This window comes from Phytoactinopolyspora alkaliphila (assembly GCF_010550695.1).
Lineage (GTDB): Bacteria > Actinomycetota > Actinomycetes > Jiangellales > Jiangellaceae > Phytoactinopolyspora > Phytoactinopolyspora alkaliphila.
In genome coordinates, this window is sequence record NZ_JAAGOB010000008.1 from 170,410 (window position 1) to 228,080 (window position 57,671).

The window sequence follows — 57,671 nt, forward strand, 5'->3', positions numbered from 1 at the left end:
AGGTAGGTACGCACGGGGAGGTCGCCATGCCTCAGGCGTTCACGAGCACCGCCACGAGGAAAGGTACCGTGTGGATCGTCGAGTGTGATCAACATCCAGAAGTGCGCTCCCAAGTGCGGTTGTTGTCGTGGGCACGAGATGAACAACGCAGAGAGATCGCCGCGCGTCTCGGCGTGCCCGTCGCGACCGTCACCGTCGACGTGCGCCCGGTCCTACCCGATGACGTGATGGAGCAAATCGCCCGCGCGGAAGAACTGCGTGCTCAGGCTTCAAGTGCCAACCGTGCCGCCGCGGCTGAGCGCAGAGCTACGGCCCGCGCCCTCGCCGCCGAGAACCTTTCATTGCGTGACATCGGGACCATCCTCGGTGTCACGCACCAACGCGCGCACCAACTGCTACACACCTAATCCGCGCCACAAGCACCTCAAGAGCCGTCACGCGCCCACCCAACGGGTCAGTGCGTGGCGGCTCCAGGTCGTCACAACGCGATTCTCGAAGGAAGATCGTTAGTCTTGTCGGTCATGTTCGATCCTGGTGCGCACGTCTTCGTCGACGAAGGCAAATCCAAGGGCTACGTGCTCGCAGCCACCTCCACTCAACCCACCAGCCTCGCCGCCGCCCGCGCGGCGATGCGCCGGCTGCTCCTACCGGGCCAGGACCGTCTGCACTTCGCCAAGGAAAGCGACCCACGACGGCGTTCAATTCTCAGTGCCATGGCGGAACTCGATGTCAGCGTAATCCTGTACGTCAGCCCGGCGAAGTCGCACAAAGTCGGTCGCGAGCGATGCCTTCAGGCACTCCTCGATGACGTCCTCAAACACTAGGTCCACCGCCTCGTGCTTGAACAATACGACTCGCTGATGCGTCACGACCGCCAGCTCATCGCCGCCCGGGTCCGCGACGACGGAACGGCCACACCGCCGGACTACGTGCATCTGCGAAGCAAGAGCGAGCCTCTGATTTGGGTCAGCGACGCCGCAGCATGGTGCTGGCAACGTGGCGGCGAGTGGCGACGACGAACCAGACAGCTCATCGGCCAGATCAACAAGGTCTGACCCCGGAAAAGCGCGAACCCGGCTCGTCCACCGTCCGGAAGACTGCCGGGTCTACTTCAGGCAGCTACTGCCACCTGCACCACTCACCCTACCCGCGCTCCGCGCGACCGTCCACGCCTATGAATCGGCGCAGCCGAGGCCAAATCGGTCGAAGAAAATTGCCAGATTCGCCAGCGGGCTAACGCACGGGCTAATCAACGGGTGACCCCTACGCGGTTTCCTCCTACCTCAGTGATCGGCCCGAATCGGCCATGGCGAACAACGCCTCAGACCGGCTCGTCGTCGGCCACGCCACCCGGCACACCCGGGCAACACACAGCAACGGTTGGAGGAACACCGTGAAACGAACGTTGCCAACGCGAGCAAACCGCGAACCACGGAGCTGGTATTCCGTCGCCGAGGTAGCGCGCATGCTCGGCATGTCCCAGATGACCGTCTACAGGGCTATCGCGGAAGGATCTTTCCCCGCCGTCAAGATCCGCGGCCGGCTCATCGTTCCTGCGAAGGCGCTCGCCGCCATGGAAGACGCTGCCACCACCGCCCAAGGCGTCGTGGATTCGGCCGACTACGTGCCGCCCTCCACCGCGGGCGCCCCCTAACAACGACGGACACGGCGCGCGACCACTCATGAAGAGCGTCGGCGCGCGAACCCGAAACCCGAAACCCGAACGGAGCTCACATGACCGATTCCATTTCCGGGCGCCAGCTGCCCAACCGACGAAAGACATCGAGATGGTGGCTAGCCGAACACGCAGCAGATGGTGACCACGAAGCCGCTGCCGCCGCTATCATCTTGTGCGATCCTATCTTCGCTGGTGACTGGCGGCTCTGGGCACACGTCGACGACAACCGTGAAGAGATCGACTGGGATGGAATACTGGCCGACCGCACATGGTCGTCCGGCGAACACCTCCTGCTAGAACTGGGCCGCAACCTCTGGTCCGGAGGCCATCAGACCGCCGTCGACCTCACCAAGCTGGTTCGCCTCGGTGACCGCTTCTTCTCGGTCGCACTATCGGCGATCGAAGCGCGTCGCGGGTGCGGACCGCTCCCTCGAACCGAGGGGCAGCGCGCATCGGCCAGTCCACGATGATCAGCGACATACGCACGGACGACGGCCTTCGCGATGCGCTGGGCAGGCTTCCGGCCGAGGGCGGCTGGGACGGCCCGCTGGGACGTCGTATTGTCGCGACGCTCGCTGCGGCAGCGCGCCATTGGGTCCGCAGCCACACCTACGACGTCGTTGACCCCCATCGCCGCGAACATCTCACAGGGGTGGCATGGGAGTTTGTCGCCACCAACACGTCGGCCGTCATCGCAGCCCGCTCGCCCTGGGGCCTGCTGATCACCGCGATGCGGCACCACGCCGCCGCGGAAGCGCTCGCCGACGAGCTGTCCACATCGGCGCGGCACGCCAAGAATCTCCTCGAAGAGAAGGTACGCGCACGACTGCCTACTCCCCTGCACTCTGCAGTCCGCCCAGGCCTCGCCCACGAGACAACAGCCACACAACCAGCATCATCAAAGACCAACGATGATCCCGTCAGTCACGAGGTCCTCGCCCACCTCGAGCCGGATCCCACCGCCGACTGGGACAATGCCCTACGCGCCCTCTACGACGAACTCCTCGCCGCGGGCGCGCCGTCAGAGAAGACAGCTGCGGCCATCGAGAACGTCATCGACGCGTCCTGCTCGACCACGTCCCGCTCCCGAATGCATACCGCCGTGTACAGGTCGACGTCCATGCTTGACCTGACGCACGCCCAGAGGCGGGCGCTGACCGAGCTGCTCATCGGCACTCGCCGAGGCGGTCCCGAACAATCCACCTGGCTGGCAATCCGACGGTCGATCGCCTCGGGCGAGGAACCTGCAATGAGCACGGACGTGGTCGCCGCCACCCGCATCGCACGGTTCGCTTCGGCGAGTCAGCAAGATCCAGCGTCGGTCCGGCAGCTGGCGATGTCCGCCTAGGTACGCCGGCCGGCTCAGCACATCCAGTTGGCCCATTCAACGTCATCCATGCTCACGCCCCGAGGTCAGGGGGCGGGCGTGGCTGGCGTTGTCGGGGTCGCCTCGGCAGCGGAGCTAGTTCCGAGAGTCCTCCGCGCTCGTGGCCAACGAGCAGACAGACCTCGGCCGTCGTAAGCGTGTCCCGACGACGGCGGGACCACCGCTGGCTGATCACCGGCGGTGTCACACGGCACAGCCTGGTCACCACGAGTGACCGGGCCGGTGGTGCTGGGCGGGACGAAGGCGCAGCGGGTGAGTCCCGAGCGAAGCGAGGGGGAAGCCCTCATTCTGTCCTCTCCCACCTTCGGCCAAAGACGACGGGCCGCGTCGGGCAGACAGCGCCCTCCGAGATCAACCAACGCACGGTGTCACTCGACGCCACCTTGAGCGGAGCGTGCGCAGCCGACGACTCCCTACGGACAAGAACATCCCGGTCGAGCGGTGAAGGGAGCACGGTCATGACATTCCGTCCAGACCTGACCGCCAAGATCACCGTCGACGATGTCGGTGACGCCACAACGACCATCACCGGCAACGCATGCGACGACGAGCTGATTGTGGACCGAGCCGATGCATGGACCCGGATCATCGACATCGCCACCCAGACTGGACGCCCACTTCTCGTGCGAACGGTCGATGAACACGGTCGCTCCTACCGAGACGTCGTCACCCCCGCGATACCGGCCGACGACGAACGCACCACGTCGGAGGCGCCTCGGGAATCATCTGACCCGGCAGCCCCGCTGCCAGCCAGACACACGAGCCCCGAACCTGGGATGGCGGTCACGACCACCCTCGAATCGGGCTACCCCAGTCCACTCGCCGAGCACCGAGATGCGTTCCCGCAGCCCGATGCTGAAGACCACGGCCACACCGAACCAGACCTGCCCGTAACGCCTGCTGGCGACTGGTTCGAACCCGAGTCTCAACAATTCCGTGCGCCGATGTCGGCCGACGACGCCAAAGACGGTGCTGCCGGAGGCCACCGTCGTGACCTGTCCCACCGCCGACTGCTCGTCGCCGGTGCGGGCATGCTCCTGTGCGTCACACTCGCGGCCGCGATGCTCAGCCCTGGCCGCGGCGAAACGGTCGCCGTCACTAAAGAAGCAGCGGAACCACGCCCTGATGGCCAAGACGACGAGCCACCCGAGCCGCCGGCATGGCACGTCGTCCTCGCAGCCGGAACCAGGCCAACGATCACCCCGGCGGGTCTCGTGGCCGCCCACTCTCGCGCCGGACACATCCAGCTCATCGACCCCGACACGGGATCTGTCGAGTGGCGAGCCGACGCGGGCGATGACGCTTCCTCCCCGGTTGCCTTCTCATATGACAACAGGGACGCCGTTGCCTGGCAACGCCCCGGTCAGCTCGTCGTCGGCGGACCGGCAACCGACCCCAGCCCAGTGACATACCGACTCAACGATGGCGCCCGGATCAGCAACGCCGGAACCCAACTCCTCGTCACCGACCCCGGCCGGCCTGACCAGGTGCTGGTCGTGACCGAATCCGGGCTGACCAAGGTGACCATTCCCGACGACGCGACCGCCATGGCCGCGGTCGGCAACCACGTGGTGTCGTCCAACGGCCATCCGAAGCTCTGGCGCAGCCCGATCCACGGCGGCGAGACCGACGAAGTCCCGCTGCACGGCCCCGCCGAGATGACGCCGCACCGCTGGGCGGGCATGGCAGGCGACACCGTCACCGTGGTGTGGGCAGCACCCGGCTCCCAGAATCCGGACGGCGAGGTCATCGTGATGGCACACGACGCCGCAACGGGCCAGCCGCTTGCGTCGATCGGTGCTCGTTGGGGCGATGTCGCGGAGGCCGACCTGACTGCTGCGCCAGGTCCGCGTTCCGTCGCGTTAGGCCCAGCGGTGTTGCCGCTCACCGAGGGCCGCGAGCCACTGACCGCACCGGGAGTCAGGTGGGTGCGCTACGTCAACTCCCAGCTCTGGGGCGTGCGTCGAGGCGACGGCCGCGTCGTGCGTCTCGATAAAGCCGGCGTACTCCACGTCCTGCCCGATGGCGCTCGGATGCCCTACGGCATCACCGATGAAGGTGCATGCGTCGTCGTCGATGGCGACACCGTCTATGCGCTAAGCGCGGGGTCAGAGACGCCCGATTCACGAAGTAGCGGCAACGGCTCAAAAGAGCCCCCGCCCGACAGCTCGTCGATCCTTCCACGCCGGCTCCGACAACAAGCAGAGAGAACCGAGAGGTGACCGACCATGAAGAACACGCGATTCGTCTCCGGTCTTTGGGAGCACGTCAACGCCACCGACCGCAGCGGCGGCGGATACCTGACGACCTATGAAGTGGCCGCGAGGACCCGTGATGAGGCTTCACTCCCCCATGCCGCTCACAGCGACCGCCACATGGTGACGCGAGACGTGATGATGGCGATCGTCGAACGGCAGACTGACCTGCACAACGTCCCACGTCCCGTGGCGCAACGCGACAGCTTCCCGACGCCGGCAGGTGAGGCATTTCCCCTGCTGGATTATCTCAGCTGGGACGGCCACCGGGTTCGGGTGGAATTCCGGCACGTCATTGAGGTGGGCGACGACAAGCCGTCCACCGTTGCGACCGGGCACTTCCATCTCGCCCCGGACGCCGACGGGCTATACCACCTCAACCAGCTCGGATGGGACCTTCACCCTGTACCCAGGGATTCACGGATGCTCCGCCCGGTCAGCAGCACCCTGCATCCGGCGGTGGACGACATGGCTCGCCGCGCCGTTGATGCGGTCGAGAACGGGGATATCGGGTACGGCGCAGCCTCACGCGTCCTGCTCAGGGACATCACGGTGATGGCCCGACGACCACGACTCGATGCCCTCAGCTCGTTGCGGGTCTCGCACGGTCAAGAGAGCCCGTCGCGAGGGGTGACGCTGTGACTCCTAGCCTCATGCGTGCCCGAAGGCTCGCCATCACCCGCGCATGGACGGTGACGATCGTTGCGGCGTTGCTCGTCGCAGGCGCCACCGTCATGACGCTGATTTTCCACCCGGGCAGCGCTGACCACGACGACGTGGCGAGCCGCGACGTCGCCCAACAATCACCGCAGGTGCACACTGGCAGTCCGCACACGAAAGCTGACACTGAGCATCGCTCTGCTGTTGGCGCGGTCGCCCCGGCTCCGCCTGACGACGATCCTGCCGAACTGGGACGCTGGATCGCCGAGGTCGTCTACGGGATCGACTCCCGAAACCAGCGCGACTCCTACGTCGACGCCCTGCAGGCGGTCACGAGCAGCGCCTCCGGAACAGACGACACATCGCCGATCACGATTGCCGAACTGTTGCCAGAGCCGGACGTGTGGGAACGTATGGCCGAACACGAGCAGTGGTCTACCTTCGACGCCCGCGAACCGGTCGGCACCGAAACGGTGGACGCAGACGTCGCTCAGGGCGCCTTCGGTATTGCTACGAGCATCGTGCTGGTCACCGGCCGTCAGACCATTCACTACCTCGGCGACGACGGAACACCGCAGACTCACACCGTCCTTCCGGCGCTACAGATGCTCATCGGCTGCGCCGACGAGTTCGCTGGGTGCCGACTGTTGCACGTCGTCGATCAGCAACCCAGGTCGTAGACGCTGAGGAAACTCACGAAAGCATTCACTGCGGCCGTCGCCATCGGCCCGGCCACCCTTCTCTGCGCCTTCGCTCTCGGATTCACCATCATTCTTGTAGACGACGATGGTGGAACAGACGGCGACAACGACGGCCACATTTGCGTGGCCAGCAATTCGGATCCGCTCGACCCTGAGCAGCGACATATCGCCCGCACGATCATCACCGCAGGAGAAGCGGCCGGCGTACCGAGGCGAGGCTTCGTCGTCGCCCTCGCCACCGCCGCGGTTGAGTCCGGCGTCCGCAACCTCGATTACGGCGATCGCGATTCCCTCGGCGTCTTCCAACAACGCCCATCCGCAGGATGGGGAACACCCGAACAGATCACGGACGTCGCCTACTCCGCCAAGGCATTCTTCGGCGGTTCGACCGGGCCGAACTCTTACGGGTCGGGAAGCGAACCACCCGGCCTTCTCGACATTCCCGGCTGGGAAGACATACCCATCGGCGAGGCAGCACAAGCGGTACAGCGCAGCGCCTACCCCGACCGATACGCCGACTGGGAAGACCGCGCCCGCGCCTGGGTCACCGACCTCCTCGACGACGACGCCACATGCGAAGCGGCGCTCCCGATCAAATCCGGCCAGTACCGAGTCACAGACCGTTTCGGATGGCGCCAACACCCCATCACCGGCGAGTGGAAACTCCACGACGGCATCGACCTCGCCGCGCCAACCGGCACCACCGTGATGGCGATCGCACCAGGCAAGGTCACCTTCGTGGGCTTTCGTCCGTGGGCCGGACCTCACCTCGTCGAGATCGATCACGGCGACGGGCACGCCAGTGTCTACGGACACATGTCAGAAGCCGTCGTGAGCCCAGGCGACACCATCGATGCCGGGCAACAGATCGGCACAGTTGGCAACGAGGGCCTCTCCACCGGCCCACACCTACACCTCACGATCCGCGCCAACGGATCGCCGATCAACCCTGAGAAATGGCTAGCCAACCGCGGCCTCGGCTTCTGAGGCGCTCGAATTGTAGGTTCTCATCGAAGATGTCGTTTTTCATCGGAATGTCATCTGCAGATGCCCGGGCGGCAAGAGAGCATGGCCCTGCTGGTGCGGCGTTACCAACAGCAGCTAACGGCATTTGCGTCATCCCGCCCCACACTGGGCACAGCCCGGGGCCCGAAATCTTCCAGAGAAACAGAAGCAGTCCCTACGGCAATCGAGCGCCTCCAAGTCGACGCCGCCGAGTCCGCAGCGCTCCTCGACGCAGCATGCCGTGGCCCAGGGACATTGCCGGTGGCTCAGTCGAGCTCGCGTCCAGGCAGGCGCCCTGACCAGGCCCATAGGTTGATTCGGTGTAATTTCCGGCATCCCGACGGGCGCGCCCACCCAACGACATCACACAGCCGCGAAGTCTCGCGGCTCAGTTGGGCTTAGGTCAGGTTAGCAACGCCGCGATGACGAGAATGACCGCGATAAGGATCGGCACACCGATAAGTCCGAACAGGATCAGTGACCACCCGAGCGTGCTCCTGGCCTTTGCGACATCGGAGTCTTTCGGCGCTGCGATCACCGACCGGATTTCGTCGCGTAGGCTCTTGGGTTTCCGGATGTCTGCGAACTGATCATGGATGCGGGCGACGTCCTTCAAGGACTTAGCGGCAGCCAGCTGAGCGGCGTAGTCCGCCGCACGCTGGGGATCAGCATCGGGATTCAACTCAGGCGTGGTCATGCGTACCTCCGGATCGGACTCCCCACCCATGGTGGCGCGTCGACTACGTGACTCATAGAGACCAAGGTCCTCGCTCTGCACCTACAGGCCCTCGGCCATACTTCAGGTGGCGCTTGCGAGTACCACGTGCGTTTGTTCATTAAATCTCGGCCCGTCGCGCGTCGCACGGGTCGCCCCGGTCGCTACCTGGCTATCGTCATGTCATGTCGGATCGCACCGCCAGTGGCTATGCCATCTTCATTAACGGAGTGCAGAGCGCTGGCAAGTCAACTGTAGCCAAGCTGGTCGAGCGGCGAACGTTGACGTTTCGCATCGCCTCCGGCGACGAGTTGATCTTGACGGTGCCGGTTTATCAGCGAGTACTCCGGGCCGCTGAGATCTTCGGCCGTTTGCTTGCAACCGTCGATGAGCAGCGAGATACGCAACGGGCAAGATTCTATTCGTTCTGCTACGCCTAGCCGAGAGTGATCGAGTCCGGCGTGAACGATCGCGGAGTGACAGACGACTCCATCTGCTTTTCGAGAGGAGTGGCATAAGATTGTGGGGCAAGACGAGCTGCACGTTCTCGTCGTCGACTCCTCAGCGTTAAATCCCGCCGAGATTACCAGCCAGGTAATCCGTGCGGCCAAGTGCACCTGGGGGCGACATTGAGTTGTAATGCGGAAGAACAATGGGCGCCGAAAAGACATCCTAGTGCAATGTTTCGCCTTGATCGCCGGTCGGCCGAAAGCGCTGGCAGGTCGACCACTGACGTTCACGAGAATGCGGTGACAGTAGATGCATCGTAGCCGGGACCTCACAATAGTGCGTCAATCCGGCTCCAGATTGACGCACGCTCGACCTGTCACAGATGCGCCTTCGAGACGTAGGGAAGTGCCGGATTCGCGGCACGGGCAGGTCACCAGTACATAGCGATGAACTCAAGTTCTAGTACGGGCGTCTTCGCTTCAGGTGGTATGGTCGGACCCTCGTGCGTCGGCAAACTCACTAGCACTTGTGCGCTTCGCCAGGCCTCCTGTCGAAAGACCCCAACCTTGTCCTCGTCGCGTTCGAGGTGTTCGTGGTTGCTGTAGAACTCGTCTGTAACGTTATTTAAAGCCGCGAGCTTGCCTTCAAGAGTGCCGTCGTCGAGCAGCGAGGCTAACGTTTCCGGGGATATTCCAGTGGCTTTGACACTGTGATGATTGGCCAGGCTGAAATTGAGCTTGGTGCCGGCAACGACGAGAGCCGCCGCTGGCTCGACCGTTGGACGTGTCTCGTCGGTAACGGTCCTGAGCGCGTCGACAGCCGTGATGAGCCCGCTTGCGGCGGAAGGGATGACTCGCCTGAAGGTCTCGATCATCTTCACTGGCGTCCACCCGTCCTGGAGACCGGTTCGGCTAATTCGGCCTAGAACGTCGAACTCAGCTTCTGCGTGAAGGATGCGTCGTGTGTCCTTCCAGAACGAGCCGGTCTCTGCGACACCGACAACGCGAAGCGGTTCAGTGGTGGTTTGGCCGTCCCATATGGAGTTGAGTGCTGCGATGTCTGCGACCCACACGTCGCCGTCCGCGTCGGTCACAATCTCGTGAGTGGTGGAACGGCCCTCGATGGGAACAAGGTCCTCCATGAGCTCAGCGAGGAATTCGCCCGCGTCCATGGCGGTCTTAATCCCAGAGACGTCTCGGACCTGAAGTAGTTCCGGGTACTTGTTGGCCAAGCCAGTCACCAACCGCATAAAGGTTGTGATGTCGAATGTGTGATGTGCGCGGAGCGAAACCCGGAGCTCTGCGAGCGCTCCGCGGGTGAGGTTCGAAGCGCGGATCGCGTGCTGCGCCTCTTCGAGTTGCATTAGGGCGTCACCGAGGCTGTTTGCATCTTTGAACTTCGTGTCGAGAGCGTTTGCCGCTAGCAGAAATGTTGGGCGGTACATGCCATGGAGCCGTGCGAACTGGCTTTGGATGTTGAACTGTCGCTGGACCTGGAGCCCGTTGGATCGGCTCGAGTTCAACTCTCCGCTCATGTTTGCCTTCGCCACCAGCGGTGCACCGCCTTCGATCTGGGCCGAAAGGACTTCTCCCGCCGTTGAGTCCGCGGACTCTGACATCGTGACTGGAGGAGGCATGTCGGGCGCGGAGGTGAGGCTGTAGACGCTGACCTCGTCCAGGTAGACAAACTCTCGTAGCGAGCCGGCTGTGCCGATCACCGGCGTGGGAGGGGCCACGGTGTTCGTTGGCTTCTTCTTGAAGAACTTCACTAGATCCTCGCGATCTGAGTGCGCCGTGCCAGCACTTGTCGGGCGATGCGTTCGATCGCGACTTCGCAGTCGAGGTCAAGAATCTGTTTTCGACCCTCGCTGCGAGCGAACTGAAAGGCGCGGGTCCAGAGAGCTCGAAGGTCTGCGCTGCACCATGTCTCGGTCAGCGTCGCCAATCGGCGCACGTCGATGTCCTCGGCTAAGTCCTTCGGGCTAGTTGCCTGCAAGATTGCCTCGCGAGCGTCGATCGTGGGGAGCTCAAAGTCGATCCGTCGGTCGAATCGCCCCGACCTCAGCATTGTGGGATCTAGGGCGTCGGGTCGGTTGGTTGCGCCGACGATGAGAGCGCGTCCAGGCTTCTCGTCGAAACCGTCGAGGAGTGCGAGAAATTGTGTGATCAGCTTGTTTGACATTTCGTGCGCAGTCGAGGACCGGGCGCCGCCGAGGCTATCGATCTCATCGAAGAAGACGACCGCGCGGTCAAGGCTGTCCGCCTCATCCATCAACGCGCGAAGCATTTCCTCACTCTCGTTGACCCATTTGCTGGCAATCTCAGGGCCGCGCACATGAAAGTAGACTGCGTTCGCTTCGTTCGCCAGCGCACGCGCAAGCATGGTCTTTCCAGTTCCGGACTCGCCAGCAAGAAGGAGCCCACGGATGGGGAGCATGCCTTTCTCCTTCAGCGCTTCGGTGTTGTGCATCATTTCGATGATCTGTCGCAACTCGGCGATCTGGCCGTCGAGGCCTTCGATCCCGTCGAAAGTCTCCGTCACCTTGCTCGGGTCGACCCGGAAGCGAGAATGAACCGCTGTCGCCGCGGGAGGATCGTCGCGGTACCTCAATGGACGCTCGTCAAGTTCCTTTACGATTCCGGTTTCACTAAGTTCGACGGTCGACCATTCCTTCCAGTCGATGACGCCTTCGTGTGGGAGCCATAGGAGCGAGTGGTCGGTCTCTACGAGTGACCGTGTCTCCTCAACCCGTCGCACTACTCCAATGCCATTCTTCGGTGGCGGCAGCAGTCCGTCGGGCGCACGGACGAAAGTGCTGCCGGATACGAGAATGACCGCGCCTATCGCTACTTCCGGTCCTCCATCCCGGTGGAGCGGCCCGTAGCCTCCACCGGTGTAGCGGACCCAGTAGGTCTCCCCTGGTGCGGCCAACACCACAGTGGCGAGAGACCCAGTCTCCGAGCCCCTCGGGAACACCTCAATCGGAGCTTCGACAAATGAGCCGTCCTCCAACGAGACCAGCAGGATCGATCCGACCTCGACATCTGGACCGTCGTGTGGATCGAGGAAACCTGCATTGCCGTTGGCGTAGCGGACCCAGAGCAGATCGTCCTCGTTATCAACAAAAGCCACGGTTGCCAGTGCACCGGCTGTCGGCGACATCCCTCTGCCCCCTTTGCAGCCATCGGCACGTCCCAGTCATGGCTAGCCCCACCTCGGCGGACGGCTGGTGCGTAGCACTCGCCCACAGCCTAGTCGCTACCTCCGACAGCCGAGCGATGTCCGCCATGGACGCCGAGGGAAGGTGCGTCACACCGGCTCCCCTCTGTTGTCAACCCGCTCTTTTGAGGGACTTGTTGGCGGTGGCCTTACGGGGTCGCGCGGATGGTTGTAAGGTCGGTTTCGCGGGTCCGGGAAGTGGCTGATCCGAAGTGTCGATGTGCGGGGGTAGATCGACCGCGCTGGATATCAGAGTCGCCCCGCAGTGCCCTCCCGGGCCCGTGCCAGCCTCGGTCGCCGTCTGGTTCGCCTGCTGGTTCTCGGCGGCGTTGGCTGCGGCTCGGGCGTCGGCGAAAGTTGGCGGTAGACGGCATCGGAGATGCGTCGCTTCAGGCATCGCATGGCCTCCATCCGGGTCTTGCCTTCGGCGAGCTTGCGGCGGAAGTAGGTCCGGCCGGGAGTGTCGAGGCGGACCTGGGTGGCTGCGGCGATGTGCAGCATGTGGTTCATCTTCCGGTTCCCGGCCCGCGACAGCCGGTGCCTGACCTGTTCCCCGGAGGAGGCGTCAAGGGGCGCGGTGCCGGTCCAGGACGCAAACCGGTTCCGGTCGGCGAACCGGGCGACGTCGCCGACGTCGGCGAGGATCTTGGCTGCCACGATGGGCCCGACGCCGGGCAGGTCCATCAGCGTGGAACCTCGGGCGATGACCATCTCCTTGAGTTCCTTGGTCAGCGCCTTGATCTTCTTCTCCACCGCAACCAGCTCGGTCAGCTGTTCGGCGGCGAGCCGGCGGCGTGTCTTCCCGGCCAGATCCCGAGGGCGCACCGAAGCGAGGATTCCCTTGGCCTGCAGGGCGGTGATGTCCTTCTTCGCTTTCCCGGGAGTCAGCTCGGACAGCAGCCGCTGCAGCCGGTTGACAGTCTGGACCCGCTGCCGGGTGAGCTCTTCACGCCGGTCAGCGAGCATCCGCAGCGCCTCGAGCTCGACGCCGTAGGACAGCACCCGCAGCCCGCCGGTGCGGACCGCGACCACCGCGACCGCGTGTGCGTCGTGAGCGTCGGTCTTGCGGTTGTGGCCGGTGTCGAACAACCGCGCCCGGGCGGCCAGTTTCGCGGGCACGTCGACCACGTGCTCACCGTCTGCCAACAGCCGCTGCGCCAGCGGGCGACCGGCGCCGTTGCTGCCCTCGACCGCCCAGACCCGCTCCGGCCACGCCGCGACGTGCTTGAGCATCGCGGCATAGCCTGCGTTGTTTGTGCTGAAACGACCGGCTGTCAGCACCGTCTCGCGGTCGTTGACGGCCTCGATGGTCACCGACAGCTTGTGGGGATCGACCCCGATGAACACCTTCATCCAGCCACTCGCCTTCTCCTCGTGAACCGAAGGGAAACGCGAGGCGGGCACTGCTACTACGAGCTGGGCAGTCTCCTCTGGAGCCACGCCTCGGCACGGCGCCCAGCGGGAACGCAAACCGATAGAGGGCCACACCCACGCAACGGGGTGGGCAGCCGCAAAGAGAGCGTCCCGCCAAGCGCCTGGACCGAGCCTGGCCGGACGTCGATCCTGAGGCAATCGTCTAGTAACCGCGAACGACACAGGATGCGCTTGGATCTCGCGTGACAACTGAACGCATGCACATGACCTTGAGATGAGGAGATCCGCGTGATCGGACGGTGAATGGTTCATAGTCGAGTCCGTTAGGGACTGAGGGATGTTGTCCCGAAGGTTGGGCTGATCACCGTCTAAGCTGTGCGCTAGGTCTGCGTCGTAGCAGACGCGGGGTCTTGCTTCTCGGCATCTCATCGCCGCCGTGCCCGGCCCAGTTCGCGTGGAGGCGTCATTGTTTGGTCGCGATGAAGAGGTTCGTGCAATCACGGCCGCTCCTCAGCGAGTCACGCTGCTCGTCGGCGACTCCGGCTTCGGTAAGAGCATCGTCCCGGATGCTGCCCAGGACCTGCGCTCTGACGCGGTCGCGCCAGGACCTGTCCAGCTGCGGGATGCGCCCGCCTACGCCCACGGTACGACCGCGTTCTTCGAGCGCTACTTCGGACTTGCCAAGAGGGGCAGCGTGACATGAAATTTCAGGTGCTCGGAGTTGGCCAGTTCCCGAACCGGAACAGCCGTCGAGGGGTCTGCTATCTGACGTCTGACCGATGGAACGACTACAACTTCCAGACGCAGTTCTACTTGACGTACCTCGCGCCAGACGGCACGGAGCACGCGATCGGGAAGGTTAAGATCGGGGGACGTGGCTGGGAAGAGGAGCAGAAGAGTCCGGAGCTTCCAGCCAGCTTCGATGAACTCGGGGACGATCTCTTCTCCGTCGGCCAGGACGACGACTACTACACACGCTTAAACAAGCTCCCCGACAGCATCGGTCGGGTGATCCTGAGGGCGCTCAGGGACTTCGCCTTCGACAATACGATCTTCGACCAGGTACGCCAGGAAGAAGTCACCCGGGTCTCCCTTCTGCGTGAGCTGTCAGTAGCAGCCGTCAAAGGCCGGCTGAACCGACTCGCGCGCGGACAGGTGCTTCTTACGCCGTACTCCTTCACCTATCTGTGGCCCGCCGCCGATGGCGAGGGCGAAGACTCGCTCTCCTTCAAGGTGACGCCCTACAGCAAGCCGCCGACGAACATCAATGTCCTGATCGGGCGCAACGGTGCCGGCAAGACCCGCATCCTGCACGGCATGGCATCGGCCCTGGCCGGCCAGCAAGGCGGAGAGCACGTCGGACGATTCCTCGTCGGCGAGAACGAGGCCACCGCCAAAGACTTTGCGAACGTGGTCTCCGTGACATTCAGCGCCTTCGACCCATTCGATCCCCTGCCAGACGGGGTCACGAAGCGCAACGAGATCAAGTACTCCTACGTCGGCCTCCTACGCGCGCCGCAGCACAATGAGCGCCCATCCACCAAGAACGCCGACGAACTCGCCGAGGAGTTTGCCGACTCACTGCTGAAGCACTGTGCCACGGGGGCTCGTAGCCGCCGCTGGACACAGGCGGTCGAGACTCTCAGTGCCGATCCCAACTTCCACGACGCCAACCTCCCACAACTCCTCGATGACCCCGGCAGCGACAACGACAACATCCGCAGCACAAGGGCCTTCGGAGTCTTCCGTGAGCTCAGCTCCGGCCACAGCATCGTCCTCCTCACCATGACGAAGCTCGTCGAGAAGGTCGACGAGCGAACCTTGGTTCTCCTGGATGAGCCGGAGTCACACCTGCATCCACCACTGCTCTCCGCGTTCGTGCGCGCCTTGTCCGACCTGCTGATCGATCGCAACGGGGTCGCGGTGGTTGCCACCCACTCGCCGGTCGTCCTGCAAGAGGTACCGCGCACCTGCGTCTGGAGGATCGAGCGCTCAGGCAACGCCCGCGAGGTCTTCGCGCCCGCCGTGGAGACCTTTGGCGAGAACGTCGGCACACTCACACGGGAGATCTTCGGGCTGGAGGTGACGTCGACCGGCTTCTATGCGCTGCTCCAGACGGAGGCGCGGCACGCCGAGTCCTACGAGGACGCGGCTGCGGCCTTCGACCACCAGCTCGGGGGCGAGGCGTCCGCCGTCCTCCGCGCCTATGTTGCCCAGCGGGCACGCCGGCAAGGTGACCAGGTGTGAGGTACCTCGACGTTCCTGACGACGACGCGGTGGACGTCTACGAACTCTCGATCTCGAAGATCCAGGTACCACACACAAAGGACCGTTTCGCCAAAGCTACGGTTCAGCTCTGCGAAGACTCCGACCGCTACCTGAGAGCCGTGGCGGCGGGCGGCCTTGCCGCGGAGCCGGACTTCACGTTGACGGACGTGACTCAGGAAGAGATGTCGAGGCACTACAAGAACAGGTTCGCCCGAAAGGAAAGCCCCGGCCGCCGAGTGTACGACCAGATCAAGATCCGGGCTCGAGGCATGTGTCCGCTCTGCGGCCCGCGGACCGTGGGCACGCTCGACCACTACTGGCCCAAGAGCCCGCATACCAGCCTGGCTGTCCATCCCGCTAACCTCGTTCCCTGTTGCTGGGAGTGCAACAACAGGAAAGCTGACTTTCAGCCCTCGGACCGTGCTGGAGAACTGCTCCACCCGTATTTCGATAACCTCGGCAACGACCTTTGGCTCGAATGCGAGATCATAGACGTCAGCGGAAGTCCCGCATTCCTTTTCGCGCCCACGCGTCCTGCCTCATGGTCCGACGAGACCTTCTGGCGCGTGTGCCATCACTTCGAGTTCTTCGACCTGGGAGAGCTCTACGCCTCGCAGGCCGCCAACGAGTTCGAGAGCATCCGACACGAGTTGGCCGAGGTTCTCACCGAGGACGACGCGGCCGGCGTGCGGAAGCACCTCGAGCGAGCCACCCGTTCGCGAACCAATAGCGAGCCGAACGGATGGCAGGCCGCCATGTATCGCGCGATGGCTGCTTCAACCAAGTTTCACGCGGGTCCGTTTACGAAGTGACGTTCGCGGGCACCCGAGCCTGCGCCCTCTGGTTCGCGTAGCCACGAGACGGAAACCAGTCCGAGCAGACCGCAAGCGAGGCGTAGAACCGAGCCTCCCCCAGATTCGTCACGCCAACGCCGCAAGGGTTGATCATCTTCAGGGCCCATACCGGTTCTTCACAGTTAAGGGGGTAGGGAGGGCTGGCGCGTCGTTGCCGGGTAGGCGTCGAGGTCTTCCGACGATGAGAGTTCTCACACAGCCCATCTGGAAAACCTCGACGTGCCTGACGCTACCTTCACACGCCCTGACTTGACCATGTTCTCCATCCCGACGAACTCGGCCTTGAAGCCGTCGGGCAGCGACTCGAACCCGACCGCCCCGTGTTGGCCTGCCGGTTGTCGAGTCTGACGAGTGGTGCCGCCGCTGCGGCTGCGAAGGCATGCTGCGTGACACCGTGGTCCGTCGGTTGGCGCACGAGCCGCTGGGGTGGCGCCCGACGACGCTGGAGGTGGCCGTGCGTCGCTATCGATGTGCTGGCTGCGGGCATGTGTGGCGCCAGGACACCACCAAACCAAGGGAGCAGAGCCGCGGGCGAAGCTGTCACGCCGGGGTCTGCGTTGGACACTCGAGGCGATCGTGGTCCAGCACCTCACCGTCGCCCGTGCCGCTGAAGAGTTTGGGTCGCCTGGAACAGGCGCCAACGACGCCGTCCTCGCCGGGGGCCAGCGGGTCCTGATCAACGATCCCACCCGGTTCGACGGCGTCAAGGTCGTCGGTGTCGACGAACATGTGTGGCGTAACCCCGACGCGGCGACAAGTACGTCACCGTGTCCTCGATCTGACCGGCATCCGTGAGGGCACCGGCCCCGCGCGGCTGCTGGACATTCGATCATTCCTCAAACAAAAACTACCGGCAAGGTAAGACACATGACCAGCTTTCCAAAGCCGGACACGCCGACCGTGTGCGCAGAACGCCTACTCCCTGCCGAGCGACAGGGAACCCAGGCGAACTCGCGTGCCTGGGCGTCGGCGCGCAGGGAAGGGCAGCCATCTTGCACCTCATCCATCAGTTGATCACCGAGCTACCACAACGAGCCGACTCCGAACTGGTCGCGTTCAATCCGAATATCCGGCCCAACGACGACGCCATCCCCGGTATCCCGGCACTGCGAGATCTGCTCGGTGGCGTCCTGTCGTTCTGTCTCTTCGCCTCGATGGGTGCACTGATCGTCTCGTTGCTGATCTGGGGCTGGGGTCGAATGTCGAGTTCGCCGCAACGCATCGATTCTGGCAAATCAGCCACCGCGTGGTCTCTTGGCGCGTTCATCGGCTTCGGGATGATCAACACCATCACGTCGTGGGCATGGGGAGTCGGGCAGGGTATCCCGTTGCCAGGCGCGGGATGATCGCCGTGGACACAGACCCGGTCACTACGAGGTCGGCTTGCGACGGTCTCGTCGACCCGTTCTCTCGCTTCGTTTGTGGCCTGACAACCGGCGGCCTCGATCCTGAAGGCTGGTTGCAGGATCAGACCATGGGCAGACTTGCCCGTTCAATGGCCGAGGCCGCCGAAACGATGGTCCTCGCCATGTGGTCGCTGATCATGGAGACCACCGCGGTGGATCTCACGGCCGACTGGGTGCGGGGCAACATCTCGGTCGTCATGCTCGTCGCGCTACCCATCGTGATCGCCCTGTACATGATTCAACTGACAGCCGCAGCGATACGGCGAGAGCCCGGAGGACTGGTCCGGGCAGTGGTCGGCGTCGTGGGCAGCCTTGCGGCCAGCGCCATCGCTCTGTCCGTCACGCAGTCGGTGCTGATGCTCACCGACTGGGCATGCGATCTGATCATGCGTTGGCGCGTTGGTGTTGACGTTGGTGAGGCGATCGAGACTCTCACGCCGGCCATGCTCGTAGCTTCAGCGACAGGTCAGGGTGCCGCTTTGCCGTCGCTTCTGATCGTGATTTTCGCGTTCCTCTACATCGTGGGTTCCTTCTGTGTCTGGTTCGCGCTGATGGCGAGGAAGGTGCTGATCATCGTCGCCGCGGTATTCGCGCCGCTGGCATTCGCTGGCCTGACGAGTAGGTACACGGCGGGTTGGGCGTCGAAGTGGTTGAGCATCATGTTCGCGCTCGCGCTCTCGAAGCTGACCGTGGTGATGGTGTTCGCGATCTCGGCCAGTGCGATTCGCTCCGGCCTATCCGGCACGGCCGGATCAACCTTGCGGGCCATCGGGGAGTTGTCGATGGGCCTGATGCTGTTGGCTGTCGCGGCGATCGCTCCTTGGCTGACGTACAAGTTTCTCGACTTCGTCACCCCCAACGGACGCGACTGGGACGGCACTGTCGGTCGTAGTACAGCAGCGGCGCAGGTGGGAGCACACAGCGCCCGGACAGTGATGTTCCGCGGGCGGGCAGCGCTCGGCATGCCGAACAGTGCGCGCCCGGCTGCGTACAGCCCAGCACAGGCGCTCCGCCGAGGCAGTCCACAGGGCACACCGTAGGAGGCATGCGTGACATCGAATGATCGACCGACAACAGCCAAGCCCATAACGGCGCGTCTCGGCCGACGCTCGGAACGAGGTGCCATGTGGGGACTCTCCGGCGGCCAGCTTCTCGCGATCGGCGTCGCCGCGTCGGTATTCGGCCCATCGGCGATGACCGCCGGGACCCGCGGCCTGGTCGCGACCGCCCCGGTCTGGGGCACCGCGCTCCTGTTCGCGTTCTTGCGGCCGCATGGGAGGACGCTCGTGGCCTGGACGCCTATCGTCGCGAACTGGATACTGCGCAGAACCCGCGGCCAGAACGCGGCGCTGAGGCGTCCCGACCGTCCGAGGCCAGCCGGAACCCTGGCGCTGCCTGGCGAGGTTGGCGCCCTCAGGCTCTACCGGCACGGCCCGACGACGACGGCGATGATCCATGATCCGCACAGACGCACCCTCACAGCGGTGATGAGACTCCGTTATCCCGCCTTCTTGCTGCTCGGTCAGGACGACAGGAACCGCCGCGTCCAGGGTTGGGGGCAGGCATTGAGTGGAGCCTGTCGCACTGGACGCATCAGCCGCGTGCAAGTCCTCGAGCGCACAACAGCCGACGGCGGGGAGGCCGTGCATGCGTATTGGCGCGACGCCGGCAACAGTGACACCGGCTCCGCCTCGGCGTCGTACGAAGACCTCATCACGACGGCAGGTCCCGCCTCCGCGCGCCACGAAACCCTGCTGGCCCTAACGATGTCCATCAAGCATTCCGCGCGAGCGATCCGCACGGCGGGAGGCGGCCTCGCGGGCGCTGCAACCGTTCTGATCAAAGAGTTGTCGGCAGTGACCGCCAATCTGCGGTCAGCCGAGATCGGCGTCGATTCCTGGTTAGATGAGGCCGAGCTCGCGTTGTTGATCAACACCGCGTTCAATCCCGGACGGGGACCCGTCTGGGACCGTACCGGTCATGGCCGGGGACTTGCGGTTGCGGGACCGATGGCCGTGACAGCCGCGTGGGATCACCTCCGCTGCGATGAGACCTGGCATGCCGTGTTCTGGGTCCGGGAGTGGCCTCGTGAGGATGTCGACGCGACGTTCCTCTCACCGTTGATGCTCACCAACAGCGTGCAACGAAGCGTAAGCGTGATCTATCGTCCCCGGACCACCCGCGAGGCCATGAAGGATGTGCGGGTCGAGCAGACGGAGCAAGAGTCCGAACAGCGACGACGCGACAAGCACGACATCCGCACCACGGCGGCGCAACAGCGCGAGCGAGATGACGTCGACCGGCGCGAAAGAGAATTGGTTGCCGGGCACGCCGATCTGGCATTCACCGGACTGATCTCGGTGTCCGCTGGCACCAAGGAAGACCTCGACGCCGCCATCGAAGAGACCGAAGGCGCCTGTCACCAGTCGGGACTCGACACCGTCCTCCTATACGGCCAGCAGGACGCCGCGTTCTACGCTGCCGCGCTGCCACTCGGACGAGTCCTGATATGAGGCTGCATACTGCCCCCGTACTCACACCGGCGGGTGCGAGAAGACGGGAACGGCGCCAGGTGCGTAGAGCGGCACACGCCATGGCCCGTGAACGCCACGCGGCCGAGCGGGCCGAACGCCAAGCCGTCAGGGACATCGATCGCGCACTCTGGGACATCGAGCAGCTGCCACGATCTGGCGAGGCGGGTCCGGCCGCGGGTCGATCCTGGCTGCCGCTGCGGTTACAGCCGCATCGAGGGACCAGCGCGACGTTGAGCGTCGTCTATCCGTTCATCGCTGAGGGTGGGCTCGGGTCGCGTGGCATGTATATCGGGCAGGACCTGATGTCCGGCAGTGCGTTCTGCTATGACCCGTGGGAGCTCTACCGCGCCCGAGTGATCACCAACCCCAACGTTCTGCTGGCGGGGGTCATCGGCCAGGGGAAATCCACCCTCGCCAAGGCATTGGCCTGGCGGTCGCTCCCATTCGGTCGGCGCGTGTACATACCAGGAGACGTCAAGGGTGAATGGACACCGGTGGTCGAAGCAGCCGGCGGCACCGCGATCCGCCTCGGTCCCGGTATGCCCGCCAGGCTCAATCCGCTCGACGTGGGCGTGCGCCCCACCGGAATGAACGACGGCGAGTGGCGCTCGCTCGTCCAGTCACGCCGACGTCAGCTCCTCCGCGCGATCTCCGAGACCGTCGTCGGCGATCAGCTCGTGCCCACGGAGCACACCGCCCTTGCCACTGCCCTGAGCGTCACCGAGCGATCGACCATCACTCCCACTCTGCCGGCCGTCGTGAACCACCTGTTGCGTCCTTCCCCGTTGACTACCGATCTGCCTGCCGATGAGGTCGAAGTTCTACGCAACGACGGGCGACGCGTCGGCCATGCACTCCAGCGGATGATCAGCGGCGACCTTGGCGGTCTGTTCGACGGCGATTCCACGGTCCAGTTCGACCCTCACTTGCCGATGGTAAGCCTCGACATGTCCGCTCTTGGCGAGGACAACGAGAACCTTCCCATCATCATGACCTGCGCATCTTCCTGGCTCGAAGGCGCGCTCCAGGACCCAAGTGGGGGCAAGCGCTGGATCATCTACGACGAAGCCTGGCGGCTCATGTCGGTTCTCCCCCTGCTGCGCCGCATGCAGTCCCAATGGAAGCTGGCCCGCGCCTTCGGCATCGCGAACATGGCCGTCATCCACCGGCTCTCCGACCTCGACGCGATCGGAGACCAGGGTTCCGAGGCCCGCGCGCTGGCAGCCGGTCTGCTCGCGGACTGCTCGACACGAATCATGTATCGCCAGGAGTCGGATCAGCTCGTTCACTCGGCCGAGTTGCTCGGCCTGACCTCGACTCAACGAGATGTCCTGCCCGACCTCAACACCGGCGAGGGGCTGTGGCGCATCGGGGAACGTGCCTGGATCGTCGCTCACACCCGCAGTGACATCGAAGCCAGGTTGTTCGATACCGACACCCGAATGCTTGAGGTTATCTGACATGGCCGCGCCACAACGCTCCAAGAGCAGCGACAGCAACACCGCACTCATCATCATGCTCGCCGCCATCGCTGCGGCAGCAGCTGTCTGGGCAGGCGCCGCAATAGCGGCCGTGGTCAACGGCTACTCACCGCCGCGGTTCGGCGTCGAATCGATCCTCAGAATCGTGAGCAAGCCTGCCGACCCGGAGGCCGCGTGGGGCCAGGAGATGCCACCCGCTGCACTGTCATGGTCATCCACCGCCCTCGTCCTCGCCGCGACGGCCGGAGTCGGATACCTCGGATGGCGACTTCTCGGCCAACGCCAACGAGACGACGTGCGCCATCTACCGGGTACAGCCACCGCTGCACAGATTCGCCACGCGGCATCGGCGCGTGCGCTACTCAAGCGTGGACGTCATCTGCGGCCTTCGATTACTCATCCCCAGGCCGACGACGTCGGTCACAAGCTCGGACATGCCCGGGGTATCGCTGTGTACACATCGTGCGAAGACTCAACGGTCGTGCTCGGGCCTCCTCGCTCAGGCAAAGGACTGCACATCGTCGTCGGCAAGATCCTCGATGCAACAGGCGCGGTGATCACCACGTCGACCCGCCCGGACAACCTCACCATCACCCTGAAGGCCCGCGCACGCACGGGTCCGGTTGCGGTCTTCGACCCTCAGCAGCTCGCCGCCGGTGTGGAACGCGGGCTGAAGTGGTCACCTGTCCGTGGGTGCCAGCACGCTCAGACAGCGATGATTCGGGCCCGTGGCCTGGCGTCAAGCATGGGGATGAACAGCAACGGCGGTGTGGACGACGCCAATTACTGGCAAGGACAGACCGAAGCAGTTCTTCGCGGCCTGCTGCATGCGGCTGCCCTCGATGGACGCAATGCTCATGATCTTTATCGGTGGTCTCTTGACCCCGTGCGTGCGTCTGAGGCGGTCCGAGTCATGCACAACTCCAGCCGAGCCGCCCCGGGATGGGCAGACGCCCTGGACGCGATCGTGGCCATGGACGATCGCACGCGTAGCAACATTTGGAGCGGCGTCCGCCAGTCCCTCGCAGCGCTGGCCGACCCCAGAGTTCTCGACGCCGTCACACCACATGAGCGTGACCAGTTCGACCCTGAATCTTTCGTTAACGAACGCGGTAGCCTCTATCTGCTCGGCACCTCCACCGGGGCCGGCGCGGCCGCAAGCCTGGTCAATGCCTTCATCGAGGACATGCTCGAGACCGTCCGGCGAGTAGCCGCACGAAGCCCAGGTGCGCGGCTCGACCCGCCTCTCTCCCTCGTCCTTGATGAGATCGGCAACCTGTCGCCCCTGCCGAGTCTGCCTTCGCTCATGAGCGAAGGCGGCGGCAGCGGAATCAACACCACCGCCGTCCTACAGTCGCTCGCCCAAGCTCGCGGAGCATGGGGCGACCAACAAGCCGGCACCATCTGGGATGCGGCCATCGTGAAACTCGTCCTTGGTGGCGGCTCCAACGCGCGCGACCTTCAAGACCTCTCCGCCCTCATCGGAGAACGCGACGAGGAGACCATCTCGACCTCCCGTGGAAATGATGGCAGCCGATCCAGCTCCACCAACCTGCGCCGCATTCCCATCATGGACGGCGGACGCCTACGCACCCTGCCGTTCGGGACCGCAGTGCTCCTGCTGAGGTCCGCGCCACCGATCATCCTCGACATGCAGCAGTGGACGAGACGTCTCGACGCGGAACAGCTTCGCCGCGACCGGGCCGAACTAGAAGCAGCGATCGGAGCCTACGCGCGGCGGTAAGCCGAACCAGGCGCGACGTGCGCATCGACAGCCTCCCCTCCGGCAGAGCCAGCGCCTGCTGGCCGCGAACGCTGCTGGAGGTTCCATGACCAACTCGTTCCCCGTAGCACTCACGGGCCGTGTGGGTACAGACCCGAATTTCACCATCGCCGCAGACACCGAGCGAGTCACGTTCCGCCTGGCCGTTGATACCCGTCGCCCCACAGACACGGGGGCGTGGGAGACCGTCGACACCGTGTGGCACGACGTCGTCGCCTTCAGCCACATGGCCGAGCAGATTAACCGGCAAGTCCGAAAAGGCGACGCAGTACTGGTGCTCGGTGACCTCCGTTTCCACACGTACGAGACACGCGAAGGGCAGCGCCGAACGAGATCCGAGGTCGTCGCTCGAGCCGTCGGACCTGATCTACGACTGGAGACGGTCGCAGTGGACCGGCAAGGCCGGACCAGAAACCCCACCACGGCCATCACGGCACCGGTTCAGGCACCCCGGCAAGGTCCGATGCTGCCAACACCTCCGATACCTGACCGACGCGCGTCCGTGCGCCCCGCAGCCTCGGCCGTCCCAATAGCAAACCACAGCAACACACCGCCGAACCCCTCGATCTGACAGGTGGGCATGCCATGACAAACGACTTCGGTCTCGACAGCGACGTGGGCCTTGCCCCTGAACAAGTCGACGCCTTCGTCGAGGAACTCCTCGGCGAGGCCATCCCCCGGCCGATCGTGTGGTCCTCCCTCAGCTCCGAACAGGCTCAAACGATTCTCGAAGACCTCGCTGAGTGGGTGTGCTGGCTGACCAGCCGCTACCAGCTTGACGGCCGAGAGCTCCCGCCATGTTGGTGGCGACACGGCTCATTCGTTGAGGAACTCAGTGCGCTGCGCGGAGCCTGGTTGGTCTCCTACGACGAGAACCAGACCGCTGCGGCCATGGCGGACTGGCATCGCATCTTTCACGACACAAGACATCGTCTCCGCGAGTGGCTCTCCCGCGCCGGGTGCTCTACGTACGAACATCGCCGCGGTGATCAGCAACCCTGGGCGGGCGACCAGCTCGATGCCTGGTGGTCGGAGTTCCGCCGCGACGTCGAAGTCAAGATCCGGGACGTCGTGGACGGCACGCCTGGGGCAGCTGGACATGATTGACGGCAAGCTCGAGGCCGCCCTGGACTATGCGGCTGAGTCTGTTCCTGTCTTCCCGTGCATACCTGACGGGAAGCGGCCGCTCGTCCCGCACGGTTTCCACGATGCCACAACCGATCCCGGCGTGATTCGGTCTTGGTGGCAGCGTTGGCCCGAAGCGAATCTGGCGACGCCCACGGGGCACCCCGGATACGACGTCATAGACATCGACGTGCACCCGGACGGCGACGGCTACCTACACATGGCCGTGTTGCACAGCCGCGGCCTCCTCGACGGATGGATCCACACCGTGAAAACTCCCAGCGGAGGCCTCCATCTCTACTTCCCTGGCACTACCCAACGCTGCGGCAAGATCCCCACTGCTCACATCGACTTTCGCGCCGCAGGCGGCTATGTGCTCATGCCACCGTCAACCATCGCGCGCGCCGACGGACCTGGACGCTACGAGACGGTGCAGTCCAACACCGAGGTGGCCAAGCCCGTCGACTGGGCGAAGATACGTGCCCATCTGACACCACGACGCCCACCAGCCCGGAGATCGACGCAGCACGCCGCCACTCCGCCAGACGTCCTCATGCGGCGGCTCAGCGCGCGGGTCGCAGAAGCCAGAGAAGGCAACCGCAACGATCTGCTGTACTGGGCCACCTGCCGAATTGCCGAGCGCGGCATCACCGATCCGCTGCCTCTGCTCAACGCCGCGCAACAAGCGGGCCTCCCCAGGCGTGAAGCAGAGCTGACCATCGCCTCCGCGTACCGGAATGTCGCTGCGCTGGCCAGCCCGACCCGTGAACCGCTCAACGAGCGCGGCTTACCTCGAACCTCCGCCCAAAGGGCACCGCGGCCATGACTGATCGCTCTGCTTATCCACAAGTTTCCGTCGCGATCGTGAAATCGGCGCGGGGCCAGGAAAGAGTCATCGCATGAACGACATCCACATCTATGAGCAGCCCATTCCGCCGTACGTAGCTGAAGCATGCGAGTGGCTTTCGGCCGCAGAGCGCCACGCCGGCGACCCGACGAACGAGGATGACATCCGTGCGGGCCTCGCTGCTGGTGAAGCCCTGGACATTCTGACGGACGTCACACCGCCATATCCGGTGCCCCGCGAGATCCACCAGCCATGCCCGCTGGCCGACGCCACACAAGCGACGCTGACGGCACTCGAGAGAGCACTCGGCGATTCCACAGCCGGCGCCGGTGAACTGCTCCGCATCGCGAAGGCGGTCCGGGTTCTCAAACGGCACCGGCAGTGCACGGGCATGTGATGACGTGAGGTACGAGAACGACGTCTCCAGGCTCGCCAGGCGGCTTGCAGTCCTCTTGGCGGACCCGGCACCCGTAAGCCGTGACGAGGTGATCATCGTGGATGCCGCACGCCTGGCTGTCCGACGCTTGTGCCGGCACGTGCTTTCCACGCTTACACCACTTCCGCCAGCGCCAGGGCCGCCAACGGGCGATTTCGCGGTGAACCCAGTCGCAGATTTGCAACGCCTTCTCGCCCAGGACCCTGTTCCCTTCGGCCATGCGCAATCGGACTCAGGCTGGGTCGACTACCAGACGACGACAGCAGCGGGCCGCCGTTGGGATGAGGTGCGCCGAGACGCGACGCTTGCCGCGCTCGAATGGAGCATGATCCGGCCAGACGCCCTGCCAAAAGAACGACCAGCATGGCCAATCATCGCCGACATCGCGGCCATCGCCGAGGCTTCGGCATTGATAGACCACGACCTGACAGAAACCTGGGCGGCGGCGCCTGAGGGCGGCCGTGGATGGGACCGCGAGCTGGATGGTTGGATCAGACTGGCCGGCGAACACGCCCGTCGTCAGATGGCGATGGGCGGTGAGCCCACCACCAGACCGCTTTCCTCACTTCGAGACGACCGCCCTCGGCGGGTCAGGAGTCCTGGCGACATCCCCGAAGCCACGATTCGCATGAGCCACCTGCTTCGCCGCGCAACCCACCTTCGCCCCGAGGCGGTAAGAGCCGTTGCTCGCGCCCATTCGTCGAGCCTTCTGACTATCGCCACACACATGGAACACAGCAGCAGGGGCGAGCTCGCTGGCGTCGTGTCCGGCCTACGGGAAACAGCCGGCGCCCTCGAGCGAGTGGCGGCGCATGCACGGTCTCTCCGGTCCATCCACGCCAATGACATGCGGCCTCTGCACCAGGGCGGGCAGTTACGAGCGGTTTGGCGACGGTTGGAGACCCCTACATCAGCAGACATCTCCCAGAACGACAAGCGCGCCATGGCGAGGAGCGTCCGTCCCTCGATCACAGTCATCTTCGCGCTGGAGAAGCTCATCGAGAGACAGGTCCACAACGGACATTGGCTCCAGAGCGGCGTGGCCGAACGATCAATCTGGCGACCCACGAGTCCTTCGGTTTCGTTACGGGTGGTGGCGTCCGCCCGCGAGGCCGTCGAGCGGGCGAGTCAGTTGATGACCGGCTTGCCGCCGTCCGCCAACCAGTCCCAAGCGCGAACCCAGACCCCTCACCAGATCCTCGCTCCGCAGCTCTCACGCTCGAGCACTCCATGCCAGTCACTCAGCGCTCCGGGGCACGACCTGCGGTCGCGACCTGGGCGTTCGTGACAGCCTCCAGCTGCAGAGGTGCATTCGTCGTGCCCTTCATCCCGCTTGAGTACAACGCGTCGTTCAACGCCCTCTCCGCACGCCGCCGATGGACGCGATGTGTCCAGTCCAGGCCGATGTCTGGCGCTAACGCTCGCGCACCCGTGATGCCGTGATACTCCCGGTAGGCCGCGATCGTCATTGCGCAGCGCTCCCATGTCAGCCGCGTATCCGGTGTGCTTCGTAGCTGGCCAAGTTCAGAAAGCCACGACGCGTTCTTCGAGATCGCCGCATGGACGAGCATACGTGCCCGGATCTCGATCAAAGCCGCCCGCTCGTCCAGAGCCGTCCGCATGCCCGGGTCGGACACGTGCCGAGATCTGGCGAACAGCCCCACGATCAATGTAGACGCGCCCCCTGATCGGGTCTCCGCAGCGTGGTCGATGATCTGATCCAGTCGGTCACGCAACACCACAAGGGGATCTTCAGCCTTGAGCAATTCATCCGCGGCGGCGATCCGTGGCAAGAGGTCTCCAGGCTGTAGACCGCGCGCCTCCGCCGCGCGCATGGCCGCGACGAGCCCTGCGTAGGACGGCGACGCCGTAACGTCGTCACCCGAGGGAAGCTGACAGGTCGAGAGGATTCCTTCCCAGTGGTGGGCCTCGGCCTCGCGGGCGATGGTCTCGTACTCCGCTGCAAGCCGCGCGATGTTCGTCGCCCTGCTCCGCTCGTCGACGATTGTCTCCCGTGCGGATAGCTCCGCCCCGCTGCGCCGCATGATGTTGGTCAACGCTTCGCGGGCACCCAGGGACTCGTCGCTGGGGAACTCGTCGTCGCTGTCGGTCACGACGTAGGCGGTGTTCCTTGCCTTCCCGCGGGTCATCGACACGTACAACGCTTCGCGCGTGGCGCTGGCCTCGACGACAATCGCGTGGGCGGTGTCGACCGTGGAGCCTTGCGCGCGATGCGCCGTTGTCGCGTACGCGAGTTCAACGTCCTCTGCCACGTATGCGGTCGGCAGGGTGATAGCTGCTCCGCGTCCGTCTGCGCGGGCGACGGTGAGCGAACCGTCCTGGTGCCGAAGCCGGACGGTCCAGTGGTCGCCGTTCTTGACCCAGGACCGTGGACCAGCGGCCAAGTAGCGATCGTTTCGGCGGGTGACGATGCGATCCCCTACACCGGCGCTGGTCCCGTCATGCAGACCGGTTCCACCACGCTCGACGTCGCCGCTGGTGACAAGATCGGCGCGGGCACGCTCGTTGAGTTCGCGAACGGTAAGTCGATCCGCCGCGATCAGTACTGACCGAAGGCCTGCTCCTTCGTCAGCTCGCCACGCCTGGTAGGCAGCGTCGACCATGTCTTCGCTGGAACCGTCGTGAACCCGCCCTTGCTCAAGGTAGGTGTCGATGACGTCGACATCGCCGATCCGCAGGCGGACGCTCGCAGCACGTTCCCACTCTGCGGTGAACCGGCGTACGCCGGTGAGCTCCGGGGGCAGGTCGCGGTCTCGGACCAGCATCCCGAAGGCGCCTCCAGCGTCCACCGCGGACAGCTGCGCCCAGTCCCCCACAAGCAACAGCTTCGCCCCTGCTCGTTCCGCCTGTTCTCGCAGCGTGTCCAGAGCGAGCGTGCCGGCGAGCGACGCCTCGTCGACGATGATCAGCTGACCTGGCTTGAACAGCCACCGCGCATTCTCAGTACGTTGTCGGCTGGATTCGTAGAGCCATTTGGCTGTGTTCTCCGTGGTGATGCCCAAGCTTTCGCCGAGGATCTCAGCTGCGGCTGCGGACGGTGCCAGGCCGACGACGCTTCCAGATCCATGCTGTTCTTCCCACGCCGCGCGCAGTGCCGCGAGCGCAGTGGTCTTACCTGTACCTGCCGGGCCCACGAGCACGTCAATGCACCGCCCGCTGGTGGCGACTTGGGTGATAGCCGTCGCCTGGTCCTCGGCCAGCACGAATCCCTGCTCCGTCGGCTCCGAGACGAGCCGTTCAATCACATTCAGCTTGAGGCCAGGAGCCGTGCACTTGGCGGAGGCCGCCTGCAGGCGATCCTCTGCTGCGAGCACTGCTTCCGACGTGTACACGTCACCATGCGTGCGGCTGAACGCCGATGTCCCGTCAGAGCGGAGAAACGTCCGCGGCGTAGATGCCAGCGGTGGTGGCGTGATCCGTATCGACATGGCGGTCACCCGTCGGGTGATGGCTGCGATCAAGGCGTCCCGGTCGGCCGGCGACTTCATGCGGTATGGCATCGACGCTCGCGCCGCGGCGGCGCGGATGTTCCAGGTCCGCCAGGTTGATCTCTCCTCGCTCAGTTCGGTGAAGGCTGCGGCAGCCATCTCGTCAAGTTCCGGCGCGACGTCGTCCATGCGCAGTGAGCGCCTGCGTACGCGAGCCTTTCCCCACCGGGCCAGGGACGCCGCCCATCGCGGCGCTTCGACTTTCAAGATGTTCGCAGCACGAGTCCGCCACTCATGGGTCATCTCGGCCAGGGAGCGAAGCTCCTTCGCCGGGCGGGTCATGTAGGTGGCTTGCTGCCGCAGCCGGAGCACAGTGACGTCGTCGGGTTCGCGGCCGTGTGCGCGCCGCCATTCGGAGATGAGCTCGTCTTTGACTGGCTGGATATTGGCGCTGCGCTGAGAGAACATCCCGATCAATTCCGCGCTGACGCCGTCGATCTCCCACGACTGGTTCTTCGTCTTCCTAGGTTCTCCGCGTCGTTCCCACCCGACACCGATCCTCACGGTAAGTCGGTCGGCAATCAGCGTGTCGTACAGCTCGCTCATTGCGACCACACTCGGGAACAGCGACCCTCGCGAATCCAGCGTCCGCCAGCGCCCATCAGGTCCCTGGACGCGATTAGCGACGACGACATGAGTGTGAAGCTGAGGATCACCCGTCCGGGAGTCGTAATGGTCGAACGCGGCAGCGATCAGCCCACGCGTGTCTACCTGAGCGACTCCGTTCGTGCCGATACGGGTACGCGCAACATCGCGTTCCATCACCCGCAGGACCTCGTCGACCGCGTCATAGTGCGCCTGCGAGATCTGTTCCCGTAGTCCTTGATCCGCCAGCGCCCACAACACGGAAACGCTCTTCGGTGGCGAGAAGACGCAGTCGAAACCCGAGACCGGCCTATGCGTGGGACGGCCATGTTCCTCGACCTCTATCGCGGCTGCACGCGCCGCACGGGCAGCATCCGGCAACGACGACGGGAGCGCCTGGACCCTGGCGGCGACCCGTTCGCGCCAACCCTTCGGGCGGTTGAAACGACGTCCTAGAAGCTCACCCGATGCCGGGTCGGTCCCGTGTTTGAACAGCCTCTCCATCTGCTCCTCCGACACCTGCGAACCCGGCGTCAGACCGTCGCCTCCAGCAAGGCCGGCAAGCCCGGAGCCCATCCACCGCCCCGGCGGATGCCCAGACTCCGCGTAGTAGCGGGTCATCGGCGAGATAGCCCCCGTCATGCCCTCGCCGTCGACGATTCCGCGCAGCAAGTACGTGTAGCCGTCGCCGGCATGCAGTGCCTTGACTGACATCACGATTGGATTGGCTGCCTCGGTCGGACAGGGACGGCGCGAGAAGCGAGCGCACTGAATCGCACCGTTGGGCCCTCGCTTTCCACCGTGGTCAACGTCCTGTGACGCTTGATGGGAGCAGGCAACCGCGCACGTGACAGGCTCGAATGCAGCACCCGCTGAGTTGACGAGGTCCACGCGACACTTCAACGGAGCAGGACGGGCTCAGGGTGGCTGGACACAAGAACGAGGCGGCCGATTTGGAATAGTCCTCTGCGTCTGGCCCCCTGGTCTCAACGCCAGATGCCGGGCGCGCGTGGTCCAGATGATGCCTCGACCATCACCGAAAGTTAGATACTTCGTTGCAGAGTCTTGCTGTCCGTTATGACCTGTGGCAGCATGATCGTCACGTTTTGGGCGGCGGAGGGGATGACGTGGTGGGATCCAAGTTTGTCATGCGTGGAATATCGGCATTGGCGGCCGCTGGCATGCTCGTGGCGGGAATGTCGGTAGGACCTGCTGCTGAGGCGGGGATGGTCGATGCCGTCAACAAAGGTCAAGCTTCGAGCGCCGATCCAGCTCGGTCGATCGCTAGCATCGCCCAGCGGCCTTCGCCGCCTGATCTGGTTCCTGCCGGAGAACGCATTCCTGCGAACGGCTCTACGCCGGAGCTGGGCTATGAGACCGCGCCAGAAGGCGGTCGGAAGGAAGAATCGTTGTGGAATGAAACAGCGACAACGGCGGAACAGGTACCCACTCCTGTCATGGGCGAGTATGAATCTGCGCCGGTGTCTGGGTGCATCACCTGGGGTTGGCAACGATGGTCTTACGAACCGGGCCCTTCCATTGATAGCCAGGTCTTTCGACTTCATCGCGCAAGCGATGACGCGCAAATCTGGGAGGATTATGATCCTTACTCATCGCCGTTGTTAACGGCCGCAAGGCGGTACTTCACTAACTATACGTCTACTGATACCTGTTCGCCCGCTGGCAACGATGAGGGGCTCGTGCTAGAGGCTGGAGAATTGTACTACTTCGGTGTAGCGGCAATTATCGATGGCGTTGTTGGAGAATTCGCTTATGGCGAGCCTCATGAAGCGATCCTAATGCCCGTTCCCCACTTACCTATGGAGTCTACCCGTGGAAATTGCTACTGCGTGACGTCGACGGGTCGTACTGTGACGTTCAATATGTTGCGTGGGGATCCGGTGAACACGGCGACGGGGGCGTTGACGGAGTCTGCTGTTGATGCGCAGATCGCTGGCGTGGGTCAGGGGTTTTCGGCGAGTCGGACGTATAACTCGAACAACGAGACTGTCGGTGTGATGGGGAAGGGGTGGACGTTCCCGTATCTTGCGCATTTGGAAGCTGACAGCTCGTCGGTGACGTATGTGGCCGAGGACGGGCAGGAGGTCACCTATGAGCAGGACGGTGGCGGGTTCGAGGTCCCGGCCGGGCACACGAGTCGTCTTGCTGCGACCTCCAGTGGTTTCGAGTTGAGCACGAAGGAACACGAGAAGCTGAGCTTCGATGCCGATGGGCGGCTGGTGACTGCGGAGGATTCGTCCGGCCAAGGCGTCAGTCTGTCCTACTCCGGCGCACAGGTGGACACGGTCACTGATGCGACGGGCCGCGAGTTCGATATCGAGTTCAACAACGACGGGTTCATATCCTCGATTGAGCTTCCCGATGGGGATTCGGTGCAGTACACGTATGACGGTGATCTGCTCACCTCGGTGACGGATCTGCGTGGCGGCGTCACCGAGTACGAGTACAACTCCTCAGACCAGTTGATTTCGATCACCGACGCGCTCGGCAACACGATCATGCAATCCACCTACGACTCCGAAGGCCGCGTCGTGGAACAGATCGACGCCTCCGGTGGGGTGACAGAGTTCGACTACGCTAAATGGGGGCAGCGGCAGTTGACGATGATGACTGACCCGCTGGGTGGGGTGACCCGAGATGAGTACTTTAGGAATGTCCTCGTGGAGACGGAGACCCCACTTGGTGCGGTCACCACGTATGCCTACGACGAACGCTTGCGGATGGTGCGCGAGACCGACCCGCACGGGCGGGTGACGGAGCACTCGTACGACGACGATGACAACCGGACCCGGACCGAGTACGCGAACGGTGATGTCGAGGAGTTCACCTACTCGCCTGATGGTGAGCTGCTGACGCAGACATCGGCGGAGGGGCGTGTCACGGAGTACACCTACGACTCGAACCATCGGGTGGTCACGGAGACCGACGACGAGGGTGGCGTCACCACCTACACGTACAACTCGGATGGTCAGGTCGCGACCGTCACCTCTCCGGAGGGTCGCACCACCGAGTACGACTATGACGCTGACGGCAACCGGATCGAGGAGGCCAGCCCGGAAGGTCGCACGTCGACATTCGAGTATGACTCCCTTGGTCGCCCCGTCAGCGAGACGACGCCTCGGGGGAACGAGTCCGGTGCCGACCCGGCCGATTTCACCGGCACGTTCACCTATGACGACAGCGGCAATCTGGTCTCGTCGACGGATCCGGAAGGGCATGCGACTGAGTTCGACTATGACCTGGTCGGGCAGCAGACACACGTGACCGATCCGTTGCAGCGAGAGACGGTGAACACCTACGACGCGGCCGGGAATCTGGTGTCGGTGACCGAGCCTGGTGGTGCGGTCACGACCCACGAGTACGACCTGCTCGGCAACCGGACGTCGACGACGGATCCGGAGGGCGGTGAGACGACGTGGACGTATGACGCCGACGGCCGGATGGTTTCCATGACGACCCCGCGTGGCAACGAGGCCGGCGCTGACCCGGATGACCACACGTGGACGTATGAGTACGACGGTGTCGGGAATCTGGTGTCCGAGACCGACCCGCAGGGCCGCGAAACCACGTACGGGTATGACGAGCGCTACCGACAGATCAGCGTGACCGACCCGCTCGGGAACACCACCCTCACCGAGTACGACGGTGACAGCAACGTCGTCTCCACCACGGACCCGCTGGGCAACACCACCGAAACCGTGTACAACGGGTTGAACCTGCCGGTCGAGGTCACCGACCCGGCCGGTGAAACCACCACGATGAGCTACGACGACGACGGTCTGCTCATCTCCGAGACGACCCCGCTCGGGCACACCACCACGTACGGGTACGACGACGACGGCCTGAGAGTGTCCCGGACCACCCCGCGGGGCAACGAGTCCGGCGCGGACCCGGCGGATCACACCTGGCACTACGCCCATGACGCGGACGGCAACCTCGTCTCCACCACCGACCCGCTCGGGAACGAAACCACCACCACGTTCGATGCCCGCGGTCTGCCGGTGACGACAACGAACGGTGCAGGGGAGACCACCACCCTCACCTACGACGCGGCCGGACAGACCACCAGCGTGACCGGTCCCGACGGGAACGACACCACCTACACCTACACCCCGGCCGGTGATCTGGAAACCGTCACCGACCCCAACGACGGGGTCGAGGCGTACGGCTACGACGATGCGCGCCGGCCGGTCTCGGTGACCGACCCGCTCGGGCGCACCCGCTCCTACGGCTACGACCCGGACGGCAACCAGACCACCGAGATCACCGCCCGCGGCCCCGCCACCGGCGACACCGAACGGTGGACCATCACCACCAGCCACGACGAACGCGGCCTGCCCACCCAGGTCACCACCGGCTCGGCGGCGTCGTCGAAGAGCTTCACCTACGACGACAACGGCCAACTCACCAGCTTCACCGACGCTGCCGGCACCACCACCCTCACCTACAACGACGTCGGCCAAACGACCTCGGTGACCCGCGGAAGCGACGCCTACGCCTACACCTACGACACCCGCGGCCTCATCGACACCGTCACCTACCCCGACGGCTCGTCGTTCGAATACACCTACGACGCCAGCGGACGTCGGACCCAGGTCACTCTGCCGGGAGGACAGCGCGAGAACTACACCTACGACGCGAACGGCAACCTCACACGTACCAGCCACGACCCGATACCGGGGACGATCGGTTTGGGAAGCCACTACCAAACCAGGAGCTACGACCCCGTCGACAACATCGGCTCCATCGGTCAGGGACGCGGAAACCAGATCATGGCACCGATCCGGTACGAGCGAGACGAGCTCGGAAGGCCACTGACTAAAGCCACCGGTCTCAGCACGCCGTACAAAGCCGAGACGTACGCCTACGATGACGCGGGACAGCTCGAGCGAGTCTGCTACTTCACCGGCACCGCACCGCAGGCCTGCACCGACCAGTCCGATGCCTTCATCGCATACACGTATGACGACGTCGGCAACCGACTCGGCGAGGAACGTGTCGGCGTCGACAACCCCGGTACCACCACAAGCACCTACGACGCCGCCAATCAACTCGCCACGACAGGCGGGATGACCTTCACCCACGACGCTGACGGCAACCTCACCAGCGACGGCACGACCACCTGGATCTACGACGAGTTCAACCAGCTCATCGGCATCGACGACGGCACCAACGACATCGAGCTGACCTACGACGCGCTCGGCAACCGCGCCACCGTCACCGACGGCAGCAACACCCGGGCACTGAGCTGGGACATCAACAACCCGCTCCCGATGCTCACCAGCGTCGACGACGGCACTGACCAGGCCACGTATCGTTACGACCCCACCGGCGCACCTGTCTGGGCCAACTTCGGCGGCGACGACGCCGCCGTCTTCACCGACGACCTCGGCAGCGTCATGTCCGTCTACAACAGAATCACCACGTCACGCTGGTGGGCCAGCGACTACGAACCATTTGGAGCCCTTCGCAGCACAAGCGAAAACACCCTCACCACCGACCAAGTCGGCCTCGGCTTCACCGGCGAATACCTCGACCCCACCACCGACCTACTCCACCTACGCCTGCGCGACTACAACCCCACCACCGGCAGATTCACCGCCACCGACCCCGTCACCACACCCATCGGAACACCATGGGTGTCCCCGTACGCCTACGCCAGCAACCAACCCACCCACCTCACCGACCCCTCCGGCGCATGCCCCTGGGACTGGTGCGTCGACCTAATCGGCGGACTCTGGGGAACCTACCAAGACGAAGGCTTCCCCACCAGAGAAGAGATCAACACCGGCTTGGGACGAGGCATCCTCCAGGGCGGCGAAAACACCGCTCACGGCCTCGCCTCACGCGGTAACCCCAACTTCACCGAAGCCACCGGCTGGGACGGCAACTACCTCGCCGACCAAATCCCCAATGACGGCTGGTACCAATGGTCATCCATTGCCGGAGAGATCTTCTTCTACGGCGGTACCGCAGCCATCGGTGGCGGGGCCTTCGGCGCACGAAACTTCCTCGGCAACTGCCCACCCGGTCTGATTACCGGAAGAGGCCCCTCATCGTTCGCCAAACCGCCCGCCGTAAACACCGGATCGCGCCTCTCCGAGGCGTCATCGGCAGCCTTTCGTGCTGCGAACGACCCGGCGTCGATATTTATCAAGAACAAGCACCTCTCATCAGCGGGCGGCAACCAAGCCAAGTTCGTGTCCGACGACATCAGCCAGATTCAGGGATGGGTGGCACAGGGTCTACGATCAAGCGGCATCCAGTTCCTTCCAAATAGGCTAGACGACACATTCCGGGTGATCGTTCCTGCTGGTCGGGTTATCGGAACGAAAGGACAAACCAACATTCGCGTTATCGTTACTAACGACGGCCGCGTGATCAACGCATTCCCCGTAGTAGCGAGGTGACCACAATGCTGATGACCTACGATCACTTCAACACGGACGAGCTTCGAGGCACCTCCCAAGCCGACTATTTGATCTCTATTGACGCCGACTTTCGAATCCAAGACGGTGACACGTTGGTCTACAAGGAACCTTCCTTCCCAATCGTCGAGCTTGCCCGGAGCTTACTAATCTGGATGAACAATCCTGACCGAGGCGACTTCGCGTTCGACTCGATGGCGTTTGAGGAGGTTGGTTCTGTGCAGGTGCGACAGGCACTCGCGGGCTGGACGTTTAGTTCGGTCTTCGCACCCCGCTCGCCCAGTGCTCCCGTCGAGTGGTCCGAGGTTGAGCGCTGTGTCCGTGACTTCGTGGCACAAGTCGAGCGAGATCTCGCGGCATTCGGCCTCGATCCCGACGAGGTGATCCGACGGTGAATCGTCCCCGCGTTGCCTACGAAATGAACGACAACAACGCAGCCGTCATCGGAGGAGTGCTCGCAGCGATCGAGGGTTTGAGTCGGGGGACGCTCATGCTTGATGAAATACACAGAGTCCTACAAAGCGCGTATCCGCGCCTTGACAATGACGGCTCGGGCATCGCTGACGCGGTCCGACTTGCGGAGGCCGACTTGAGGAGATCCAATTCACCGCCCTGCTCGACGAGCAACGCACGGCGGCGATCATGTCGCCTAGCCGAGTTGCGAACCGTCGTTGGGGGTCTATGTGGCGCGTAGCAGGTATCGGACGTCGAGCGGGCCCTGAAGCGTGACATTTCCGGCGTTCGGTAGGTCGCAGGCTGTGTCCTGTGAGGGTGACGGTCGCCGCGCGAGTATGTCGTGCGGACCGAATGCCAGACGTGTACCGGATTGGATCGATTCTTGCGATCAGTACGATGCTTAAGGCGCGGGGCGATTTGGTCGGTCCGCCGACGTGGGCCTCCACGTTTGTCCGTTGACGACTCAAGAGTCATATAGACGCCACCGGGGGCAGCACTTCAACAGCTTTGTTCCACGCATCGTGCCCCACCAATCAAAGACGATGCGCGCAATGTGTGCTCGATCGCCGTCGTCAGCGCACTGCTCGTCCGCAGTTGCTCGCCGCTCGCAGATATAGCGTCGTGCGCGCCACCGGGCTCCCCTTCAGATGCCAACCAGTTATCTGAGGGAAGGGCGATGCACCATGAACGACGTTGAGCGCGATCACGAGGAATCGGCGCACAGGCACAGTCTGGCGATCCCCAGGCGCGTGCTCGTGTCGCTCGCGATTGCTGTCGCCCTGCTCGCCATCGCTGCGTTCACGCTCAGCTTCGACGCGTTGCGCGATCTGGCGCTCATCGCGGGCCTCAACCGGCGCTTGGTTTGGTTGTGGCCGATCGTCGTCGACGGGTTCATCGTCATCGCCACGATCGCGGCCGTCTTACTGCGGCCGCGGGGGTGGAAGGTCGCCTGGTATCCCTGGTTCACGCTCATGCTCGCGGCAGCCGTGAGCGTCTGGGGAAACGCTCTGCACGCTGCGACACACGCGGATCTCAACCGGGTGACGCTCGTGGTCGCCGCGCTTGTATCCGCCGTTCCTGCGCTCTCTCTATTGCTCGCGTCCCATCTGCTTGTTGTCCTCTTGGCGCCCCCTGAGAGTGTGCGAGCCGTTCGAGTTGTGCGCAACGCGCACACGACCGAGGCGACCCTGAACAGCGCGCACTCCGACGATCACGGTGCGAGCCATTCCAACACGCATGCGCGCGCCACGACTCGTCGTTCAAGCGACCACGGCCGTCAACATGCGCGGCGGGCGATTAGTACGCGCAAGCCGACCAACGAAGAACTGCGCGCATGGGTGAACGAAGAGCTGCGTGGAGGACGCGCGGTCACCGGCGTCACGGTAGGTGAACGCTTCCGTGTCTCCGGCGCCACCGGTCGCCGGTGGCTGAAATCTCTCCGGGCGACGGCTCAGGATCGAAGTCAATCCAGCCCGACCCCCAACGAAGTCGCGGGCGCTCCGCGCGGAGGCTCAGGATCTGGATCGAACGGACTCGGCGCGGAGTGAAGCCGAGGCATCAAGCACAGAATGCGCAAGTTCTTAGCCAGTTTGCGACAGGCACGAAGCCACCGGCTGACCAGCAGCGGCGCAGGCCGAGATTACTGTCAACTGGCCCCTTGCATTCTCAAAGATCGCCCGCAAAGATCGCTTACAGCTTCATGATCGAAAGTAACGAGGAACGCGATCTCAGGTCATCGATTGACGGGATGTGGTGTCAGATTGGCTGTCAGCCGGAGCAGTGAGCGAGACGAGAACCAGTCAGAGGATTCCTCGAGGAAAAGCCGTCTTGGAGTCTTTGACCGCCGGAGCTACAGATGAGCAGGGCGGTCGAGGATCGTGTTGGCCGTAAGCAACCAGCGCCCCAGGTGCACCTCCGCGATGGCAACTCGCACGAGGCACAGCGCGACGTCACAGTCACTCGTGTTCGACACACGCGGCGCAAAGGTCTCATGGGTCTGGGTGTCGCCTTGTTGGCTTTAGGCGGTGGCGTGGCATACGTCCTAGCCGAGCAATCGAGTGATGCCGTCGACGTCATTGCCGTGGCCAACGACGTCCCCCGTGGCCACGTCATTAGCGAAGGCGATCTGACGATCGCGTCAACGGGACCTGATCCGGCGCTGACACCGGTACCGGCTTCCCGGATCGATGAGATCGTCGGGATGCGCGCCGTGGCGGACCTGACGCGCGGCACGCTCCTCAGCGACATCGCGGTCACTGATCAGCTGATACCCGGTGCTGGCGAGACCGTCGTCGGGCTCGCTGTGGCTCCGGGGCAACTCCCCGATGGCCTCGTCACACCGGGCGCATCGGTACGCGTATTCGATACGCCCAGCCCTGGCGATGAGCCGCCCAAAGCCACTCCGGCCTCGATTGGGGCGACGGTGGTCAGCATCGTCTACGACGACGTCACGGGCCAGAACCTCGTCAACGTGCTCGTGGACCGCAGCGTCGCCGGTGATCTCGTCGCCCGCAACGCAACCGGCCGGATCGGTGTGGCGCTCGACTCGTCGGAGGACGGTGGTACCTCGTGACCGTCATCGCACTCACCTCCACGCGCGGAGCGCCCGGCGTTACGACGGCCGCTCTGGCGCTGACGTTCGCGTGGCCTCGAGCTGCACTCTTCGTGGAAGCGGACGTCTCCGGGAGCTCCAGCGTCAATGCGGGACATCTGCGTGGGCAAGCCGATCCAGAGCCGAACATCGTCGACCTGGCCGTCGCGTATCGCAACAACGCGCTGACCTTCGACGCTCTCCATCGCGCTGCCCAGGAGCTCCCCCTGGACTCCAGCCGGATCTTCCTTGCTGGCCTGGCCAACTCGTCACAACGATCGGCGTTCACACCCGCCTTTTGGGAAGCACTGTCGGCACTGCTGACAACAATGCCGAATCACGGCATCGACGTGATCATCGATGCCGGTCGCCACGGAATGCGCGCCGCACCTGAACCCTTGCTCCAGGGCGCGGATTTGGTGTGCGTGGTCACCCGGACCCGGCTCGACCCCATTGTCTCTGTCACGGCCAATGCAGCCGAGATCCGCGGTGCGGCCGACGTCGCTACCGACCGTGTGGGGGTAATCGTCGTCGGCGATGGTCAGCCCTACTCGGCCCGGGACGTCGCGCGAACGTCGGGCTTACCGGTCTGGGCGACCATGTCGTGGGACCCGGTAAACGCCGACCGGCTCAGTGGTGGCAAGGACATTGCTAGCCGGGCACGTTTCGACAAGTCTCCGTTGATGCGCAGCGCACGATCTGCGGTCAACGAACTCACAAACGTCGCAAACCGCCGAGAGCGCGTACTTGGCACAGAGATGGGCCGACCGTGACGGAGCCCGACACCGACCTCAGCACGCTGCCTATCCTCCGCGGCAGTAACGGGCGGGACCGTCGTCCCACGCGGCCAACGCCGCGGCGGCCCGGCGCCATCGGTCTTGCCGCCTCCCCTGTCGCCTCCCCCAGGGTGACCAACGGCGCCACGTTGACGGTGAACGGCGTTCTCGATGCCCCAACTGACACGAGCGCCGATGTACTGGATTGGGCACAGGTTCGTAGCTTCAGGCGGATCGCAGCTGACCGGCTGGCTGACGAGCTTCGGGGCAGCGAAGGTGTCACAGAGCAACGCCGGCGCGAGGTCGGCCGGCGGATCATCCAGCAGATTCTTGACGAACACGTCCGCGCCGCCTATCAATCCGGCGATCGGAGTTTGACGCCGAACATCCAGGCCGCGTTGGCGAAGGCGATCTTCGACGCGCTGCTCGGCTTGGGAAGGCTCCAGCCGCTCGTCGACAACGACCGCCTGGAGAACGTCGAAGTATTCGGTTGCGAGAAGGTCGTCACCATTGACTACCACGGCCATACGGAAGAGCTTCCTCCCGTAGCCGACACCGAGGAAGAACTCCGAGAGATGCTGGCCAACCTTGCCAGCAGAGCCGGAGCAGAGCGCACATTCACCGAGAGCAACCCCGTACTTCACCTCGCCCTGCCGGGCGGGGCCCGCCTGGCAGCGATCGGGAACCCCGTCGCCGCCGAGACAGCAGTTAACATTCGTGTTCACCGGCTCGTAAACGTCACCCTCGAAGACCTGACAGTAGAACACGAGACGCTCACACCAGAGCTGGCGGCGTTCCTCCGTGCGGCAGTGCAAGCCCGGCGCAGCATTCTGGTCGCTGGAGTACCAAACTCCGGGAAAACGACGTTGGTGCGAGCACTGGCCCAGGCCATCGATCCGGCAGACAAGATCGCCACGTTCGAGACCGAATACGAGCTTCGCCTCAACGAGCTCCTCGCCGCGCGGGTTCGTAAGCCGATTGCACTTGCCGCCCGCCCTGGCGGCGGCGAACGGGGACCCGACGGCCGCCCGATTGGCGAGATCACGCTCAACGATCTTCTGGAGTCGGCACTGCGGCTGAACCTGAACCGGATGATCGTCGGCGAGGTTCGCGGTTCAGAGGCGCTCACCATGCTGAAGGTCGCCCAGACCGCGCCCGGCTCGTTGTCCACCATTCACTCACGCAACGCCCGTGACGCCATTGAGCGGCTGGCGACCTGCGTCTTGGAGGCCGGCGCCCACATCACCGATCACCTCGCGTACCGCCTCATCGCCCATCACATCGACCTCATCGTGCATGTCAAGCTACGAACCATCCGCCATGCCGACGGCCGGACCGACCAGAAACGGTTCGTGGACGAGGTCATAGCCCTCGAACCCGGCGAGCGCGGCGCGCCCGCCATCACGGACGTGTTCCAGCCCGGCCCGCAGGGTGTCGCGGTTCCGGGTACGCCGCCCCCGTGGATGGACGACCTTGTCGACGTCGGCTACGCCCCGGCGGAAGGATGGGCATGAACCCACTCCTGGCCGCCGTCGCCGCCGTCACCGCCTTATCGGGGTTGTGGCTGTTCGCCGCCGGCCTACGACCGGTCCCCGAAGACCAGGTCAGGCGTTCAGCCGACCGCTTGCGCCACCAACTTCACGGACTACGTGGCACCACACCGGCCCAACGCCGCAAGCGTGCCGTTCTCGCGGCGGCCATGGGCGCCGGAGCACTCGTCTGGCTCTTCACCGGTTGGATACTCGCCGTGGTCGCGCTTCCGGCGGCCGCTGCTGGTCTGCCGATCCTGCTGCAGACATCCAGCGAACGGTCCGGGATCGCGCGGCTGGAAGCGATGAGCGACTGGACCCGCGACCTGTCCGGCGTCATCGGCGCGGGTATCGGCATCGAGCAGGCGATCCGGGCAAGTCTGACCACCGCCCCGCAACCCATCCGTACGGAGGTCGGCAGGCTCGTCGCGCGCCTGCAAGCTCGATGGAACACGGAGGACGCGCTACGAGCGTTCGCCGACGACATCGACGACAGCACCGGTGACCTCATCGCTGCCGCCCTGATCCTTGGTGCCCAGCGTCGCGGCGCTCAATTGGCGAGCGTGCTCACTGGGCTCGCCGACACGGTCGCCGACGACATCCGCATGCGCCGCAATGTCATCGCCGAGCAGGCCAAGCCTCGCGCCAACGCTCGTATGATCACCGCGATCACCAGTGGCGGCCTGCTGCTCCTCTTCCTGACGCCGTACTCGGAGCCCTATAGGAATCCCTGGGGGCAGGCGATCCTGACCGTGTATCTCGGGCTCTACGTTGTCTGCCTCATCTGGTTGCGCAACATCACCCGATCGCCGCGCCAGGCACGCCTCCTCGGGCTGACCCCACGCCATACGACGCAGGGTGCGGCTCGATGACAACCCAGCTGACGATCCTTGCCGGCATGATCGCCGGCTTGGGCGCACTCTTGGTCATCCGGGAGTTCGTTCCCCGGCACCCGCATCCGATCGAGGCCGCGAGAAGGCTGACGACCATCACCCGAACCGTGCCAACGACTACAGATGACGGCGGAGGACTATCTGTCGGCCTCGGCCGACTGATCCTTCGACGTGGCGGCTCATGGTCCATCTTGCGCATACCCCACAGGGACTTGGCCTTGCTGGGAATGAGTGTCAGCCGATTCCTCGGCGAGCGTGGTCTCCTCGCGCTGGCCGGACTCGCGTCGCCTACTGCGTCTGCCGTTGGCGCGTCGCTCGCGGGTTGGACACCACCGATCGCTGTGCCGGTGGCCGTGAGTCTCCTTGCCGCCACGACCCTATCTTTCCTGCCGTACTACACGGTCGCGCAACAGGCCAGCCGAGCAAGGGCGGAGTTCGCTCGGGCCATGACCTGTTACGTCGACCTCGTGGCGCTTGAGCGGGCCGGAGGCGCCGGGCCGGTCCAGTCCCTGGAGCACGCCGCGACAGTCGGGGACTCCTGGGTCTTCGCTCGGCTACGTGACGAACTCGCGCGTGCGCGCTATCGCGGCACCCCCGCCTGGGACGCGCTGCGCAACGTCGGAGAGGAGTTGCGGCTCCCGCAACTGGTGAAGACAGGCGACGTGATGAGACTCGCCGGACTCGAAGGAGCGACGGTCTATGACAACTTGAGAGCTCGCGCCATGGACATGCGCAACGAACTACTTACCCATGACAAGGCCGAGTCGGGTGTCCGCACGGAGCGCGCGACAGCCCCGGTTGCAGTCACCTCAATCGTCTTCTTACTGATCCTGGCCACGCCGATGGCACTCGCCATCGGATAGCTGCCAGCAATCCGCAGCATCCTGCACCTGGCATGAAGGGCAGAACACGGACCACCCGCACCGCCCATAGGAGAACCACATGGACAAGGACCGCATCATCGCAGCGTCGGCATGGCTCGCTGCTGGTGGACAGTGCCTACGCACTCGAATCGCCGCCCGGCTCGTCCCGGCAGGCCGTGAGAAGGGGGCGTCGGCGCTCGAATACGTCGTGATCGCGGCCATCCTCTTCCCCATCATCGTCGCCGCCGCGATCTGGCTCGGGAACGTCATCACGAGCCGGTCGCAAGAGATCACCCCCTGATTCCGCGATGACTCCCCGGCCGCGTGAACGTGGTTCCATCGCCCTGGAGCAGGTGATCATCTGGCCAGTCGTGATCGCGACGATCGTTGCGATCATCCAGGGCGCTCTGTGGTTCCACGCCCGCAATGTGGCGTTGTCGGCCGCGCAGGAGGGCGCACGAGCAGCGTCCGTGGAGACACGCGGCGACGGCGCTGCGCACGCAAAGGCGTTCATCGCCGCCGCCGGTGGAACCAAGGTCATGACCGGGGCAAATGTCTCGCAGCACGATACTGGGACAACGGTCACGGTCACGGTGTCCGGCTCCGCGCCGTCCCTGGTCCCAGGGATGGCGGGTCCCTCATTCAGCCAGAGCTCCACGGCCCCCCTCAAGCGATGGACCACGCGGTGACTGGGCGGCTGGTGCGGGCCCTCCCACGCTTGCGGGACGACCGTGGTTCGGCAGCGCTGGAGTGGGCAATCTGTGTGCCAGTCGCCATCCTGCTCATTTCCGCCCTGGCACTCGCCGGCTACGTCGCCTTGGCCGCTGGATCCGTTGAACAAGCGGCCAACGACGCCGCCCGCGCCGCGTCTTTGGCACGCACACCCACGGCGGCAGTTTCCGACGCCAAGGCCGCCGCCGCGATGTCGCTGGCTGATCAAGGAATCGAGTGCCTGTCCACCACAGTGGACGTGGACACGTCGGGATTCCACTCCCCACCAGGGCAGCACGCGACAGTGGAGGTCACCATCGCCTGCCCAATCCGGGTGGCTCACCTGGGCATCCCCGGTATCACCAGTCGCACCGCTACGTTCACCGGCGTCAGCCCCGTCGATACTTACAGGCAGCGGTGATCGCATGATCCAGCCACTGCGGTCACGAGCGCCTGAGCGCGGAGCCATTGGCGTGGCGTTCAGCGTCATCGTGCTCATCGGGCTGGCGTTCATCGGGCTCGTGTTCGACGGCGGTTCCAGGCTCCAGGCGATGCAGCGTGCCGACAATGCAGCCGCGGAGGCCGCCCGCGCCGCGGGACAGCACATCTCCGGCGCCGACCTCACAGGAGAGACCGGAATCGACCGCGCCGCCGCCGTAGCCGCCGCACGCAACTACCTCGCGGCGGCAGATGTCGATGGTGACGTCTCCATCCACGGCGACATCATCAGGGTCACCACCGCGACAAGCGAACCGACAGTCTTTCTCTCGATCCTCGGGATCACGACAATGAGCGCCACCGGCGAAGCTAGCGTGCGGATCACCACCGGACTATGACGAAGAACGGAACGAACAACATGAGCAAATTGCGGTATGCCACGGCGGGCTTGGTCATCTCGCTGGCCCTTCTCACCGCATGCAACAGCGACGACGACTCAGCCATCACCGACCCGACACCCGAGGCCGAGACACCGTCGAGGCCGACGCTGACCGCACCGCCCACGTCCAGCCCGGAGGAACAAGCCGCAGAAGAACTTGAGGCGACTTTTCGGGAGATCATCGCCGCGTGGGACGAATCGAAGATCAACACGTCCGATTATGTCTCATCCGACGATCCTGGCTGGGCCAACGATCTGGTCTCATCGTGGCCGGTTCACCTTGACGCACAGATCGAGTTGGAGAACTGGACCGCAGCCTGGGGTGCATCAGCCTCCGAACAGGTCGGCGAGACCATCATCGCCACCCATGACATCACTGACATCGAGTTCAGCGACGACATGCCGGTCACCGCCGAATCGCGCGCCTGCCTCGACCTGACAGAGATCGAGATCGTGGATTATGACGGCGAGCCAGCGGAGTTCTCCTACGAACCGACACAGTACCAAACGTGGGACATGACCTGGGACTATGTCGACGAATGGCGGCTGGCGACGATCGGTCTCACAGTGGATGAACCGTGTTGAAGATCGTGACGACCATCGTAATATTTCTCACCAGTTCGGCGTTCCTGTTGGCCGGTGTTGCGCTCCCCGCGGCGGCGTCGAACCAGCCACCAGACTTCGAATGCCCGGACGGCCACCGGTGGACGGGTTTCGGCTGTGAACCGGAGGACGACGACACCGATCGGGAACGGACGGGATGTGATCAAGCTGATCCCACGGTGATGAACATCCCCTGCCGTTTCGGCCCCTTCGTCTGGCATCAGCCGCACGACAGCTACCTCCGGGCACTCACGCAGCAGGAAGCGGCCGAGTTCCGTGACGACGGCATCTACGGCTGCAGTGGCTGCCTGTACGACGGGCTGTGGCAGGACTACCCGTTGGGTTGGATCTACGAATGGCGCAAGATATCCGGCATCATTCCACCGTCTGATCCGGTGTGGGGCCAGGTCGGCTTCATCTGGCTCGCGGATGACCCACTCGGCCCGCCACCCGTCGACCCGGCCGCACTCGCACAGCAGATCCTGGACGACATGGACCTGCAACCGATCGAGATCGGCATGGCACCGGCACCGATCGACCAACGGCCCGATTCACTCGGACTCGTCGGTGCACCCGTGTGGCTCTGGGCCGTCGACCCGTCACCACAGACCTGGGGACCCGTAGAAGACTCCATGTCCGAAGGCGGTATCACTGTCACCGTCACCGCTGCGGTCGAGGAAGCGTCGTGGGACACCGGCGACGGAAGCATCCGCACCTGCACCGACCCCGGCACGGCGTACCGCGAATCACTCGGCGTGCGTGAATCGCCCAACTGCGGCCACACCTACCAGCAGACAAGCCGCCAACATCCGGACCAGGCCTTCACGGTTACTGCTACTACCCACTGGGCCGCCAGCTGGGAGGCATCCACCGGCGAATCAGGCACGCTCGACGTCGACCCGCTCACCTCGACGGCACGGGTCCGGATCGGAGAGCGCCAGCTGATCGAACAGGAGTAAGACGCCGCGCAACACGGCAGGACAACAGGCGAACAGGAACGAGGCACGGGATGAGCGTCGGAGCACCGCGAGGCCGATTGTGGATCGTCGACGCGCTACGTGCTCTTGTCGCCTTCGCTACCCTGACGCTACTCGTCGCAGGCGTCCCCTACGGCCTGTGGTGGGCAGGCGGATGGCCGTGGCCATTCCGCATCCCGAGCCTGGATGACATCACGACCGCCTTGACTGCTCCGGATGACGGCTCGCTGTTCATCGGAGCCTTGCTCGTGGCTGGCTGGGTCGGCTGGGCGACCTTCGCCGTCGCCGTCCTCGTCGAGATCCCGGCCGCGCTGCGCGGGGTCCGGGCACCTCGGCTTCCCGCCCTGGGCACGCAACAGCGGCTCGCCGCCGTCCTCGTCTCCGCCGTCGCGGGCATGCTGACCATCGGCCCGGTCGCCACCGCCGAACCAGCCCCATCTCATTCCTTCACTACCGCCGTTCCGCCGGACGACTGGCGACCTGTACCAACCGTCCCGCCCGAAATGCTCACCGGAGAGCAACCACAGAACCACCAAGAGGAACCCACGAAACCCGACCACGAAGCAGAACCCGACGAGGAAGAGACATCGGAGCACGTCGTCCAGCGAGGCGACACTCTCTGGGACATCGCCGCTGCCCTGCTTGGTGATCCGTGGCGATGGGCCGAAATCTTCGAAGCCTCGAAGGACACCATCCAGCCCGACGGGCGACGCCTCACCCATCCAGATCTGATCTATCCCGGCTGGCACCTGACGATTCCAGCTGTCACGCCTGGACCCGACCAGGCCTCGACGGTGCCAGACACCGGCGACAACCTCGCCGCCGATCCAACTGCGTCCAGTTCCAATCACGACGGGCTGGTGTCCAACTCGAGCGGCGACGCTCGCGACGCCGACACGGAGTCAGCTGCCGATACCAGCCCTGCGGCGGCGGACGAGCGGCAACCCATCCCCACAGGCCTGATCATCAGCGGCCACAACGTAGCGCCCGCGCCGACGCCGTCCGGTGAGGACGCCGCGGAATGCGACGTACCTGGCTCCGACTCCTTCGCGGGTCCCGCAACCGATGAGCAGGATCCAGACGACGACTCAGATGTGGCCGAGCTTGTCCGCACGGCTACCGGTGTCGGTGCGTTGCTCGCGGCAGGAGTCATTGGCCTGCTCACCACACGCCGCGCACTTCAACAACGTCGACGACGTGCAGGGCAACGACTCCCCCAGCCCACCGACCTCGCTGCCGCGACAGAGCTCGAACTGCGCGATGTCGCCGACGCTACGCAAGTCGATTTCGTCGATCGTGCCCTGCGGACACTCGCCGTGCGGCTCAGCCAACGTGGCCAAGCACCTCCACCGCTACGCCTCGCACGTCTCATCGACGACCAGCTCGAGCTCTATTTCGAAGAACCGGCCGACCTTCCGCCACCGTTCATCGCCGACGACGAGCGCACGACGTGGATGACTACCGCCGACGCCGACGGCATGCTTGACATCGACGCCGACGACGTCCCGGCACCGTGGCCAAGCCTCGTCACCATCGGCCACGACACAGACAACGCCCACATCATGCTGGACCTGGAGCACGTCGGAACGCTGAACGTCTTTGGTGACGTCGAGTCTTGCCACGCCTTCGTCTCCGCGCTCGCCACTGAGCTATGCACCAGTCGGTGGGCCGACGACATCCAGGTGACCTTCGTGGGCAGCCACGTCGACCTCGAAGCCCTGCAGACCGGGCGCGTTCGCCACACGACCGACGTCGACCGCCTCATGCGCGAACTCACAGCACGGGCTAATGCTGATCGCGAACTACTCCGGCAGTGCCAAACCGACAGCGTCGCCGAAGCTCGCACGAAGCAGACCGCCGCCGGGGCATGGACTCCGGAGATCGTCGTCGTCACCGAACCATTGCCGCTCTCCCAGCAGCAACAACTCAGTGCCCTGATCAGTCAAGAGCTCCGGCTCGCGATCGCTGCGGTCGTCCTCGGCCCTGGTAGCGCAGGCGGGACGGCCATCCGAATCGCCAATCCGAGCACAGCGGTGCTTGAACCCCACGACTTGGTGCTGCGTCCGCAGCAAGTCAGGTCGCCCGTGCGGGATCGGATCATCGACCTGGTGACGACCGCCGACGGCGAACTTGTCGGCCAACCCCTCATGGAGATACCCCTGGACCAGATCCCGCAAAGCGCTGTCGCTGCAGCCTTGGAGAGCGTCTCCCCGACCGCTGCTGACGATCAAGACCTGAATCGCCCTCCCTCAGGCCCCAGTGAGGTACACGGTTCACGCCGCGCCAACGGCGAAACGGCACCGGAAAGTACACCAACACGCCATCCGCGCGTCCTCCTCCTCGGAGAGCCCGACGTCGTCGGCGCCCAAGGGCCGCTGGAGAAGACCAAACGCAACCAGGCCGTCCAGCTCGCCTGCTACCTATCGCTGCGGCCCGGCCGTCACGGATCGGCGATGGACGAAGCGATATGGCCCAACGGACGCCCAGGGACGAATACCCGCGGCACAGCAGTGTCAAGGCTGCGCCGATGGCTCGGCCCCCACCCGGACGACGACACGTACCTTCCGCACGCCACCGACGACATCTACCAGTTTCACCGTGACGTGCAATCTGACTGGCAAGACTGGTGCGACATCCTCCCCGACGGACTCGTCCAGGCCAGTAGCGACGATCTGTGGCGAGCTCTCGACCTTGTTCGGGCACGACCGCTATCCGGGCGCGGTGCCTCATACACCTGGGCCGACATGCACGCCCACGAGATGACCTCCGCCATCATTGACGCCTGCCATGAACTCGCCGAACGAGCACTCAAGGCCGGTGATCTGCGCGCCACGCAGACCGCCGCGCTACGCGGCCTCGACATCGAACCGGCCTGCGAACTCCTCTGGAGAGACCGTCTCAAAGCCGAGGCCCGACTCGGCAACCGCACCCGTACGCTCGAACTCATCGGCCGACTCCGCGTTCTCGCGGACGAGCTCGGGAGCGACCTCGAAGACGAAACCATCGCCCTCATCGACCAGATTGTGCAACGCAGCCGCTCGAGCTGACACGGAACCGCACCGAGCGACACGATCGGACGTTGGCTGGCCCGGCTACTATCGCCCGGACCGCCGGCTGCCGGCGCGGGTCGCAGCGAAATCCAGGCCGACATCTCAGGTGGGTCGGGCAGCCTGGTCTCATTTCTCATGTGGGCCGGTCCACACCATGGCCCCACGTGCAAGGTGGTGTGCCGAGGAGTTCGTCTTCTGCTCTTGCCGGCAGCGCATCGGCGAGCATGACCACGACCGTCGAGACCGGCGCGGGCGCGGTCCGCTCGGAACCGCTCACTGGCTCAGGGATCAACAGGCGGGACGATCGCCCATGTGTACACGCCGCGGCGTGGGTCGTGACTGCACTCGTACCAGATGTCGGCTTCCTCATCGTGCTCAAGACGGCCGAGATCGTCTGGTCCTTGGCAATCTCGGGGATCCGGAACGGGCGTCATTTGTCCCTACCCCTCGCCACCGAGCTCCAATTGCTGCGGATCATAAGCCACCTCGGAAGGAGTGGGAGCCATCTCAGTCTCCCCGTCGATTTTGAAGTGCTTGCCCAAGGTTTCGGTTTGGCTCTGGTAGTTGGACCCGAAAGCGGTGTCACCATACAGCATGGTTGGCTGTTCTAGCATCCGTTCGAACGTCAGTTTGCAGACGTGCTGGCGGTGCTCGATCATGAACGCCACGTCGTGAGCGCGCACCTCCAGTGCAGCGGTCGAGCCAGATTGCCGCGAACTTGAAGAGTAGCCGAATCCGGGGTCAAAGAAGCCGGCATAGTGGGTGCGAAGCTCGCCGCTTGTCGGATCGTACGCGGCCATCTCTGCTGCCAGATGCGGCGGAATCGTCACGGCCTCGTAGGACATCAGGAGGTAGAAGCTGTTGGGTTGTAACACGATGCGATCACCCGGCCCCCGCTGCACCTTGTCCCAGAACAGGGCAGGCTCGGATGAGCGAATTCCACGCATGTCCAGCAGCGGTGCGCTGCCGCGCGCCCGCCAGCCAACACCCTTTGCTTTCGAGCCGCGCAGGTTCAGGCCGAGGAACAGTCCGGAGGAAAGCTGCAGGTCCTTCGGCTGGAGTGCCTTCCCGTTGGCGGACAGCAGGGGGCCGTTTGAATGCTCAGCGCGGATGTCCGCATCGGACAGTGCGGTGTCTCCAACTGATAGGCGCAGTTGGTTGAGGGTCAGTCCCTGATACACCCGAATGGGAAAGGACAGTGGAACGACCTCGAGATAGAGCGGTCCAACATACCCAGGCTTGATGTCATCGAAGCGCGCGCCGAAATCCGTGATCACTCTAGTGAAGACATCCGCTCGACCCGTTGAGCTCTTCGGATTCGCTCGTGCGCGCATCTTTTGTGGCAGTCGGAGTCTCTCCATGAGGGGGATGACATACGGCAGGCCAACCTCAAGTACCGCCCCCCCGGCGCCTGTGAGGTCCACCTCGTACTCACTCAGCTCCCGCAGCCGATCGGCGACCCGGTTGGGCCCCGGGAGGAAACTGCACTGGATGCGATGGGCCACCTCCCCGAGCCGCAGGTCAAGACTCGCGGGCTGGATGTTGCCAACCGGGATGTCGGCACCGACGCCGCTGACGACATCAGACGCTATCGCCTTCTCGATGTAGTGGTTGGGGAGCACACCTTCAACGCCGTCGGGCAGATCCAGCATCAACTTCGGCCTTCCCTTCGTAGCTTCGCAAGAGTCTACGACTCGCGCTCAGCAACGGCGCGCCGCCAAGCGCGTTTCCCGACCGAGCCTTCACGGTCCGCTTTGAATCCGACAGGGAGCGCTGCCGAACTCGAACACGGGGTCTTCTAGGGGACCGCTAGGCCAAAGAGCCTTACGACTCCCTGAACTTGCCACTTGCCGATCCCGTAGAAGACGCAGTCGACAACGTCAACCACTCTGCGGCTGCGATCGGGAGCGAACTCGCAGACGTCAATCCGGATGTGACGCTCGCTGGCGAGGTACTCTCCACGCACTCAGGTGCCGAGTCCAGGCAACGAAGAACAGGGCCACTCTCGCTGCCGCGTCGTTCCCTGCGAACACTTCGAAATTAGACCAAAGGGTGGATCCCGTGGGGAGACTGAGATCCCCGTTCGGCGCTGACACAGTGGCTTCACGGCGGCCTCGCAGGGTCTACAAGCGAGATCGGAGGCCATGGGAGCTGACTGTGATGGACTCGCCGGGGGTCGGATAGTGCGTGCGGTTGGGACGCCTGAACCGTTCTGAGCCCGGCTCAGGTGGACGATCTGATAGCCCGGTATCGGGAGGGCGCCACCCCGCGGTGAGTTGGGCGAACGGTTCAATGTTCACCGCCGCACCGTAGCGGCACGGTCCGGCACGCCCTGGCGGCGAAGGGCGTGAAGATCCGCCAAGGAGGTCGCCGTGCTCGGGTCACGACGTGAGCAAGGTCCCGACGGCGCGTCTCCTCTAAGATTGAGGCCGCTCATGCTGCAATGTAAGGTGCGGGCGCGACCGTGTCGCAGACCACTGGCGAACGTTCCCTACGCCAACTGGCCGTTGGGAGTCGGCTTGTGGACACGGTCGGAGACTTGTCTCCGGTGCGGTAGCCGCCACGCTAGAGGCGGTACGCGCCGGTGCTCGGTAGACACGCCGTGCTGCAAGAGTCCTACGCGGTCGATGCGCCGCACGGATTTCGTCGGTAGCGGTGGCTACCGTGAGCACGTCCCGACGGGAGGCGAAGCACATGACCGACCGGTACTCGTCCACGGGCCCGACGCCCGAGCCCTTCACCGGCGACCGGTTCCAGATCCTCTCGCTCGACGGCGGCGGCGCAAAAGCACTGTTCAGCGCGAGCGTCCTCGCCCGCTTCGAGGAAGACCACGGCGTCCGAGTTGTTGACCGCTTCGACCTCATCGCCGGTACTTCTGCCGGCGGCATCGTGGCACTGGGCCTGGGTGCGGGCCTGTCGCCAGCCGAGATTGCCGACCGTTACCTCGAACTGATCGCCAAGGTCTTTCCCCGCAGCAGGCAACGCAAATGGCGCCCCAGCCGCCTGGTGCGGCCCAGCTACTCGGGCGAGGCTCTCCGTGAAGTGCTTGTCGAGGTGTTCGGCGATCGACTGCTCGGCGAAAGCAGCAAGCGACTCCTTGTGCCTTCCTGGGATGTTCAGAGCGGCGAGGTCCACCTCTTCAAGACACCTCACAGTGATCGGCTCGTCCGTGACTGGAACGTCAAGATGGTTGATGTCGCTCTCGCCACATCGGCCGCGCCCACGTACTTCCCGGCAGCGACGGTTGACTCGGCGCGGCTCATTGACGGTGGAGTTTTCGCCAATAATCCGTCGGTGTTCGCCATCGGCGAGGCCAAGAGCATGCTCGGGGTGCAGCTGGACTCGATGCGGGTTCTCAGCATTGGGACGATGTCGCCCTTCACCGATCACTCCGACCGACTCGACAACGCGGGAATCGGCCGATGGGCCTCGGCCGCCGTAGACACGATCCTTACTGCGAGCAGTGACAGCAGCACCGGACTCGCCCGACACCTAATTGGTTTCGGCAACTTCGTCCGCTTGAACGCCACCGTGCAACCAGGTCTGTTCGCCCTCGACCGCATCGACGCGGCCAAGGTAGCCGGCTACGCCGCCACTGTGAGTCGCAACCTCAGTCCGGAGTATGCCGCCAAGTTCATCGACCACACCGCAGCACCATACTCGCCCCCGCCGGGACGAGGCGGGGCGGTCACGCCACGTGCTGAGGAGCAGAGCTGATGGAACAGGTCACCTACTTCACCACCTTTCTCACGGACCATGTCAACCTGCCCGACTACAAACTGGCGTTTCTCGACGAGCGCGTCGAGAGAATTTTCAGTGCGCTCAAGAAGGCTGACCTCGGTACCCGCGTGCTGGGCATGAAGAAGCAGGGTTCGTGGGCGCAGCGCACGATCATCAACCCGAAGGAGGACGAGGAGTTCGACGCTGACTTCATGGTCGAACTTGAAGAACAGGAAGGCTGGAGCCCGTCGGACTACCAGGCCCCCGTCTTTGAAGCGCTCAGCGACTACTGCGAAGCGCAGCAGATGAGCACAGCGCCCGAAGCGAAGAACCGCTGCGTCCGCGTTGCCTACGCCAACTACATGCATGTCGATGTCGTCCCCTACGTCGACCGAGCCAACGGGGGCGAGTCCATCGTCAACACCGACACCAACGAGTGGGAAGATACCGATCCCAGCGGCTTAACACAGTGGATGCGTGGCAAGGACGAGATCACCAACGGAAACATGCGCCGGGTCCTACGTATCCTCAAGTACCTGCGTGACCACCGGGACTACTACGACGATACCAGGTCCATTATCCTGACCACCATCGTTGGGGGCGTCATCAGCCTCGACAAGACACGGACCCACCCCGGCTGTTACGGCAATGTCCCGAAGACGCTTCACCGGATCACCACTGACCTGGCTGACTGGGTTCGCAACATGCCGGAGCGACCTGAAGTCGCGGACCCCTCTCGGGCGGACTCCACGTTCACACATCGCTGGCCGCAGTGGGAGTACGACGACTTCCGGCGAGACATTCAGACCGTTGCCAGCCTCATCGATAACGCCATCAACTGCTCCACCTCCTGGTCTGACAGCGCCAACAAGTGGCGCGATCTCCTCGGCGACGACTTCGGACCTGCTGATGTCGGTAACGACAGCAAGTTCCCAGCCACAGGCGCAGGCACTGGCGCTGGAGCGGCAGGGGTGGAAACCACGACGGGACGCAGCGGCCGAGCCGGGTGACTACATGGGCAAGGTGAAGAGCAGACTCACCGACTGGCAGCAGCAGTGCCTGGCCCACCTCAGGGCATCGGCGAAACAACTACCTGACACGCTCACCGGGGTCGGTACAGGCGAGTTCGACACGGAAACTCGGACGCTCCACGTCCCCTTCTCCCTAAACACCAGCGAAATCGACTCGGTCCCGCACGGTCTACTCCTCGAGGACCAAGAGTCGTTCATCCTCGCCATCGGCCCAGACAACGAACACCCACCCGCCGTGTACGTCGACCACTTCCGGTTCCTGGGACACCCGCACGTGCTATCCGGATTCCAGTTCTGTCTCTACCTGGACGAAACCCGAGAATGGGACCCACACCACGGAATCAACGGCGTCCCCAACGGCGTCCTCAATCGGCTCTGGCGATGGCTCATCAAAGCAGCAAAGGCGGAGTTCAACGCAGACGAAGCTCTCTACCATGCGGTAGGCGGAATCCCACACCTCAGCCACACCGGTGTGCCTGTGCCTCCCATCGTTGTGAGCGAACTACCCCAACAACGCGGCCGGGCTGCCTCGGCCTGGCTCACCCGCCGTGCAGACTGGTGCCTGCAACTGCACGCCTCACGCCCATCTGGCGAGGAAGCAGAACACATGCCGGTGTTCTTCGCCGATCACGACCTTCCCTTCGGAGCAGGAAGCGACTACCTCTACCACCTCACCAGCCGCTTAGACCTCCACCAGCAGCAAGAACTCCAGATCGCCGCCGCGCTCCAGAACTCGCCCTTCTACAGCGCGCAGCAGACACCCAATCCGGAGTGCGAGATCGGGAGAAGACCCTTCTGGGTACAGAATGGCGTGCGCGCAGTTGCGCAGGAGTTCGATCGCAGCCAATCGATCGCCATGCTTACGACGCTCGCCGCGAGTGCGGCACGCAAGCCCGAAGGAACTCCGCAGACCCTTCTGCTCGCCGTGCCTCACCCCCAAGGGGGGCCGCGACACCTCATCGCGGTCTACTTCGACGCTGAACTCGCGGACCACCTCCGACGGCTCATGCGGGACAAGACAGGGCCACTACTGACGTTCGACAAGGCGCGACTCGACCGAAGCACTCCTCTGAAGTGGTGCTACGTCTCGGACGAAAGAGACGATGTGAACCACCGACGCGATATCGCCAGACCTGTTGCCACGTACCATGACACAGAAATCCTCGTCCTTGGTGTTGGCGGACTTGGCTCCTGGATCGCTGAGTTCATCACGCGCGCCGGAGCAGCCAAAATCACCGTTTGCGACACGGGGATCATCACCGGAGGACTTCTCGTCCGACAGAACTACACGGACCACGACATCGGGGCAGCGAAGGCAGACCGACTTGCGGAACGGCTACGTGCCATCGCGCCTGGCATCGATATCCAAAGCCGCCACAGGATTGAAGATGATGAACTATGGACCATCGCGACCTCGGCGAACCTGATCGTGGACGCAACGATCAATCGCGCAGTTGCCCGACGCCTCGACATCATGGCGCTTGACCCGACTCGAACGGCCGTCATCGCCCAGGTCGCAACAGACGCGGGGACCGGGAGTCTTGGCCTCGCGATGGTGCATGGGACCAAACACAGCATCAGCGCGCTCAAAACAGACGTACAAACTGGTCACATTGTCAATCACGAACCAGATCTCGAACCCTATCGAGCCTTCTGGAAGGACCCCGAACCCGGAGATGAGTTCATTCCAACCCGCGGTTGCTCCCTGCCGACCTTCCACGGTTCGGCCGCCGACCTTGCCGGCGTCGCCGCCAGCCTGACGACGCTCATCGCGCCCCACCTGGCCGATGGCGAAAGCGGCGCCCACCTCATCGCCCTGCCACACTCGGGCATCACACCCGCGTATCGATACATCCCGACGAGTTCCTTAGCCCATGGCAGCGCTGCGTGACACGGGCGTTCTGGTGAGTCGTGCGCCGTAGGAACGTACCCAGGGGTTTAGATTGACGGTTGATCCTGCTATGGCATCGACTAATGCTCCGCACAGAATTAATTTCGGATCCAGTTCGTCACACGCGGCGGCGGTGATAATACGAGCAATGCGACGGCGGCACGCCGGTGAACACCCGAGAGCGCACATATTAGGCAATGTCTTCGAGAAGCGAAAGTAAAAACGTAAGCGATTCCACGCCAGCCGGTGATCTACGCACCTCGGCAAGCGGCACAGGGCAGTGTGGCCGCATCGCATCGACAAGTTCGACGAACACCTTGTCCGTGCTAACGAACATGTCAACATCAATTAGATAGGTCGCCAGCTGATTATCTCCTGGTGTCCCGGGCGACGTGCTTCGTGTCGCCTGCGCCTCCGCCATCGCCCATCGGACCCATTCGCGTGGCAGCGCATGAGTCTCGACCTCGCGGGTCCAGAGCTGCGCCCAGGATGCTGGGTCGGCTCCAATCGCACGCAAGTCGAGCCATGGACCGAGCCAGTCAACGGCTGGCCCTGACCGACCATGCACAAGTTTGTCCCACCACCAGGCGACTGACGCTGCGCGCCACGCTTCAAACGCATTCCCGTCCCATCCCGGGGTTGGTTCCGCAAAGGTTGCCGTCGCGTTGTTCCACTTGAACTTATGGAGTGTGTGTCCCAGGGACTCCGCCTCTTTGCGTGCGAACTTCGCCTCTACTCGGGCTTGTTGCAGATCAGAGTCCCCTAGGGATCCGATCACACGGGCCATTTCTCTAGAACTGTGCCGCACGCGCCACCAGAAGCCACTCTGCCAGTCTGCTCGATGACGGTACCATTGTCGTAAGTCCGGAGCTTCGAGAAACCATGCTTGTCGAAGGCGACCGAGTTCAAAGCGTAGGTCCTCTGCCCCGGAGAACGCCTCTGGCATCACGCGCAGCCAGTCCTCACGTGTGAGTGCCTTGGCC

47 protein-coding genes and 2 pseudogenes (1 of these 49 running past the window's edge) are annotated in these 57,671 nt (G+C 64.2%); 42 read left to right on the forward strand and 7 right to left on the reverse strand.

Annotated elements, in window-relative coordinates:
• Positions 1-26: 26 nt before the first annotated feature.
• The 10 genes from G1H11_RS16055 (at position 27) to G1H11_RS26580 (ending at position 7,668) form a co-directional block, all read left to right on the forward strand.
• Positions 27-407, forward strand: coding sequence for a hypothetical protein (locus G1H11_RS16055; protein WP_163819598.1), 381 nt, complete (start codon positions 27-29; stop codon positions 405-407).
• Positions 408-521: 114 nt separating this feature from the next.
• Positions 522-824, forward strand: coding sequence for a hypothetical protein (locus G1H11_RS16060; protein WP_163819599.1), 303 nt, complete (start codon positions 522-524; stop codon positions 822-824).
• A gap of 36 nt (positions 825-860) precedes the next feature.
• Positions 861-1,055, forward strand: coding sequence for a hypothetical protein (locus G1H11_RS16065; RefSeq protein WP_163819600.1), 195 nt, complete (start codon positions 861-863; stop codon positions 1,053-1,055).
• A gap of 251 nt (positions 1,056-1,306) precedes the next feature.
• Positions 1,307-1,654, forward strand: coding sequence for a helix-turn-helix domain-containing protein (locus G1H11_RS26575; RefSeq protein ID WP_163819601.1), 348 nt, complete (start codon positions 1,307-1,309; stop codon positions 1,652-1,654).
• Between the two features lie 80 nt (positions 1,655-1,734).
• A complete protein-coding gene (locus G1H11_RS16075) occupies positions 1,735-2,148 on the forward strand; it encodes a hypothetical protein (protein WP_163819602.1) in 414 nt (137 codons plus the stop codon).
• Positions 2,145-3,026, forward strand: a complete 882-nt coding sequence (locus G1H11_RS16080; RefSeq protein WP_163819603.1) for a hypothetical protein — start codon at positions 2,145-2,147, stop codon at positions 3,024-3,026. Before G1H11_RS16075 ends, G1H11_RS16080 begins: the two co-directional genes overlap by 4 nt.
• A gap of 497 nt (positions 3,027-3,523) precedes the next feature.
• Complete coding sequence (locus G1H11_RS16085; protein ID WP_163819604.1) at positions 3,524-5,287, forward strand: hypothetical protein; 1,764 nt, start codon at positions 3,524-3,526, stop codon at positions 5,285-5,287.
• A 6-nt stretch (positions 5,288-5,293) separates the two neighbouring features.
• A complete protein-coding gene (locus G1H11_RS16090; protein ID WP_163819605.1) occupies positions 5,294-5,962 on the forward strand; it encodes a hypothetical protein in 669 nt (222 codons plus the stop codon).
• A complete protein-coding gene (locus G1H11_RS16095; protein WP_163819606.1) occupies positions 5,959-6,660 on the forward strand; it encodes a hypothetical protein in 702 nt (233 codons plus the stop codon). The genes G1H11_RS16090 and G1H11_RS16095 overlap by 4 nt, the downstream gene beginning before the upstream one ends.
• 144 nt (positions 6,661-6,804) lie before the next feature.
• Complete coding sequence (locus G1H11_RS26580) at positions 6,805-7,668, forward strand: peptidoglycan DD-metalloendopeptidase family protein (protein WP_163819607.1); 864 nt, start codon at positions 6,805-6,807, stop codon at positions 7,666-7,668.
• Between the two features lie 421 nt (positions 7,669-8,089).
• Here the strand turns inward: G1H11_RS26580 and G1H11_RS16105 are convergent, their stop codons facing one another.
• The gene (locus G1H11_RS16105) at positions 8,090-8,383 is read right to left on the reverse strand and encodes a hypothetical protein (RefSeq protein ID WP_163819608.1); all 294 of its coding nucleotides are present in this window, start codon (positions 8,381-8,383) and stop codon (positions 8,090-8,092) included.
• Positions 8,384-8,586: 203 nt separating this feature from the next.
• On the opposite strand from G1H11_RS16105, the gene G1H11_RS16110 reads away from it, so the two are divergent.
• The gene (locus G1H11_RS16110) at positions 8,587-8,841 is read left to right on the forward strand and encodes a hypothetical protein (RefSeq protein WP_163819609.1); all 255 of its coding nucleotides are present in this window, start codon (positions 8,587-8,589) and stop codon (positions 8,839-8,841) included.
• 440 nt (positions 8,842-9,281) lie between these two features.
• Here G1H11_RS16110 and G1H11_RS16115 read toward each other — a convergent pair whose 3' ends face one another.
• The 3 genes and pseudogenes from G1H11_RS16115 to G1H11_RS16125 form a co-directional block, all read right to left on the reverse strand.
• On the reverse strand, positions 9,282-10,619 hold the full coding sequence (locus G1H11_RS16115) for a DUF6414 family protein (RefSeq protein WP_163819610.1): 1,338 nt from the start codon (positions 10,617-10,619) through the stop codon (positions 9,282-9,284).
• Positions 10,619-12,013, reverse strand: coding sequence for an ATP-binding protein (locus G1H11_RS16120; RefSeq protein ID WP_163819611.1), 1,395 nt, complete (start codon positions 12,011-12,013; stop codon positions 10,619-10,621). The genes G1H11_RS16115 and G1H11_RS16120 overlap by 1 nt, the downstream gene beginning before the upstream one ends.
• A 169-nt stretch (positions 12,014-12,182) precedes the next feature.
• Positions 12,183-13,423, reverse strand: a pseudogene (locus tag G1H11_RS16125) (IS110 family RNA-guided transposase).
• A 487-nt stretch (positions 13,424-13,910) separates the two neighbouring features.
• Here G1H11_RS16125 and G1H11_RS16130 point away from each other — a divergent pair.
• The 13 genes and pseudogenes from G1H11_RS16130 (at position 13,911) to G1H11_RS16190 (ending at position 26,139) form a co-directional block, all read left to right on the forward strand.
• Positions 13,911-14,147 carry a hypothetical protein gene (locus tag G1H11_RS16130; protein WP_163819612.1) on the forward strand — a complete coding sequence of 79 codons (237 nt, stop codon included), beginning with the start codon at positions 13,911-13,913 and terminating at the stop codon, positions 14,145-14,147.
• Positions 14,144-15,691 carry an AAA family ATPase gene (locus tag G1H11_RS16135; protein ID WP_163819613.1) on the forward strand — a complete coding sequence of 516 codons (1,548 nt, stop codon included), beginning with the start codon at positions 14,144-14,146 and terminating at the stop codon, positions 15,689-15,691. Before G1H11_RS16130 ends, G1H11_RS16135 begins: the two co-directional genes overlap by 4 nt.
• The gene (locus G1H11_RS16140; RefSeq protein ID WP_163819614.1) at positions 15,688-16,524 is read left to right on the forward strand and encodes an HNH endonuclease; all 837 of its coding nucleotides are present in this window, start codon (positions 15,688-15,690) and stop codon (positions 16,522-16,524) included. The genes G1H11_RS16135 and G1H11_RS16140 overlap by 4 nt, the downstream gene beginning before the upstream one ends.
• 261 nt (positions 16,525-16,785) lie before the next feature.
• Positions 16,786-17,392 (forward strand): annotated as a pseudogene (locus G1H11_RS16145) (transposase); the annotation flags it as partial.
• Positions 17,393-17,558: 166 nt separating this feature from the next.
• Entirely contained in the window at positions 17,559-17,912 is a 354-nt protein-coding gene (locus G1H11_RS16150; RefSeq protein WP_163819615.1) for a hypothetical protein, read from the forward strand.
• 128 nt (positions 17,913-18,040) lie between these two features.
• A complete protein-coding gene (locus G1H11_RS16155; protein WP_163819616.1) occupies positions 18,041-19,012 on the forward strand; it encodes a hypothetical protein in 972 nt (323 codons plus the stop codon).
• Positions 19,013-19,096: 84 nt separating this feature from the next.
• Positions 19,097-20,485, forward strand: a complete 1,389-nt coding sequence (locus tag G1H11_RS16160; RefSeq protein ID WP_163819617.1) for an SCO6880 family protein — start codon at positions 19,097-19,099, stop codon at positions 20,483-20,485.
• Positions 20,486-20,565: 80 nt separating this feature from the next.
• Positions 20,566-21,966: an ATP-binding protein gene (locus tag G1H11_RS16165; RefSeq protein ID WP_246211454.1), complete on the forward strand. Its 1,401-nt coding sequence runs from the start codon at positions 20,566-20,568 to the stop codon at positions 21,964-21,966.
• Between the two features lies 1 nt (position 21,967).
• On the forward strand, positions 21,968-23,731 hold the full coding sequence (locus G1H11_RS16170; RefSeq protein WP_163819619.1) for a type IV secretory system conjugative DNA transfer family protein: 1,764 nt from the start codon (positions 21,968-21,970) through the stop codon (positions 23,729-23,731).
• An 85-nt stretch (positions 23,732-23,816) separates the two neighbouring features.
• Positions 23,817-24,341: a single-stranded DNA-binding protein gene (locus G1H11_RS27455; protein WP_163819620.1), complete on the forward strand. Its 525-nt coding sequence runs from the start codon at positions 23,817-23,819 to the stop codon at positions 24,339-24,341.
• Positions 24,342-24,355: 14 nt separating this feature from the next.
• A complete protein-coding gene (locus tag G1H11_RS16180) occupies positions 24,356-24,877 on the forward strand; it encodes a hypothetical protein (protein WP_163819621.1) in 522 nt (173 codons plus the stop codon).
• A complete protein-coding gene (locus G1H11_RS16185) occupies positions 24,870-25,721 on the forward strand; it encodes a bifunctional DNA primase/polymerase (protein ID WP_163819622.1) in 852 nt (283 codons plus the stop codon). The genes G1H11_RS16180 and G1H11_RS16185 overlap by 8 nt, the downstream gene beginning before the upstream one ends.
• A 73-nt stretch (positions 25,722-25,794) precedes the next feature.
• The gene (locus G1H11_RS16190) at positions 25,795-26,139 is read left to right on the forward strand and encodes a hypothetical protein (protein ID WP_163819623.1); all 345 of its coding nucleotides are present in this window, start codon (positions 25,795-25,797) and stop codon (positions 26,137-26,139) included.
• Between the two features lie 1,280 nt (positions 26,140-27,419).
• On the opposite strand, the gene mobF is transcribed toward G1H11_RS16190, so the two are convergent.
• A complete protein-coding gene (gene mobF, locus G1H11_RS16195) occupies positions 27,420-30,986 on the reverse strand; it encodes a MobF family relaxase (RefSeq protein ID WP_246211482.1) in 3,567 nt (1,188 codons plus the stop codon).
• Positions 30,987-32,155: 1,169 nt separating this feature from the next.
• Between mobF and G1H11_RS16200 the strand changes: the two genes are divergently transcribed.
• From G1H11_RS16200 to G1H11_RS16270, 15 genes are all read left to right on the forward strand, one after another.
• Entirely contained in the window at positions 32,156-36,703 is a 4,548-nt protein-coding gene (locus tag G1H11_RS16200) for a DUF6531 domain-containing protein (RefSeq protein WP_281352414.1), read from the forward strand.
• 5 nt (positions 36,704-36,708) lie between these two features.
• Complete coding sequence (locus G1H11_RS16205; RefSeq protein ID WP_174257693.1) at positions 36,709-37,116, forward strand: DUF7878 domain-containing protein; 408 nt, start codon at positions 36,709-36,711, stop codon at positions 37,114-37,116.
• Between the two features lie 744 nt (positions 37,117-37,860).
• The gene (locus tag G1H11_RS16210) at positions 37,861-38,724 is read left to right on the forward strand and encodes a DUF2637 domain-containing protein (protein ID WP_163819627.1); all 864 of its coding nucleotides are present in this window, start codon (positions 37,861-37,863) and stop codon (positions 38,722-38,724) included.
• A gap of 482 nt (positions 38,725-39,206) precedes the next feature.
• The gene (locus tag G1H11_RS16215) at positions 39,207-39,749 is read left to right on the forward strand and encodes an SAF domain-containing protein (RefSeq protein WP_163819628.1); all 543 of its coding nucleotides are present in this window, start codon (positions 39,207-39,209) and stop codon (positions 39,747-39,749) included.
• On the forward strand, positions 39,746-40,540 hold the full coding sequence (locus G1H11_RS16220; protein ID WP_163819629.1) for a CpaE/TadZ family protein: 795 nt from the start codon (positions 39,746-39,748) through the stop codon (positions 40,538-40,540). The genes G1H11_RS16215 and G1H11_RS16220 overlap by 4 nt, the downstream gene beginning before the upstream one ends.
• On the forward strand, positions 40,537-42,057 hold the full coding sequence (locus G1H11_RS16225; RefSeq protein ID WP_163819630.1) for an ATPase, T2SS/T4P/T4SS family: 1,521 nt from the start codon (positions 40,537-40,539) through the stop codon (positions 42,055-42,057). Before G1H11_RS16220 ends, G1H11_RS16225 begins: the two co-directional genes overlap by 4 nt.
• On the forward strand, positions 42,054-42,944 hold the full coding sequence (locus G1H11_RS16230) for a type II secretion system F family protein (protein WP_163819631.1): 891 nt from the start codon (positions 42,054-42,056) through the stop codon (positions 42,942-42,944). Before G1H11_RS16225 ends, G1H11_RS16230 begins: the two co-directional genes overlap by 4 nt.
• Positions 42,941-43,828 carry a type II secretion system F family protein gene (locus G1H11_RS16235; RefSeq protein ID WP_163819632.1) on the forward strand — a complete coding sequence of 296 codons (888 nt, stop codon included), beginning with the start codon at positions 42,941-42,943 and terminating at the stop codon, positions 43,826-43,828. The genes G1H11_RS16230 and G1H11_RS16235 overlap by 4 nt, the downstream gene beginning before the upstream one ends.
• Before the next feature lie 79 nt (positions 43,829-43,907).
• Positions 43,908-44,129, forward strand: coding sequence for a hypothetical protein (locus G1H11_RS16240; RefSeq protein ID WP_163819633.1), 222 nt, complete (start codon positions 43,908-43,910; stop codon positions 44,127-44,129).
• 7 nt (positions 44,130-44,136) lie between these two features.
• Positions 44,137-44,517 carry a TadE family protein gene (locus G1H11_RS16245; protein WP_163819634.1) on the forward strand — a complete coding sequence of 127 codons (381 nt, stop codon included), beginning with the start codon at positions 44,137-44,139 and terminating at the stop codon, positions 44,515-44,517.
• A complete protein-coding gene (locus G1H11_RS16250; RefSeq protein WP_216843819.1) occupies positions 44,514-44,960 on the forward strand; it encodes a TadE/TadG family type IV pilus assembly protein in 447 nt (148 codons plus the stop codon). The genes G1H11_RS16245 and G1H11_RS16250 overlap by 4 nt, the downstream gene beginning before the upstream one ends.
• Before the next feature lie 4 nt (positions 44,961-44,964).
• Positions 44,965-45,375 (forward strand): pilus assembly protein TadG-related protein, encoded by a 411-nt coding sequence (locus G1H11_RS16255; protein ID WP_163819636.1) that lies wholly within the window; start codon positions 44,965-44,967, stop codon positions 45,373-45,375.
• Between the two features lie 20 nt (positions 45,376-45,395).
• Positions 45,396-46,001, forward strand: a complete 606-nt coding sequence (locus G1H11_RS16260) for a hypothetical protein (protein WP_163819637.1) — start codon at positions 45,396-45,398, stop codon at positions 45,999-46,001.
• A gap of 5 nt (positions 46,002-46,006) precedes the next feature.
• A complete protein-coding gene (locus G1H11_RS16265; RefSeq protein ID WP_163819638.1) occupies positions 46,007-46,978 on the forward strand; it encodes a hypothetical protein in 972 nt (323 codons plus the stop codon).
• A 50-nt stretch (positions 46,979-47,028) separates the two neighbouring features.
• Complete coding sequence (locus tag G1H11_RS16270; protein ID WP_163819639.1) at positions 47,029-50,043, forward strand: BTAD domain-containing putative transcriptional regulator; 3,015 nt, start codon at positions 47,029-47,031, stop codon at positions 50,041-50,043.
• 443 nt (positions 50,044-50,486) lie between these two features.
• Here G1H11_RS16270 and G1H11_RS16275 read toward each other — a convergent pair whose 3' ends face one another.
• Positions 50,487-51,698 carry a 2'-deoxycytidine 5'-triphosphate deaminase gene (locus G1H11_RS16275; RefSeq protein WP_163819640.1) on the reverse strand — a complete coding sequence of 404 codons (1,212 nt, stop codon included), beginning with the start codon at positions 51,696-51,698 and terminating at the stop codon, positions 50,487-50,489.
• 1,012 nt (positions 51,699-52,710) lie between these two features.
• Here G1H11_RS16275 and G1H11_RS16280 point away from each other — a divergent pair.
• From G1H11_RS16280 to G1H11_RS16290, 3 genes are read left to right on the forward strand one after another with little or no spacing between them, the layout of a single operon-like run.
• Positions 52,711-53,763 carry a CBASS cGAMP-activated phospholipase gene (locus G1H11_RS16280; protein ID WP_216843820.1) on the forward strand — a complete coding sequence of 351 codons (1,053 nt, stop codon included), beginning with the start codon at positions 52,711-52,713 and terminating at the stop codon, positions 53,761-53,763.
• Positions 53,763-54,776, forward strand: a complete 1,014-nt coding sequence (locus G1H11_RS16285) for an SMODS domain-containing nucleotidyltransferase (protein ID WP_163819641.1) — start codon at positions 53,763-53,765, stop codon at positions 54,774-54,776. The genes G1H11_RS16280 and G1H11_RS16285 overlap by 1 nt, the downstream gene beginning before the upstream one ends.
• 4 nt (positions 54,777-54,780) lie before the next feature.
• Positions 54,781-56,688 (forward strand): ThiF family adenylyltransferase, encoded by a 1,908-nt coding sequence (locus G1H11_RS16290; protein ID WP_163819642.1) that lies wholly within the window; start codon positions 54,781-54,783, stop codon positions 56,686-56,688.
• A 190-nt stretch (positions 56,689-56,878) separates the two neighbouring features.
• Here G1H11_RS16290 and G1H11_RS16295 read toward each other — a convergent pair whose 3' ends face one another.
• A protein-coding gene (locus G1H11_RS16295) for a hypothetical protein (protein ID WP_163819643.1) crosses the window boundary here: on the reverse strand, positions 56,879-57,671 show its 3' portion. 173 nt of this gene lie beyond the right edge of the window; 793 of the gene's 966 nt are visible here — the last part of the coding sequence; the start codon falls outside the window, past its right edge — the gene reads right to left on this strand; its stop codon occupies positions 56,879-56,881.

Coding starts and splice junctions, on each gene's coding strand:
- G1H11_RS16055 (WP_163819598.1), top strand. CDS start 27: ATGCCTCAGGCGTTCACGAGCACCGCCACGAGGAAAGGTACCGTGTGG.
- G1H11_RS16060 (WP_163819599.1), top strand. CDS start 522: ATGTTCGATCCTGGTGCGCACGTCTTCGTCGACGAAGGCAAATCCAAG.
- G1H11_RS16065 (WP_163819600.1), top strand. CDS start 861: ATGCGTCACGACCGCCAGCTCATCGCCGCCCGGGTCCGCGACGACGGA.
- G1H11_RS26575 (WP_163819601.1), top strand. CDS start 1,307: ATGGCGAACAACGCCTCAGACCGGCTCGTCGTCGGCCACGCCACCCGG.
- G1H11_RS16075 (WP_163819602.1), top strand. CDS start 1,735: ATGACCGATTCCATTTCCGGGCGCCAGCTGCCCAACCGACGAAAGACA.
- G1H11_RS16080 (WP_163819603.1), top strand. CDS start 2,145: ATGATCAGCGACATACGCACGGACGACGGCCTTCGCGATGCGCTGGGC.
- G1H11_RS16085 (WP_163819604.1), top strand. CDS start 3,524: ATGACATTCCGTCCAGACCTGACCGCCAAGATCACCGTCGACGATGTC.
- G1H11_RS16090 (WP_163819605.1), top strand. CDS start 5,294: ATGAAGAACACGCGATTCGTCTCCGGTCTTTGGGAGCACGTCAACGCC.
- G1H11_RS16105 (WP_163819608.1), bottom strand. CDS start 8,383: ATGACCACGCCTGAGTTGAATCCCGATGCTGATCCCCAGCGTGCGGCG.
- G1H11_RS16110 (WP_163819609.1), top strand. CDS start 8,587: ATGTCGGATCGCACCGCCAGTGGCTATGCCATCTTCATTAACGGAGTG.
- G1H11_RS16120 (WP_163819611.1), bottom strand. CDS start 12,013: ATGTCGCCGACAGCCGGTGCACTGGCAACCGTGGCTTTTGTTGATAAC.
- G1H11_RS16135 (WP_163819613.1), top strand. CDS start 14,144: ATGAAATTTCAGGTGCTCGGAGTTGGCCAGTTCCCGAACCGGAACAGC.
- G1H11_RS16155 (WP_163819616.1), top strand. CDS start 18,041: ATGGGCAGACTTGCCCGTTCAATGGCCGAGGCCGCCGAAACGATGGTC.
- G1H11_RS16160 (WP_163819617.1), top strand. CDS start 19,097: ATGTGGGGACTCTCCGGCGGCCAGCTTCTCGCGATCGGCGTCGCCGCG.
- G1H11_RS16165 (WP_246211454.1), top strand. CDS start 20,566: ATGGCCCGTGAACGCCACGCGGCCGAGCGGGCCGAACGCCAAGCCGTC.
- G1H11_RS16170 (WP_163819619.1), top strand. CDS start 21,968: ATGGCCGCGCCACAACGCTCCAAGAGCAGCGACAGCAACACCGCACTC.
- G1H11_RS27455 (WP_163819620.1), top strand. CDS start 23,817: ATGACCAACTCGTTCCCCGTAGCACTCACGGGCCGTGTGGGTACAGAC.
- G1H11_RS16180 (WP_163819621.1), top strand. CDS start 24,356: ATGACAAACGACTTCGGTCTCGACAGCGACGTGGGCCTTGCCCCTGAA.
- G1H11_RS16185 (WP_163819622.1), top strand. CDS start 24,870: ATGATTGACGGCAAGCTCGAGGCCGCCCTGGACTATGCGGCTGAGTCT.
- G1H11_RS16190 (WP_163819623.1), top strand. CDS start 25,795: ATGAACGACATCCACATCTATGAGCAGCCCATTCCGCCGTACGTAGCT.
- mobF (WP_246211482.1), bottom strand. CDS start 30,986: ATGTCAGTCAAGGCACTGCATGCCGGCGACGGCTACACGTACTTGCTG.
- G1H11_RS16200 (WP_281352414.1), top strand. CDS start 32,156: ATGTTGCGTGGGGATCCGGTGAACACGGCGACGGGGGCGTTGACGGAG.
- G1H11_RS16205 (WP_174257693.1), top strand. CDS start 36,709: ATGCTGATGACCTACGATCACTTCAACACGGACGAGCTTCGAGGCACC.
- G1H11_RS16210 (WP_163819627.1), top strand. CDS start 37,861: ATGAACGACGTTGAGCGCGATCACGAGGAATCGGCGCACAGGCACAGT.
- G1H11_RS16230 (WP_163819631.1), top strand. CDS start 42,054: ATGAACCCACTCCTGGCCGCCGTCGCCGCCGTCACCGCCTTATCGGGG.
- G1H11_RS16235 (WP_163819632.1), top strand. CDS start 42,941: ATGACAACCCAGCTGACGATCCTTGCCGGCATGATCGCCGGCTTGGGC.
- G1H11_RS16240 (WP_163819633.1), top strand. CDS start 43,908: ATGGACAAGGACCGCATCATCGCAGCGTCGGCATGGCTCGCTGCTGGT.
- G1H11_RS16245 (WP_163819634.1), top strand. CDS start 44,137: ATGACTCCCCGGCCGCGTGAACGTGGTTCCATCGCCCTGGAGCAGGTG.
- G1H11_RS16255 (WP_163819636.1), top strand. CDS start 44,965: ATGATCCAGCCACTGCGGTCACGAGCGCCTGAGCGCGGAGCCATTGGC.
- G1H11_RS16260 (WP_163819637.1), top strand. CDS start 45,396: ATGAGCAAATTGCGGTATGCCACGGCGGGCTTGGTCATCTCGCTGGCC.
- G1H11_RS16270 (WP_163819639.1), top strand. CDS start 47,029: ATGAGCGTCGGAGCACCGCGAGGCCGATTGTGGATCGTCGACGCGCTA.
- G1H11_RS16275 (WP_163819640.1), bottom strand. CDS start 51,698: ATGCTGGATCTGCCCGACGGCGTTGAAGGTGTGCTCCCCAACCACTAC.
- G1H11_RS16285 (WP_163819641.1), top strand. CDS start 53,763: ATGGAACAGGTCACCTACTTCACCACCTTTCTCACGGACCATGTCAAC.
- G1H11_RS16290 (WP_163819642.1), top strand. CDS start 54,781: ATGGGCAAGGTGAAGAGCAGACTCACCGACTGGCAGCAGCAGTGCCTG.